Origin of the sequence: Amycolatopsis sp. lyj-112, from assembly GCF_046549055.1 — a bacterium.
GTDB lineage: Bacteria > Actinomycetota > Actinomycetes > Mycobacteriales > Pseudonocardiaceae > Amycolatopsis.
Window position 1 is genome coordinate 449,958 of sequence record NZ_JAJPWS010000001.1, and the last position, 56,739, is coordinate 506,696.

The 56,739-nt window shown below is 68.3% G+C and carries 50 protein-coding genes, 1 tRNA gene and 1 pseudogene (1 of these 52 cut by a window edge); 28 read left to right on the forward strand and 24 right to left on the reverse strand.

The features are described 5' to 3' along the window. Window positions 1-547, reverse strand: the 5' portion of a protein-coding gene (locus ACLJRL_RS02155; RefSeq protein ID WP_410654269.1) for a LysR family transcriptional regulator. The gene continues 380 nt to the left of window position 1, outside the view; only the first 547 of its 927 coding nucleotides appear in the window; it begins with the start codon at window positions 545-547; its stop codon lies beyond the left edge, outside the window. Window positions 548-668: 121 nt separating this feature from the next. Here ACLJRL_RS02155 and dnaE point away from each other — a divergent pair, with 121 nt between their 5' ends. After that, window positions 669-4,190 (forward strand): DNA polymerase III subunit alpha, encoded by a 3,522-nt coding sequence (gene dnaE / locus ACLJRL_RS02160; protein ID WP_410654270.1) that lies wholly within the window; start codon window positions 669-671, stop codon window positions 4,188-4,190. On the opposite strand, the gene ACLJRL_RS02165 is transcribed toward dnaE, so the two are convergent. Continuing rightward, window positions 4,162-4,686, reverse strand: coding sequence for a DinB family protein (locus ACLJRL_RS02165; protein WP_410654271.1), 525 nt, complete (start codon window positions 4,684-4,686; stop codon window positions 4,162-4,164). The two genes, dnaE and ACLJRL_RS02165, sit on opposite strands and share 29 nt — an antisense overlap. A 63-nt stretch (window positions 4,687-4,749) precedes the next feature. Here ACLJRL_RS02165 and ACLJRL_RS02170 point away from each other — a divergent pair, with 63 nt between their 5' ends. The 5 genes from ACLJRL_RS02170 to ACLJRL_RS02190 all read left to right on the forward strand — a co-directional run bounded on the left by ACLJRL_RS02170 (window position 4,750) and on the right by ACLJRL_RS02190 (window position 9,845). After that, on the forward strand, window positions 4,750-5,526 hold the full coding sequence (locus tag ACLJRL_RS02170; protein WP_410654272.1) for an aminotransferase class IV family protein: 777 nt from the start codon (window positions 4,750-4,752) through the stop codon (window positions 5,524-5,526). A gap of 14 nt (window positions 5,527-5,540) precedes the next feature. Further along, complete coding sequence (locus ACLJRL_RS02175) at window positions 5,541-6,134, forward strand: short chain dehydrogenase (protein WP_410654273.1); 594 nt, start codon at window positions 5,541-5,543, stop codon at window positions 6,132-6,134. Window positions 6,135-6,384: 250 nt separating this feature from the next. Further along, on the forward strand, window positions 6,385-8,409 hold the full coding sequence (locus ACLJRL_RS02180; protein WP_410654274.1) for a HelD family protein: 2,025 nt from the start codon (window positions 6,385-6,387) through the stop codon (window positions 8,407-8,409). Window positions 8,410-8,442: 33 nt separating this feature from the next. Beyond that, window positions 8,443-9,243 carry a metalloregulator ArsR/SmtB family transcription factor gene (locus ACLJRL_RS02185; RefSeq protein WP_410654275.1) on the forward strand — a complete coding sequence of 267 codons (801 nt, stop codon included), beginning with the start codon at window positions 8,443-8,445 and terminating at the stop codon, window positions 9,241-9,243. Between the two features lie 2 nt (window positions 9,244-9,245). Then, on the forward strand, window positions 9,246-9,845 hold the full coding sequence (locus tag ACLJRL_RS02190) for a dihydrofolate reductase family protein (protein WP_410654276.1): 600 nt from the start codon (window positions 9,246-9,248) through the stop codon (window positions 9,843-9,845). On the opposite strand, the gene ACLJRL_RS02195 is transcribed toward ACLJRL_RS02190, so the two are convergent. Continuing rightward, window positions 9,827-10,732 (reverse strand): LysR substrate-binding domain-containing protein, encoded by a 906-nt coding sequence (locus ACLJRL_RS02195; RefSeq protein WP_410654277.1) that lies wholly within the window; start codon window positions 10,730-10,732, stop codon window positions 9,827-9,829. The two genes, ACLJRL_RS02190 and ACLJRL_RS02195, sit on opposite strands and share 19 nt — an antisense overlap. Window positions 10,733-10,804: 72 nt before the next feature. Between ACLJRL_RS02195 and dapA the strand changes: the two genes are divergently transcribed. Beyond that, on the forward strand, window positions 10,805-11,719 hold the full coding sequence (gene dapA / locus ACLJRL_RS02200; protein WP_410654278.1) for a 4-hydroxy-tetrahydrodipicolinate synthase: 915 nt from the start codon (window positions 10,805-10,807) through the stop codon (window positions 11,717-11,719). Window positions 11,720-11,968: 249 nt separating this feature from the next. On the opposite strand, the gene ACLJRL_RS02205 is transcribed toward dapA, so the two are convergent. Then, a tRNA-Leu gene (locus tag ACLJRL_RS02205) sits at window positions 11,969-12,042 on the reverse strand. 124 nt (window positions 12,043-12,166) lie between these two features. On the opposite strand from ACLJRL_RS02205, the gene ACLJRL_RS02210 reads away from it, so the two are divergent. After that, window positions 12,167-12,388, forward strand: coding sequence for a DUF3618 domain-containing protein (locus ACLJRL_RS02210; protein WP_410654279.1), 222 nt, complete (start codon window positions 12,167-12,169; stop codon window positions 12,386-12,388). A 3-nt stretch (window positions 12,389-12,391) separates the two neighbouring features. On the opposite strand, the gene ACLJRL_RS02215 is transcribed toward ACLJRL_RS02210, so the two are convergent. Both ACLJRL_RS02215 and ACLJRL_RS02220 read right to left on the reverse strand, forming a co-directional pair. Next, a complete protein-coding gene (locus ACLJRL_RS02215) occupies window positions 12,392-12,811 on the reverse strand; it encodes a hypothetical protein (protein ID WP_410654280.1) in 420 nt (139 codons plus the stop codon). Window positions 12,812-13,044: 233 nt separating this feature from the next. Further along, window positions 13,045-13,644 (reverse strand): TetR/AcrR family transcriptional regulator, encoded by a 600-nt coding sequence (locus ACLJRL_RS02220; RefSeq protein WP_410654281.1) that lies wholly within the window; start codon window positions 13,642-13,644, stop codon window positions 13,045-13,047. A gap of 79 nt (window positions 13,645-13,723) precedes the next feature. Here ACLJRL_RS02220 and ACLJRL_RS02225 point away from each other — a divergent pair, with 79 nt between their 5' ends. Next, entirely contained in the window at window positions 13,724-15,184 is a 1,461-nt protein-coding gene (locus ACLJRL_RS02225) for a flavin-containing monooxygenase (protein WP_410654282.1), read from the forward strand. Window positions 15,185-15,262: 78 nt separating this feature from the next. On the opposite strand, the gene ACLJRL_RS02230 is transcribed toward ACLJRL_RS02225, so the two are convergent. The 5 genes from ACLJRL_RS02230 to ACLJRL_RS02250 form a co-directional block, all read right to left on the reverse strand. Then, a complete protein-coding gene (locus ACLJRL_RS02230) occupies window positions 15,263-15,733 on the reverse strand; it encodes a helix-turn-helix domain-containing protein (RefSeq protein WP_410654283.1) in 471 nt (156 codons plus the stop codon). Between the two features lie 236 nt (window positions 15,734-15,969). Continuing rightward, window positions 15,970-17,376 (reverse strand): LCP family protein, encoded by a 1,407-nt coding sequence (locus tag ACLJRL_RS02235; RefSeq protein ID WP_410655132.1) that lies wholly within the window; start codon window positions 17,374-17,376, stop codon window positions 15,970-15,972. Window positions 17,377-17,762: 386 nt separating this feature from the next. Next, window positions 17,763-19,931, reverse strand: a complete 2,169-nt coding sequence (locus ACLJRL_RS02240) for a phospholipase A2 (RefSeq protein WP_410654284.1) — start codon at window positions 19,929-19,931, stop codon at window positions 17,763-17,765. An 81-nt stretch (window positions 19,932-20,012) separates the two neighbouring features. Beyond that, window positions 20,013-21,458, reverse strand: coding sequence for a GGDEF domain-containing protein (locus tag ACLJRL_RS02245; RefSeq protein WP_410654285.1), 1,446 nt, complete (start codon window positions 21,456-21,458; stop codon window positions 20,013-20,015). A 500-nt stretch (window positions 21,459-21,958) separates the two neighbouring features. Beyond that, on the reverse strand, window positions 21,959-23,173 hold the full coding sequence (locus ACLJRL_RS02250) for an MFS transporter (RefSeq protein ID WP_410654286.1): 1,215 nt from the start codon (window positions 23,171-23,173) through the stop codon (window positions 21,959-21,961). A 371-nt stretch (window positions 23,174-23,544) separates the two neighbouring features. Between ACLJRL_RS02250 and ACLJRL_RS02255 the strand changes: the two genes are divergently transcribed. Continuing rightward, window positions 23,545-24,438, forward strand: coding sequence for an SDR family NAD(P)-dependent oxidoreductase (locus ACLJRL_RS02255; protein ID WP_410654287.1), 894 nt, complete (start codon window positions 23,545-23,547; stop codon window positions 24,436-24,438). On the opposite strand, the gene ACLJRL_RS02260 is transcribed toward ACLJRL_RS02255, so the two are convergent. Further along, entirely contained in the window at window positions 24,435-25,091 is a 657-nt protein-coding gene (locus ACLJRL_RS02260; RefSeq protein ID WP_410654288.1) for a maleylpyruvate isomerase N-terminal domain-containing protein, read from the reverse strand. The genes ACLJRL_RS02255 and ACLJRL_RS02260 overlap by 4 nt on opposite strands. 113 nt (window positions 25,092-25,204) lie before the next feature. Beyond that, window positions 25,205-27,049: an AMP-dependent synthetase/ligase gene (locus tag ACLJRL_RS02265; protein ID WP_410654289.1), complete on the reverse strand. Its 1,845-nt coding sequence runs from the start codon at window positions 27,047-27,049 to the stop codon at window positions 25,205-25,207. 295 nt (window positions 27,050-27,344) lie between these two features. On the opposite strand from ACLJRL_RS02265, the gene ACLJRL_RS02270 reads away from it, so the two are divergent. The 7 genes from ACLJRL_RS02270 (at window position 27,345) to ACLJRL_RS02300 (ending at window position 33,675) form a co-directional block, all read left to right on the forward strand. Beyond that, entirely contained in the window at window positions 27,345-27,476 is a 132-nt protein-coding gene (locus tag ACLJRL_RS02270) for a hypothetical protein (protein WP_410655191.1), read from the forward strand. Next, on the forward strand, window positions 27,460-28,641 hold the full coding sequence (locus ACLJRL_RS02275; RefSeq protein ID WP_410655133.1) for a kynureninase: 1,182 nt from the start codon (window positions 27,460-27,462) through the stop codon (window positions 28,639-28,641). The genes ACLJRL_RS02270 and ACLJRL_RS02275 overlap by 17 nt, the downstream gene beginning before the upstream one ends. A 339-nt stretch (window positions 28,642-28,980) precedes the next feature. Then, window positions 28,981-29,376 carry a hypothetical protein gene (locus tag ACLJRL_RS02280; protein ID WP_410654290.1) on the forward strand — a complete coding sequence of 132 codons (396 nt, stop codon included), beginning with the start codon at window positions 28,981-28,983 and terminating at the stop codon, window positions 29,374-29,376. A 372-nt stretch (window positions 29,377-29,748) separates the two neighbouring features. Then, complete coding sequence (locus ACLJRL_RS02285; protein ID WP_410654291.1) at window positions 29,749-32,310, forward strand: nitrate- and nitrite sensing domain-containing protein; 2,562 nt, start codon at window positions 29,749-29,751, stop codon at window positions 32,308-32,310. Further along, entirely contained in the window at window positions 32,311-32,721 is a 411-nt protein-coding gene (locus ACLJRL_RS02290) for a roadblock/LC7 domain-containing protein (RefSeq protein WP_037341577.1), read from the forward strand. It abuts the gene before it with no gap. After that, window positions 32,718-33,089: a DUF742 domain-containing protein gene (locus ACLJRL_RS02295; protein ID WP_181773680.1), complete on the forward strand. Its 372-nt coding sequence runs from the start codon at window positions 32,718-32,720 to the stop codon at window positions 33,087-33,089. Before ACLJRL_RS02290 ends, ACLJRL_RS02295 begins: the two co-directional genes overlap by 4 nt. Next, window positions 33,070-33,675, forward strand: a complete 606-nt coding sequence (locus ACLJRL_RS02300) for a GTP-binding protein (protein ID WP_410654292.1) — start codon at window positions 33,070-33,072, stop codon at window positions 33,673-33,675. The genes ACLJRL_RS02295 and ACLJRL_RS02300 overlap by 20 nt, the downstream gene beginning before the upstream one ends. A 79-nt stretch (window positions 33,676-33,754) precedes the next feature. Here ACLJRL_RS02300 and ACLJRL_RS02305 read toward each other — a convergent pair whose 3' ends face one another. Both ACLJRL_RS02305 and ACLJRL_RS02310 read right to left on the reverse strand, forming a co-directional pair. After that, window positions 33,755-34,180: a DoxX family protein gene (locus tag ACLJRL_RS02305; protein ID WP_410654293.1), complete on the reverse strand. Its 426-nt coding sequence runs from the start codon at window positions 34,178-34,180 to the stop codon at window positions 33,755-33,757. A 193-nt stretch (window positions 34,181-34,373) separates the two neighbouring features. After that, entirely contained in the window at window positions 34,374-34,823 is a 450-nt protein-coding gene (locus ACLJRL_RS02310; protein ID WP_410654294.1) for a DoxX family protein, read from the reverse strand. A 139-nt stretch (window positions 34,824-34,962) separates the two neighbouring features. Between ACLJRL_RS02310 and ACLJRL_RS02315 the strand changes: the two genes are divergently transcribed. After that, a complete protein-coding gene (locus ACLJRL_RS02315) occupies window positions 34,963-35,430 on the forward strand; it encodes an NUDIX domain-containing protein (RefSeq protein ID WP_410654295.1) in 468 nt (155 codons plus the stop codon). On the opposite strand, the gene ACLJRL_RS02320 is transcribed toward ACLJRL_RS02315, so the two are convergent. Beyond that, a complete protein-coding gene (locus ACLJRL_RS02320; RefSeq protein WP_410654296.1) occupies window positions 35,420-36,064 on the reverse strand; it encodes an HAD family hydrolase in 645 nt (214 codons plus the stop codon). The two genes, ACLJRL_RS02315 and ACLJRL_RS02320, sit on opposite strands and share 11 nt — an antisense overlap. Window positions 36,065-36,194: 130 nt before the next feature. Here ACLJRL_RS02320 and ACLJRL_RS02325 point away from each other — a divergent pair, with 130 nt between their 5' ends. The 3 genes from ACLJRL_RS02325 (at window position 36,195) to ACLJRL_RS02335 (ending at window position 40,110) form a co-directional block, all read left to right on the forward strand. Then, window positions 36,195-37,787: a discoidin domain-containing protein gene (locus tag ACLJRL_RS02325; protein WP_410654297.1), complete on the forward strand. Its 1,593-nt coding sequence runs from the start codon at window positions 36,195-36,197 to the stop codon at window positions 37,785-37,787. Between the two features lie 98 nt (window positions 37,788-37,885). Further along, on the forward strand, window positions 37,886-39,130 hold the full coding sequence (locus ACLJRL_RS02330; RefSeq protein WP_410654298.1) for an MFS transporter: 1,245 nt from the start codon (window positions 37,886-37,888) through the stop codon (window positions 39,128-39,130). Then, a complete protein-coding gene (locus tag ACLJRL_RS02335) occupies window positions 39,127-40,110 on the forward strand; it encodes a hypothetical protein (protein ID WP_410654299.1) in 984 nt (327 codons plus the stop codon). Before ACLJRL_RS02330 ends, ACLJRL_RS02335 begins: the two co-directional genes overlap by 4 nt. An 83-nt stretch (window positions 40,111-40,193) precedes the next feature. On the opposite strand, the gene ACLJRL_RS02340 is transcribed toward ACLJRL_RS02335, so the two are convergent. The 4 genes from ACLJRL_RS02340 to ACLJRL_RS02355 all read right to left on the reverse strand — a co-directional run bounded on the left by ACLJRL_RS02340 (window position 40,194) and on the right by ACLJRL_RS02355 (window position 43,478). Continuing rightward, complete coding sequence (locus tag ACLJRL_RS02340; protein WP_410654300.1) at window positions 40,194-40,733, reverse strand: O-acetyl-ADP-ribose deacetylase; 540 nt, start codon at window positions 40,731-40,733, stop codon at window positions 40,194-40,196. A gap of 10 nt (window positions 40,734-40,743) precedes the next feature. Next, entirely contained in the window at window positions 40,744-41,541 is a 798-nt protein-coding gene (locus ACLJRL_RS02345) for an alpha/beta fold hydrolase (protein ID WP_410654301.1), read from the reverse strand. A 31-nt stretch (window positions 41,542-41,572) separates the two neighbouring features. Continuing rightward, complete coding sequence (locus ACLJRL_RS02350; RefSeq protein WP_410654302.1) at window positions 41,573-42,217, reverse strand: DUF998 domain-containing protein; 645 nt, start codon at window positions 42,215-42,217, stop codon at window positions 41,573-41,575. 127 nt (window positions 42,218-42,344) lie between these two features. Further along, window positions 42,345-43,478, reverse strand: coding sequence for a metallophosphoesterase (locus ACLJRL_RS02355; protein ID WP_410654303.1), 1,134 nt, complete (start codon window positions 43,476-43,478; stop codon window positions 42,345-42,347). Between the two features lie 168 nt (window positions 43,479-43,646). Here ACLJRL_RS02355 and ACLJRL_RS02360 point away from each other — a divergent pair. Then, window positions 43,647-44,399, forward strand: a pseudogene (locus tag ACLJRL_RS02360) (hypothetical protein); the annotation flags it as partial. 59 nt (window positions 44,400-44,458) lie between these two features. On the opposite strand, the gene ACLJRL_RS02365 reads toward ACLJRL_RS02360, so the two are convergent. After that, the gene (locus tag ACLJRL_RS02365) at window positions 44,459-46,726 is read right to left on the reverse strand and encodes an ATP-binding cassette domain-containing protein (protein ID WP_410654304.1); all 2,268 of its coding nucleotides are present in this window, start codon (window positions 46,724-46,726) and stop codon (window positions 44,459-44,461) included. 78 nt (window positions 46,727-46,804) lie between these two features. Between ACLJRL_RS02365 and ACLJRL_RS02370 the strand changes: the two genes are divergently transcribed. The 5 genes from ACLJRL_RS02370 to ACLJRL_RS02390 all read left to right on the forward strand — a co-directional run bounded on the left by ACLJRL_RS02370 (window position 46,805) and on the right by ACLJRL_RS02390 (window position 50,836). Then, a complete protein-coding gene (locus tag ACLJRL_RS02370) occupies window positions 46,805-47,587 on the forward strand; it encodes a TetR/AcrR family transcriptional regulator (protein ID WP_410654305.1) in 783 nt (260 codons plus the stop codon). A gap of 10 nt (window positions 47,588-47,597) precedes the next feature. After that, window positions 47,598-48,029: a nitroreductase family deazaflavin-dependent oxidoreductase gene (locus ACLJRL_RS02375; RefSeq protein ID WP_410654306.1), complete on the forward strand. Its 432-nt coding sequence runs from the start codon at window positions 47,598-47,600 to the stop codon at window positions 48,027-48,029. A gap of 108 nt (window positions 48,030-48,137) precedes the next feature. Further along, entirely contained in the window at window positions 48,138-48,617 is a 480-nt protein-coding gene (locus tag ACLJRL_RS02380; RefSeq protein ID WP_410655134.1) for a pyridoxamine 5'-phosphate oxidase family protein, read from the forward strand. A 30-nt stretch (window positions 48,618-48,647) separates the two neighbouring features. Beyond that, on the forward strand, window positions 48,648-50,195 hold the full coding sequence (locus ACLJRL_RS02385) for a GAF domain-containing sensor histidine kinase (RefSeq protein WP_410654307.1): 1,548 nt from the start codon (window positions 48,648-48,650) through the stop codon (window positions 50,193-50,195). Beyond that, entirely contained in the window at window positions 50,192-50,836 is a 645-nt protein-coding gene (locus ACLJRL_RS02390; RefSeq protein WP_410654308.1) for a response regulator, read from the forward strand. Before ACLJRL_RS02385 ends, ACLJRL_RS02390 begins: the two co-directional genes overlap by 4 nt. On the opposite strand, the gene ACLJRL_RS02395 is transcribed toward ACLJRL_RS02390, so the two are convergent. After that, window positions 50,833-51,465 carry a sigma-70 family RNA polymerase sigma factor gene (locus tag ACLJRL_RS02395; RefSeq protein WP_410654309.1) on the reverse strand — a complete coding sequence of 211 codons (633 nt, stop codon included), beginning with the start codon at window positions 51,463-51,465 and terminating at the stop codon, window positions 50,833-50,835. The two genes, ACLJRL_RS02390 and ACLJRL_RS02395, sit on opposite strands and share 4 nt — an antisense overlap. A 243-nt stretch (window positions 51,466-51,708) precedes the next feature. Between ACLJRL_RS02395 and ACLJRL_RS02400 the strand changes: the two genes are divergently transcribed. Further along, window positions 51,709-53,478, forward strand: a complete 1,770-nt coding sequence (locus tag ACLJRL_RS02400) for a chitinase (protein WP_410654310.1) — start codon at window positions 51,709-51,711, stop codon at window positions 53,476-53,478. A gap of 79 nt (window positions 53,479-53,557) precedes the next feature. On the opposite strand, the gene ACLJRL_RS02405 is transcribed toward ACLJRL_RS02400, so the two are convergent. Both ACLJRL_RS02405 and ACLJRL_RS02410 read right to left on the reverse strand, forming a co-directional pair. Beyond that, window positions 53,558-54,898 (reverse strand): cellulose binding domain-containing protein, encoded by a 1,341-nt coding sequence (locus tag ACLJRL_RS02405; RefSeq protein ID WP_410655135.1) that lies wholly within the window; start codon window positions 54,896-54,898, stop codon window positions 53,558-53,560. 51 nt (window positions 54,899-54,949) lie between these two features. Next, entirely contained in the window at window positions 54,950-56,587 is a 1,638-nt protein-coding gene (locus tag ACLJRL_RS02410) for a glycosyl hydrolase family 18 protein (RefSeq protein ID WP_410654311.1), read from the reverse strand. Between the last annotated feature and the right edge of the window lie 152 nt (window positions 56,588-56,739).

Genomic DNA, 56,739 nt, shown 5'->3' on the forward strand with positions numbered 1-56,739 from the left:
CCAGGTCCGCCATGTCGACCCGTCGCCGCCGGGCGAGGGGGTGACGGCGTCCGACGACCAGGCGCGCGGGCTCCAGGTACGCGGGTACGCGGCCGATCGCGGGGTCGGACACGGCGGAGACGCGGGCGAAGGCGGCGTCGACGTTCGCGGGCAGGAGCGAGGACCGGTCCGCGCCCAGGCCGGGGGTGACGAGTTCCAGGTCGGTGTCGTGGTCGGAGAGGAACGCCCTGATCACCTCCATGGTGGCCAGGCGCGTGCCGAGGACGTCGACACGCAGCGGACGGCGCCTGCCCTGGAGTTGCTCGACAGCCTGATCCGCCAGGCCGATCAGCGCCCGCGCGTGCTTGAGGAACTCCTGGCCGTCTTCGGTCGGCTCGGCTCCGCCGCGCGTCCGCGAAAGCAGCGTCACGCCGAGGTCCGCTTCCAGTTTCGCGATCCGCTTGGAGACCGCCTGCTGGCTCACCTCCAGCCGGATCGCCGCGTCGCCGAAGTACCGGTCGTCGGCGACCGCGACGAACGCGCGGACAGCGCCGAGGTCGAGCTCCATTTGTCCTCTTTCCACAACCTGTGGTTGTCGGATGCCGCGTGTCGCTTGTTGGACAACTCCTGTGCGCCTTGGGTCCAATCGCCGCGTCGGATCAGGATCGTACAACCATGGGGAGTGGACGGTGGACTCCTTCGTGCACCTGCACGTTCATACCGAGTACTCGATGCTCGACGGCGCCGCCAAGATCGCGCCGCTGTTCGCCGAGGCCCGGCGGCTCGGGATGCCCGCGGTGGGCATGACCGACCACGGGAACATGTACGGCGCCGACGAGTTCTACCGGCAGGCGGTCGAGCACGGGCTCAAGCCGGTGATCGGCATCGAGGCGTATCTGGCGCCGGAATCGCGCTTCCACAAGAAGCCGGTGCTCTGGGGGCGGCGGGGCGAAGGCGGAGACGTCGCCGGTGGCGGTGCCTACACGCATATGACGATGCTCGCGGAGAACGCGACCGGATTGCGCAATCTGTTCCGACTGTCCTCTTCGGCCAGTCTGGAGGGCTACTACCGCAAGCCCAGGATGGACCGCGAACTGCTCGCCCGTCACCACGAAGGGATCATCGCCACCACCGGTTGCCCGTCCGGCGAGGTGCAGACCCGGCTCCGGCTCGGCCAGCCGGAGGAGGCACTCCAGGCCGCCGCGGACTACCGGGACATCTTCGGTGCGGACGACTTCTTCCTGGAGCTGATGGACCACGGGCTGCCGATCGAACGGTCGGTACGCGCGGGCCTGCTGGACATCGGACGTCGTCTCAAACTGAAACCGGTGGCCACCAACGACTCGCACTACGTCACTCAAGACCAGTCGGCCACGCATTCGGCGCTGCTGTGCGTGCAGTCCGGGAAGACCCTCGGCGACCCGAACCGGTTCAAGTTCGACGGCGACGGCTATTACCTCAAGTCCGCGCAGGACATGCGCCGCTATTGGGACGCCGAAGTCCCGGGCGCGGCGGATTCCACTTTGGACATCGCCGAGCGGGTGGAGTCCTACGACGACGTCTACCGGCACAGTGACCGGATGCCCGTCTTCGCCGTCCCCGAAGGGCACGACGAGGCTTCCTGGCTGCGCAAGGAGGTCCTCGACGGTCTCCGACGGCGGCTCCCGGACGGCGTTCCGGAGAGCTACCTCCACCGCGCCGACTTCGAAATCGGTGTGATCATCGAGAAGGGCTTCCCGGCGTACTTCCTGATCACCGCTGACCTGATGAACCACGCCCGCCGGGTCGGCATCCGGGTCGGCCCGGGGCGAGGGTCGGCGGCGGGTTCGCTGGTCGCCTACGCGCTCGGCATCACCAACCTGGACCCGATCGACCTCGGGCTGCTCTTCGAGCGGTTCCTCAACCCGGAACGCGTCTCGATGCCGGACATCGACATGGACTTCGACGACCGGCGGCGCGGCGAGATGATCCGGTACGCCACCGAGAAGTACGGCTCGGACCATGTCGCGCAGGTGATCACCTTCGGCACCATCAAGACCAAGGCGGCCATCAAGGACTCCGCCCGGGTCCACTATGGACAAAGCGGTTACGCGATCGCGGACCGGATCTCCAAGGCGCTGCCGCCGCCTGTCGCCGCGAAGGACATCCCGCTCGCCGGTATCGTCGAGCCGAAGCACGAACGCTACGCCGAGGCGGCGGAGGTTCGCGCGCTGCTGGAGAGCGACGGGGAGGTCGCCAAGATCTTCGAAACCGCCCGCGGTCTCGAAGGACTGATCCGCAACGCGGGGGTGCACGCCTGCGCGGTGATCATGTCGAGCGAGCCGCTGCTCGACGCGATCCCGTTGTGGCGCCGGGACGACGGCGCGATCATCACCGGCTGGGACTATCCCTCGTGCGAGGCCATCGGTCTGCTGAAGATGGACTTCCTCGGCCTGCGCAACCTCACCGTCATCGGCGACGCGCTGGACAACATCAAGGCCAACCGCGGTGAGGACATCGACCTCGACACGCTCGGCGTCGACGACCCGGCGACCTACGAACTGCTCGCCCGCGGCGACAGCCTCGGCGTGTTCCAGCTCGACGGCGGGGCGATGCGGGATCTGTTGCGCCGCCTGCGCCCGACCGGGTTCGGCGACATCATCGCGGTGAACGCGCTCTACCGGCCCGGCCCGATCGCGATGAACACGCACAACAACTACGCGGATCGCAAGAACGGCAGGCAGCCGATCGAGTCGATCCATCCGGATCTGGCCGGGCCGCTGCGCGAGATCCTGGCCGAGACCCACGGCCTGATCGTGTACCAGGAACAGATCATGCAGATCGCCCGTGACGTCGCCGGCTATTCGATGGGCCGCGCCGACGTGCTGCGCAAGGCGATGGGCAAGAAGAAGAAAGAGGTGCTGGAGAAGGAGTTCGAGGGCTTCCGCGACGGGATGGTCGCCAACGGCTTCTCCCGTGAGGCGGTGCGAGCACTCTGGGACGCGATCCTCCCGTTCGCGGGGTACGCGTTCAACAAATCCCACGCCGCCGGATACGGCCTGGTCGGCTACTGGACCGCCTACCTGAAGGCGAATTACCCGGCGGAGTACATGGCCGGGCTGCTGACTTCGGTGGGGGACAACAAGGACAAGTCGGCGGTCTACCTGTCGGAGTGCCGACGGCTGGGGATCAAGGTGCTGCCGCCGGACGTGAACGAGTCGGGCCTGCGGTTCTCTGCGGTGGGGGACGCGATCCGGTTCGGGCTGGGCGCGGTGCGCAACGTCGGCGCGAACGTCGTCGAAACGATCATCGCGACGAGGCAGGAGAAGGGCCGGTACTCGTCGTTCGCCGACTTCCTCGGCAAGTCCGAACTCCTGGCCTGCAACAAACGTCTCATCGAGTCGCTGGCCAAGGCGGGCGGATTCGACTCGCTCGGGCACACGCGGCTCTCGATCCTGCAGGTGCACGAGGACGCGGTGGACGCCGTGGTTCCGTTGAAGCGTAAGCAGGCGATGGGCCAGTTCGACCTCTTCGGTTCGGGCGAGAAGGCCGAAGAGTCCGCTTCACCGCTGGCACATTTGAAGTTCGGCGTCCAAGAGTGGCCGCGCAAGGAACTTCTGACCTACGAAAGGGAAATGCTCGGGCTGTACGTCTCGGCGCATCCGCTGGACGGCGCCGAACGGATCCTGCGCAAGCACGCGCCCCGCCCGATCGCGGCGATCCTCGACAACCCGCCCAAGGAAGGGGAACTGATCGTTTCCGGGCTCATCACCTCTCTGGAGCGCCGGGTGAACAAGAAGGGCGAGCCGTGGGCCATCTGCACGATCGAGGACATGGACGCGTCGCTGGAAGTCCTCTTCTTTCCCAAGGCCTATGCCCTGTTCGTGACGGATCTGGTGGAGGACAACGCCGTCCGCGTCAGCGGCCGGGTGAACTGGCGGGAGGACAAGATGTCGGTCTTCGGTGGCGGCCTGGTCTCGGTGGACCTTTCCACGGCGGGCGACGGGGAACCGCCCTTGCTGCTGCACGCTGTCGCGGAGAAACTGACCGAGGACGCGGTCCTGGAACTGAAGCGGACTTTGCTGGCGCACCAAGGAGATACCCCGGTCCGGTTGAGGCTCGGTGGAGCACTGTACGCGCTAGACGACTATCCGGTCGCCGTCACTTCGATGCTTCTGGGGGAGCTGAAGTCCGTTCCCGGCATCACGCCGCGCTCTGGCGCACCAACCTGAGCTGGCCGATCTCGGAGACGTTCTTCATCAGCTCGGCGTTCACCCAGGCGACCGTGTGCGCGAAGGTCAGTTCGGCCTCCTTGTCCCACGGGTAGGCCGAAGGTGCGTCCAGTTCGGCGTCGGTGAGCCGCTCCAGCACGGACAGCCATTCTTCGCGAAGGCCGCGCAACCACTCGATGGCGGCCTGCCCGTCGCCGGGCCAGGTGACCTCCTCGCGCTCTCGCGGTGTCCGCTGGTTCGCGTGGTCGAGGGCGACGCTCCACCACCAGCCGATATGCCAGGTGAGCCAGGCGATGGTGGGGACCGGGATCGGATCGGGTTCGGTGTCGGCGAAATCGGGGATCCAGGCGCCGGTTTCGTCCTGGCGCACCGTCCAGCAAAGCGCTGAGGGCTCCCAAAGGAAGTCTTCGGGTTTCAGCTCGGCCAGGTGGAATTCGAACAAGGACCAGGTGAGGTCGAACTGCCAGCGCAGCAGTTCGGGGCGCGATGCGGACATCGGCGGATCCTGCCGTGCGGCCGTCGCGCTCGCAACCGGATTTGTGATCACTACGGTGAAGGGATGAGTTCCTTTGTCGCGCAGCGAAACGGCCGGGCTGCGACGGCCGAAGACCTGGCGCCCCTCGCGTTCGCGGGCTTCGCCCACTTCACGGCCATGCAGGTGCGTGGCGGCCGGGTCCGCGGTCTCGACCTCCACCTGGACCGGCTCCGGACCGCCTCGGTGGACCTGTTCGGCCGCGCCTTGCCCGACGACCTCGTCCGCTCCTACCTGCGGACGGCGCTGGAGTCCGGCCCCGCGGACGTTTCCCTGACCGCCACGGTCCACCTGTCTCAGGGCGAGCCCGAGGTCCTGGTCCGCACGAGGCCTCCCGCGTCCGGTCCGGAAGGCCCGCTGGCGCTGACCGCCGTCGAGCACGAGCGTTTCCTTCCCGCGATCAAGCACGTCGGCGAGGCGGCCAAGACGTACTTCCGCCGCGCGGCCGCCGGTGAAGGTCGCGACGACGCGGCGTTCGTCGACCGCCGGGGCAGGCTCAGTGAAGCGACGATCTGGAACCTGGCCTTCTGGGACGGCGATACGGTGCTGTGGCCCGACGCGGATCTCCTGCGAGGCACCACGATGGGCATCGTGCGACGGCGGCTGGGGACGCTCGGCGTCTCGCAGCGCGTCCAGGAGATCACCCTCGCCGATCTGCCGGGGCTCCGCGGCGCGGTAGTGATGAACTCGTGGACACCGGGGATCGCGGTGAGCCGGATCGGGCCGGCGCCGTTGCCGGAAGCACCGTCCTTTGTGGCCTCGCTGCATCAGGCTTACGAATCAGAACCCCTTACCCACCCGTGAAAGGACCAACACTGATGAAGATCCTCGTGATCGGAGCCACCGGCACCATCGGGGCCGCCGTCTCCGGAGCGCTCACCGCGCGGGGGCATGAGGTGATCCCCGCGTCCCGCTCCGGAAAGTTCCCAGTGGACGTCGAGAAACCCGGCACCGTCGACGCGCTGTTCGACGCCGAACCGGGGATCGAGCATGTCGTGTGCTGCGCGGGGAGCGGCTCGCTCGTCCCGGTCGACGGCGGCACCGATGAGGACTTCGTCCAGGGCCTGCAAGGGAAGCTGCTCGGCCAGGTGTTCCTGCTGCGGCACGCGATCCCGCGTCTGCCGGACGGCGGCTCGGTTACGCTGACCGCGGGCAGGATCCCGGAAACGTTGCGTGGCAGCGCCTTCGGTGTGCTGACCAACGCCGGCCTCGAAGCCTTCGTCGCCGCTGCCGCCCGCGAACTGCCGCGCGGTCTGCGGGTCAACGTCGTCAGCCCGGGCTGGGTGAGCGAGACGCTGGCCGCGCTCGGGGAGCCGGAAGGCGGCACCCCGGTGGCGGAGGTCGCGCGCGGCTATGTCGAGGCCGTCGAGACCACGGGCTTGTCCGGTCGGACGCTGACGCCCGGAAACTGAAAGTGGACACAGTGTTCACTTAGGAGAAGGCTTCGATGACCCCGCTGCACTCGGTCGAGGCGATGCACCGGCAGGCCACCGCGGTCTCACCGAACGGCGAGTTCACCTACGCCGCGGACAGCGCGATGATCGAACGGGCCCGGGGCTCAAAGTGCGGGGGATCGCCTGCTCGGCGCGGTGAAGGACATCACCGGCTGAGACGGCTCGAAAGAACAAGACTGTTCTTCCCCGGCGTATCCCTGCACCCTCGATGCCACTGGTCACCGATTCGCAGGGGAGCACTGGTTTGACCGGCAGTGAGATCGACATCGAGCAGGACCACCTGGCGGCCTTGTACGCCGAGGTGGACGACTTGCGGGCCCAAGCTGTCGCGAGCGGCCGGGAGGAGGCGCCCTTCTGGCAGGCGGAATCCGCCCGGCTGGAAGCCGCGGAACACGGGCTGTGCTTCGGACGGCTGGACCTGCTCGACGGCCGTCGCGTGTACGTCGGGCGGCTGGGGCTTTTCCGGGACGGGCAGGACGAACCGCTGCTGCTGGACTGGCGCGCGCCGGCGGCCCGGCCGTTCTACACCGCGACGCCGGTCGCTCCCGACGGCGTCCGGCGACGGCGTCGGATCACCACGCGGGGGCGGAAGGTAGTCGCGCTCGACGACGAGTTGCTCGACGCCGCCCTCGCCGAGGATCACCTGGTCGGGGACGCCGCCTTGCTGGCGGCGCTGACCGAGGACCGCACCGGGCGGATGCGGGACATCGTGACCACGCTGCAGGCCGAACAGGACCGGATCGTCCGCGACGAGGACCCCGGTGTGCTCGTCGTCCAGGGTGGTCCGGGCACCGGCAAGACGGCCGTCGCCCTGCACCGGCTCGCGTATCTGCTCTACGTCTCGCCGAACCTCCGTGCCCGCGGTGTGCTGGTCGTCGGGCCCAGCCGGCTCTTTCTGGACTACATCGGCCAGGTCCTGCCCGGCCTCGGCGAGCACACCGTCGTGACGGCGACCATCGCCGACCTGGTGCCCGGCGTCGTCGCGACCCGGCCCGAGACCGACGCGCTCAAGGGGGCGGCCGAGATGGCCGACCGGGTGGCCGACGCGGTGCGGGCACGGGTGTCGACGCCCGAAGAGGCCGTCGAATTCGAGTTCGAGCGGCAGACGCTGCGGCTGGACCCGCAGATCTGGCGTGCCGCGGTGCGGACGGCCAGGAAGGCGGGGCTCCCGCACAACCAGGCCCGGCTGGTCTTCCAGCGGGAGATCGTCACCACGCTCGTGCGCCGCCAGATCGAGAGCATGGAAGCGGTGGTGCTCTCCGAGGACGGCGAAGCGCTCGACGGCGGAAGCGTCGACGGGCGGCTCGGCGAGGCCGACCTGCGGGCGCTGGCGGCCGCGGGCGTCGTCGTGGGTCCCGGCGATCAGGACGGTCCGCGAACGCTGCTCGACGACGCCGACACGGCTCTCCTGCGGGACACGCTGTCCGCCGATGACCGCGTCCAGGCCGCCCTGGACGCCGTCTGGCCATCGCTGTCTTCGGAGGACGTGGTGGCCGATCTGGTCGGCACACGGGAGTGGAGCGTCGCGGACGTCCCGCTGCTGGACGAGGCCGCCGCGCTGATCGACGGCGGCCAGGCCACGGCGACGTTCGGGCACGTGGTCGTCGACGAAGCGCAGGAACTGTCCGCCATGGCGTGGCGGATGCTGATGCGCCGGTGCCCGGCCAAGTCGATGACCGTCGTCGGGGACCTCGCCCAGACCGGCGACCTCGCCGGAGCCTCGTCCTGGGACGGCGTGCTGCGGCCGCACCTGGGCGAGCGATGGCGGCGGACGGAACTGACCGTCAACTACCGCACCCCGGCGGAGATCATGACCGCGACCGCCGATCTGCTCGCCGCGCACCATCCCGGGCTGCGGCCACCGCGCTCGGTCCGCCGCACCGGCGAGCCGCCTTGGCGCTTGCGGGCGGACCTCGCCGAACTTCCGCGAATCATCGCCCACCTCGCCGGGACCTGGGCCGACGGCCAAATGGCGGTCATCGCGCCGCCGTCACTCGTCGGCAAGCCACCCGAGATGACCGATCCGGTGGTGACGCTGACCGCCCGCCAGGCCAAGGGGCTGGAGTTCGACTCGGTGCTGATCGTCGATCCGGCGGCGATCCTCGCCGGGCCGCTGGGCCACAACGACCTGTACGTCGCGATGACCAGGGCCACTCGCCGGTTAGGCGTCGTCCATCCCGGGCTGCCGCCTGCCGAACTCGACGGCATCAAGGAAGCCCAAGATATTCCTTGACAAGAATATTCTTGAAAGTGAATACTTTGGGACATGGAGCAGATCGCGGCAGCACTGGGAGACGGGGCGCGGTGGCGCATCGTCGAGTTGCTCGCCGAGCGGCCCCGGTCGGTCGGCGAACTGGCCGAGCTGACCGGCCTGCGACAGCCGCAGACCACCAAGCACCTCCAGACCCTCGCCCGCGTCGGTCTCGTGACGGTCTTCCCGCTCGGGCAACGTCGCGTCTACGCGATCGAGGGGGCGCCGCTGAAGAGCCTCGAAGGCCGGCTGAGGGAGCTTGCCGAGACCATCGAGGCGAACCACGGCGAGCGTGACGTCCTCGCTCGCTACCGCGCCTCGATCGAAGCGGACTCCGCGGCCGCGGACCGGGAACGGTGGGCGGACGGGCGGAGCTTCTCGTTCGACCGGCTGCTCGCCGCGCCCCGGGACGTCGTCTGGCGGCAGTGGACCGACCCGGACCTGCTCACCTCGTGGTGGGCGCCGCCGTCGATGACCGTCACCGACTGCGCCATCGAACCGTGGCCGGGTGGACGGGCCGTTCTCGACTACCGCGACGCCGAGGGGTGGTATCGCTCCGCGGGAAAGGTCCACGCCGCGACGGAACCCGAACACCTCGAGTTCGACCTTTCGGTGCTGGACAAGGCGGGCGCGGTCTCGTTCACCGGTCATTACGACCTGTCCCTCGCCGAGGCGCCGGACGGGACCCGGCTCCGGCTCGAACTTCGCATCACCGAAACGACCGTCGAGGCCGTCCCCTTCATCGCCGGGATCGAAACCGGCTGGGGCCAGGTGCTCGACAACCTCGCAGCCCGACTCACTGACCCGAAGGAATGATCATGACCGGCTCGGCCGATCGCAGAGTCACCGCGAACATCAGCCTCAGCCTCGACGGCCACTACAGCGGACCCGGCGGGCCCGGCGACATGGGCGCGATCGTTTCGTACGCCACCACCGACGTCGCCCGTGGTCACCTCGCCCGCATCCACGAGAACGCGACGACGGCGGTGCTCGGCAGGCTGAACGCCCAGGGATTCCTCGGCTTCTGGCCGACGGTCGCCGCCGACGAGAACGCCGACCCGCGTGATCGCGGCTACGCGAAATGGCTGACCGACGCGGAAAAGGTGGTCTTCTCGACGACCTTGACCGAGTCGCCGTGGGACCGCACCCGCGTCGTGAACGCCCCCGCGGCGGAGGTCATCGCCGGCCTCAAGGCGGACGGCGAGGGCGAGATCCTGGTCAACAGCAGCGCCAGCGTCATCAAGGATCTGCTCGCCGCCGACCTGATCGACCGGCTGTACCTGATGATCTGCCCCGAGATCACCGGCGGCGGCCGGCGGCTGTTCGTCGACGGCCTGCCGGCTTCGAAGTGGAAGCTGACGCACCACGAAACCGGCGAACTGGGCGAGATGGCCGTGGTCTACGACCGCGTGCGCTGAGCGCTCAGTTCCGTGAGCACCGCCCGGATCGAGGGGCTCGTCTCGGCGCTGCGCCGCCACGCCGCGTGCACTTCGCGCTTCGGTTGCCGCCGCAGCGTCCTGGAGACAAGCCCCTCGCTCAAGGGCGGGCGGGCGAGCCGGGGGATCAGGGCGACGACCTCGCCCGAGGCGACCAGCGAAAGCTGCGTGGCGAAGTCGTCGACCAGATGGCGGACGTCGGGCTCTTCGGGCAGGTCCGCGAACAGCCGCCGGAACCACTGGTGGCACACCGTTCCGGGCGGGCTGGTCACCCAGGCGTGGCCGGCCAGGTCGGCGCCGGTGAGCGGCCGGTCGAGTTCCGCGAGCGGATGCGTCCGATGCACCACGACGTCGCCGACGTCGGTGTGCACCGGCCGCCGGGTCAGGGCCGGGGGAAGCGGAGCCGGCAGCCCGTCCGCGTCGTGGACGAGGGCGAGGTCGGCGGTACCGGCCTCGACGCCGCGGAGGGCTTCGTCGGGATCCTGCTCGGTGATCCGCACGCGGAGATCCGGGCAGCTCACCGCCAGCCGCGGGACGAGGGGCGCGAGCAGGCCGCGGATGCCGGTCGAGAAGGCGGCCACGCGGAGCACGCCTCGTGGCGCTCCGTCCGAGACCGACCGGGCCGCCTCGGCGCAGCGCTCCAGCGCCTGGAACACCTCCGGCGCCGAGTCGACGATGGCCTGCCCGGCCGGAGTGAGCACGACCCCGCGGCCGGCCTGCGCGAGCACGGGCACGCCGACCTGGCGTTCCAGCCGTTTGATCTGCTGAGACACCGCCGACGCCGTGAACCCGAGCTCGTCGGCCGCCCGCGCCAGCGTCCCGAGCGCCGCCACCGACCGTAACGCGCGCAAAGCCCCGACCTCGATCATGAAGCCAGGCTACGCATTATCGGGAAGAAAGCATCGCTGGACCACGGTAATCGACGTCGGCAGGATCGCAGCATGACCGACTCGCTCTTTGGCTCCAACCTCGTCGCGATGGTGACCCCGATGAGGCCCGATCGCACGATCAGCCAACCGGGGCTCGCGGGCCTCGTCGACCACCTGCTGAACACGGGATGCGACGGCCTCGTCGTCGGCGGGACCACCGGCGAGGCGCCCACCCTGACCGAGGCCGAGTCGGTCCGGCTCGTCCGCGCCGTGGCGGCCCGGACACAGGGCCGCGCCAAGGTGATCGCCGGGATCGGCACCTACGACACGGCCTCCAGCATCCGCCGGGCGCGCGAAGCCGAGGCCGCCGGCGCCGACGCACTGCTGCTCGTCTGCCCGTACTACTCGAGGCCGACCCAGGCCGGGGTCGTGGCGCATAGCGTGGCCGTCGCCGACGCCACCGAACTGCCCGTGATGCTCTACGACGTCCCCGCGCGCACGGGAATCTCGATGGAGGCGGCCACGCTGATCGAGCTCGCCGGTCATCCCCGGATCCGCGCGGTCAAAGACGCGAAGGGCGACCTCTTCGAAGCGATGTCCGTCATGGCCCGCACCTCGCTGGCCTACTACTGCGGCATCGACGAGCTCAACCTGCCCTACCTCGCGTGTGGCGCGACCGGGCTGGTCAGCGTCGTCGGCAACGCCTTCGCCGACCGCAACGCCGCGCTCATCCGCGCCGTCCGCGGTGGCGACCTCGGCTCGGCCCAGGCGATCCAGAACGCGCTGCTCCCGCTGGCGGACGCCGTCATGCGGACGTCGCAAGGCGCGATCATGGCGAAGGCGGCGCTGGCGGAGCTGGGGATCATCCCGCACGCGACGGTGCGGCTTCCACTGGTGGAGTCGCCGATGCCGCATCTCGCGCGGCTGCGGGACGCCCTCGGTGACCGGGTCGGCCCTGAGCTGATCGCGGCCGGTGCCGGCTCGTGAGCGGCGATTCGGGCACCTACCGCGGGTGGCGGTTTCGCGTGACTAGCGGGACGGACCAGAGCGCGTGAGGGCCACCCTCAGGGACTCAGAGTCCCTGAGGGTGGCCCTCACGTCACGCACCTGCCGAAGGCGCCCTTGAACAAGACAGGGCAGGACTCCGGCGACATTCGACCCGCCAGGTGACCGAGGGTGGGGGTCCGGGGGCGAAGCCCGCCGGGTGGGCCTGGGGCTTCGCCCCAGACAAGACTGTGGGCCCGGAGAGACTCGAACTCTCACTGGCACGGACCTAAACCGTGTGCCTCTGCCAATTGGGCTACGGGCCCCAGTACCGCCCGGAAATCGTAGCGTGCGACACGATCGGCGTTCCTCGGCGTGGCCGGTGCCGTCTCCGGGGGCATCGTCCTCTAACGTGGGGCGCCGGCAGGTACGTTGCGGCGAGGAGGACACGTGGCTCGCGATCCCGAGACCATCGAGCGTGAGATCGAGCAGGCCAGGAACGCTTTGGTCACGACGCTCGACCAGCTGGGCACGAAGGCGAACCCCGCGAAGCTGGTGGACGTCGCGAAGACCGGTCTGCGCGCGAAGCTGGACGAGCCCAAGGTGAAGTACCCGCTCATCGGCGGGGCTGTGCTGATCGGCGTGCTGCTGATCCGCAAACTCCTGAAGTAAGGCTCAGGAGCTCTGGGCCGCCTTGGCGGGCGTCTTGGCCGCCGCGGGCGGCTCGGGCTTCTCCTTGGTCTTGGCCTCGTCGACGACCTTCGGAAGCTCCTTGCCCTGGGGCACGGGAGGCTTGGCGGAGGTCTTGTCCTTGGCCTTGCCGTTGGCCGGAGGCGGGATCACGAGCGGTTCCATCTCCGGAAGGGTGAGCCTCGCCGTCATGTAGGCGGCGGTGAATTCGAGCGCACTGCCGTTGAGCAGGTGCACCACCGTCGATCGCTCCGGCGGGGAAAGTTTCTCGACCAGCTGGTCGGCGCGGTCCCTGGCCGCGATGATGCCCGGCGCGCGGCCGGTCAGTTCCTTGCCGGACCCGCTGACCGTTACCTGCCAGTCGTCGTCCTCCTGGACGTACGACGCGGTGATCGGTTCGGTCATCCGCCTCACCCCTCTCCTCGCGAACATGCGTCACTCTGTGGACTTCGACACGCCTTCGTCATGACGCCGCTTTCGGGAAGCGGCGCCCCCTCCTGACCCAGGCCGTGACTGTCCATCAGAGTTTCTACAGTGTCATCGATACAGTAGGACAACTCTGTGTCACAAGACACTGGCGGCAATGTGCACTGAGTGACGACCGAATGGCCTAATGCACGAGCATCTTCACAGTCGTTTCAGCGGGCCCTCACGGCGAGGCCGGACCACAGCACGTCCATCGCGTATCCGGTGGCCATTTCGGGGCTGACGTCCTCGTGTCGCTCACACCAGATCGCGAGCCGTTCGCACGCGCCGACGACGAACTCCGCCGACGCCTCGGCGCGCAGGTCGTCGCCCGAGTCGAAGTAGCCGCTCATGAGGGCGGCGATCAGGTCGGTCTGCTGGCGCCGGGTCTGCTCGATCTCGTCGGCCGCGCCGGTGCCGATGAGCACCATCTCGTGGCGAAGCAGCGACCAGGCCTGCCGGCGCTCCCGGATGAAGACGAAGAACGCGAGCACCCCGCGCCGGAGTGCTTCCTCGGCGGTGTCGGCGCCGACGGTGGCTCGTTCGGTGACCTCGCGCAGGGCGGCGCGCGACTGCTGGATGCAGGCCAGCAGCAGTCCCTCTTTCGAGTTGAAGTACTCGTAGAGCATCGGCTTGGAAACGCCCACACGTTCGGCGATCTCGTCCATCGACGCCGCCGTGTAGCCGCGTTCGGAGAAGACTTCTTCGGCGATTTCGATCATCTGTCGTTCGCGCTCTGCCCGGGGCATGCGTTTGCGCTTCGCCGTCGTCACCACAACACTCTACCGAAGGTAACCTACTTCGAGTAAGGTGAACTCCCGGTAACAGGTAAGTCGAGCGAGAGGTCGGGTCATGGGCAACCGCACCGAGACCGGTGTCGTCATCGTCGGAACCGGTTTCTCCGGTCTGGGCATGGCCATCCAGCTGCGGAAAGAGGGCCGCGAGGACTTCGTCATCCTGGAGAAGGCCGACGACGTGGGCGGCACGTGGCGCGACAACACCTACCCCGGCTGTGCCTGCGACATCCCCTCGCATATGTACTCGTTCTCGTTCGAGCAGAACCCCGGCTGGTCCCGGGCCTACTCGCCGCAGCCGGAGATCTGGCGCTACATGCGCGAGGTCGCCGACAAGTACGACCTCCGCCGCTTCACCCGCTTCGGCCAGGAGATGACCGGCGCCCGCTGGGACGCCGACGAGAACCGCTGGCACGTCACGGCGAAGTCGGGCGAAGAGTTCGTCGCCCCCGCGCTCGTCGCCGGGGTCGGCGCGCTGCACCTGCCGCAGATCCCGAAGCTGCCGGGTATCGAACGCTTCCAGGGCCGGGCGTTCCACTCCGCGCGGTGGGAGCACGACTACGACCTCACCGGCAAACGGGTCGCCGTGGTCGGCACCGGCGCGAGCGCGATCCAGTTCGTGCCCCAGATCGCGAAGGACGTCGCCGAACTGACGCTCTTCCAGCGGACGCCGCCGTGGATCATGCCGAAACCGGACCGCGAGATGCCGGTGGCCCTTCGGAACACGTTCCGTTCGGTTCCGTTGCTGCAGCGCGCTTTCCGCAACGTTCTCTACTGGATGCTCGAAGCCCGCGCGATCGGCTTCAACGGCCACCCGGCCGTGATGAAGCTCGGCCAGCGCATCGCGAAACGCAACATCTTCAAGGGTGTCAAGGATCCGGAACTGCGCCGGAAGCTGACGCCGGACTACACCATGGGCTGCAAACGGGTCCTGGTTTCCAACGACTACTACCCGGCGCTCGCGCGGGACAACGTCGACGTCGTCACCGACGGGGTCACCGAGGTCCGCGAGCACAGCGTCGTCGACGGCGCGGGTGTCGAGCACGAGGTCGACGCGATCATCTACGGCACCGGGTTCCACGTCACGGACGCCTTCGACGATCTCGAGATCATCGGCCGGGACGGGCGCAACCTCGGCAAGGAGTGGTCGTCGGAGGGAATGCGGACCTACCAGGGCATCACCGTCTCCGGATTCCCGAACCTGTTCTTCCTGCTCGGCCCGAACACCGGGCTGGGACACAACTCCGTGGTGTTCATGATCGAGGCCCAGATCTCCTACGTCGCGCAGGCGCTGCGTTTCGCGCGCGGCAAGGCGATCGACCCGCGGCCCGAGGCGCAGGAGCGGTTCAACACCGAAATCCAGCGCAAACTCGCCAAGGGAATCTGGACCCAGGGCGGGTGCAAGAGCTGGTACCTGGACGCGAAGGGCGTCAACCGGACGATCTGGCCCGGCTTCACCTGGCGGTACTGGCTGGACACCCGCAAGGTGCGGCGCGAGGACTACGACCTCCTCGGCTGAAGGGGACCGGGGAGAAGAGGGAGGTCCGTGAGGGCCAAGTTGGGGGGCATGGCCATCACGGACCGGGGAACGCCGCGCTCATGAGGGGTTGAGCCGGCGAAGCCTTCCGATGAGCTCGACGGTGGGGAGGCCGCAGAGTTCGGCCATCCGTTCGAGCGCCGAGAAGTCGAGATGGACGTCGGCGGGGCCGGAGTCGCCCGACCGTTTGAGCCGGTCGTCCGCCCAGCGTCGCAGCGGGAGCAGTTCTTCCTGGTCGTCCTTGATCACCGCGCGCAGGTCGATCCGGACTCGGCCCGGTTCGTCCACGAACACCCGGCGATGCACCTTGGCCAGCAGATCCTGGGGCAGCTCGTCCATCGCGATGCACAGCTCGACCAGCCGCACCACGGAACAGTGCCGGGTGCCCAGTTCGTAGGTGGCCAGCGTCTGCAGCGAGATCTCGCTCTGCAGATGCTGGTTCAGTTCCTTGCGCGTCCAACCACGTTTGCGGCGGAGCTTGCGGAGCTCGTCTCCGAGTATCCGCTGATAGCTCTCAGCGTCGATCAGCACTCCCCGACCCCTGCCTTGCCAACCTGCTGCCATCGCTCGCCCCATGTGACTGAAACCGGGACGAGCGCACTCACGTGTATGAAAGTCAGCAGGTCGCCCGCTCTTACGCGGTTTCGGGGGTGGTTTTCCTACCGATTTTGACCTGTTAGGCCGAATGAGTGATCAGTAGTAACACAGCGCAGACGTGGACTAACGCAGCGTCGATCAATACAGCGTCGATCAATACAGCGGAGGCGTCAGTTGATGCAGGGCACGCCTTCGGCCGTGATCGGCTTCTCGTCGGACTGCTCGGGCGGCGGGGCCGCGGCCGAGGAACCCGCGGCGTTCTGCGAGGACCCGGCGCCCTGTGCGCCGTTCGCGGCCTTGTAGTCCGAGCCGAGGAAGACCATCACGTGGCCGGCATCGACGCTCTTGTCCTCTTGGATGGTCGGGTTGCCGCCGAGTTCGTCGGCGACGGCCTGGCCTGCCGCCTTCTGGCCCTTGGCGACCCAGATGACCGTCTTCTTGCGCGAGGTCGCGTTGGCGGTGTCGCCGCCGGTGAAGCCCTTGTCGACGAACTGCTTCAGCACCGTCGAGGCGAGGCCGTCCTTGCCCGAGGAGTTGCGGACGTCCACCGTGGTCGCCTTGTTGGGCGAATCGGCGGGCGGGGCCTGCGGCTGTTCGCCGGGTTGCGGGCCGGCGAGACCCTGGACGAAGTCCTTGACCTGCTTCGGGTCGACCTGGATGGCGACGCCGTCGTCCGGGGTCTTGTACTCGATGTTGACGATCGGGATCGTCCGGAACTCGAGCTGGCCGCCGGTCAGGCCCTTCATCTGCTGCGCGAAGCCGAAGATGTCCCAGTTCTGGTTGAGCACGACGGACTTCTTGATCGCCGTGATCAGGTCGTTGAGCCTGCCCGGGTTGGCGAGCGTGCCCGCCGAGAGCACCTTGCGGGCCATCCCGGCCATGAAGACCTGCTGGCGGACGACGCGGTCGAGGTCGCCACGGGGGAGCCCGTGGCGCTGCCGGACGAACCCGAGCGCTTCGACACCGGAGATGGTGTGCGGGCCCTTGGTGAACTTCGCGCCGGAGAACTGGTCGTTGACGTTGTCGTTGAGGCAGACGTCGACCCCGCCGATGGCCTGGGTGATCTCGCTGAAGCCGAGCAGGTTGATGGCGGCGTAGTTGTCGATGGTCGAGCCGGTCAGCTTCTCGACCGTCTTGATCAGGGTCTTCGCCCCGGCCTCGTTCGCCTTCTGGTCGAGTTCCTTCGGGTCGGAGACGCCGTCGGCCTGAAGCGTCTTGCGCGCGTCGAGCATCGCGCGGGCATAAGCAGAGTTGATCTTGTGCTTGCCGAAACCGCCGGGAATGTCGACATAAGAGTCGCGCGGCAGCGAGATCGCGACGGCCTTCGAGCCGTCGTTCGGGATGTGCACGAAGATCAGCGAGTCGGTGTTCAGTTCGCCGTCGGCCTGTCCGGCCCGGAGCTGGGCGAGGACCTCCTTGGACAGCGGGTTGCCCTGCGCGTCCGTGCGGCTGTCGAGGCCGACCATGAGGATGTCGCGGGCACCGTCGGCGGGCTTGTCGCCCGCGTCGGCGCCGATCCCGACGTTCGCGAAGGTCAGGCCGTCCATCGCGGCCCACGCGTAGCCGGTCAGGCCCATCACCAGCAGCGATACCAGCCCGAGGGCGACCTTGGGGCCGCGGAACGAGCGCCGCGGAGCGCGGTTCGGTTCCGGGCGCCGAGCGGGTGCGCCGGCGGTCTGGCGGGCGGGCGCCGGACGGCCTTCCCGCGGCTGTGCCGGGCGGGAGGGAGTGCGTCCGGGCGCGTCCTGCCCAGGCCGGGCGGGACGGCGGTCCCCTTGCCCATTCCGAGGCGGGTACTCCACTCGGTCTGCTCCTTCTGCTCGTTACTTGCTTACGACCTTCTCAAGGGACGCATGGTGCCTGTTGGAGGTTGTCGCAGGATTACACATCCCCTGGCAGATGTGGCACGCACCACCGGTTTCGCCACAATGGTACGGATAACCGCTGGTCAGCGCCGTGCGGCTCAGGGAAGGACGCGCCTGGCCGCGCGAGCGGGGACCAGCGTGGCGGCCGCGGCGAGCATCGCGACGACGATCGTCGCGACCGGCAGCGCGACCGAAGCGGCGCTCACGTGCTTGCCGTCGAGGGCGGTCATCAGGGGCGGAGCGCAGGCGACCGCGCAGACCAGCCAGGTGCCGGTCATCCGGCTCGTCCCGTTGCGCACGGTGTGCAGGAGGTACACCCCGAGCAGCAGGTTGACCAGGCTCTGGACCGGTCCGAGCCGCAGCCCGAGCAGGTCGGCGTCGGCCGAAGCACCGCCGAAACGGGCCAGCGCGAACCCGAACACACCGAGCATCGCGTAGGCCATCCCGACCGTCGCCGCGGCCCGGCAGAACACCGCGGCGCGCAGCCCCGGCTCGTCGGCGGCCTCGGGTTGCGGCCGGGTGTGCCAGTGGCGTTCGAACCACCAGAAGACCAGCACCGCGGGCACGCCGAGCAGCGCCAGCGCGAGCAGGACGCGCGGGCGGGCCAGCCAGCTGAGGCCGTCCACCAGCGGACCCGGCAGGTAGACGACGGTCACGAGCAGCAGCATCGCCGCGAGGAAACCGAGGTAGAGGCTCATCGGCGCGCGAAGCACGAGCCGGGCGGTGGCGGCGACCGCGGCGCGTTCGCCGAACCGGGCCAGCGGCCGCGCGAGCAGGGCGAGGAGCGCGAGCTGGACCAGGCCGAGCAGGAGCACCCCCCACGGCGGACCGGAGAGCGCGGCCGGGGCGCCGGGCCCGCCGAGCAGCATCGGGCCTTCGCCGCGGACGGCGACCGCGAGCCCCAGCCCGGCGGCGCCGGTGAACGCCGTCCCGAGCAGGACGGCACGGGACAGGCGGACGCCGTCGGCGTGGGCGAAGGCGAGTTGCTGGACGAACAGCGCGAGGACCAGCGTTTCGACGTAGCGAGGGATGGCGGAGCCCGACCACTGCGCGGCGACCTCGCTCGCGACGGTGAGCAAGAGCAGTCCGGCGACGGAGGCGGCGCGTGTCCGGCGATACAGCGCCAGCAGCGCGGGCGCGAGGACGACCGTCAGCAGGAACACCCCGAGCAGCCAGAGCGGATGCAGCGCGATCCGCATGACGGTGGCGTTGGTACCGGCCGGGATCCCCAGCACCTCCAGCGCCAGCGGTACGACCAGCGCGACCACGGCGAAGATCAGCGCCGGGCGCAGCAGGGGGCTGGCTCGGTCGGCCAGGTACTGCGGATAGCCACGGCCGGATTCACGGATCGATCGCCAGCCTGCCTCGTTGATCCGGCCGACCGCGAAGAAGATCAGCGGACACAGCTGGGCGATCCAGGTGAACGGCCACAACGACCGCTCCGGCGCGCCCGCCCAATGCGCGAGCGCCACGGCGGACTCGCCGAGCAGCATCAGCACCACGCCGGCGACCCCGAGCAGGGCCCACCGGCCGACCGGCAGGACGGGACGCGGCTCGCGAGGGACCGTGACGACGGTCCGGCGGGCGCGGGCCCAGCCGCGGAGGCGGAAGACCAGCAGCGCGCCGATCACCAGCACCCCGACGATCATCGGGCCCAGTGGATCGCCGACCGGCGGTCCCCATCGCTGGTGCCAGGAGTTGAGGACGAGCCCGGCGGTATAGAGGGAAGCGACGACGTCGCAGGTGCCGCGGGAATCCATCGGGTTGATGACGCAGGCGTTGTGCATGTCGGCCGACAGCCGGTCGTCGAGCGAGGACCTGGCCTCCTGGCCGAGCGGATGTCCCTTGCGCTCGGCGTAGCGGAGGATGTCGTAACCGAGATCGTGAGCCTTGCAGGGGACCGCGTAATCCCATTTGGTGTTGTCGTCGCCCCACGGAGCCGAGCAGCCGCCGTCGGTGTGGACGCCGCGCACCGTGCCGTCGCGCGCCGTCATCACGGTCGGGGTGATCCCGCTGACCTGGGTGAAGTCGGCGGGCAGCTTCGCGATGGCGTCCTCGACGGGTCCGGGACGCACCAGCGCGTCGACCGCGTTCTGCGCGGCGAGGATGTCACCCGCCGGCGGTCCCTGGTCCGGCGGCGACGCGGGCCGCGAGGCGATCAGGCCGAAACCGAACACCAGCACCGTGACCAGCAGCAACCAGCCCGACGTCGACCACGGCCGCCGGATCCGGGAGGGCTGGCCGTCGATGTCGGCTGTGGCTGGCATGGCGTCCAGGGTGCCATCAGCCGATCGGGGCCGACATCCGGATAACCCCCGGTTTCACCCACCAGGTGGCCGAAGGGGCCTTCACGCCTCGTCGGCGGGCGCGGGCGGAGCGGGTCGTTCCACGTCGTGGGCGAAGCGCACCTGGTTGCGACCCTTCTCTTTCGCCTCGTAGACGGCGGCGTCGGCGGCGTGCAGGAGTTCTTCCAGGGATTCACCGTGACGAGGGAACAGTGCCGCCCCGATCGAGGTAGTGCGGCCGGAGATGGTGGTCCGGCCGCCTCGTTTGTCGGTAGTCACGATATGCAGTTCCGCGATTGCGCTACGCACTCGCTCGGCGGCGAGTTTCGCCGCCGTTTCGTCGATATCGGGCAGGAGAACGAGGAATTCTTCGCCGCCGAAGCGGCCGACGACGTCGGCGGGCCGAGTGACCTCGTCCAATTTCTGTGCCACATCGCGGAGCACGTCGTCCCCGGCAGGGTGTCCATATGTGTCGTTAATCCACTTGAAGTGGTCGAGATCAATCATCAGGAGTGCCAGGTTGTCGTCCGATCGGGCGGTCCTTGCGAGCGCCCGATCGGCCGACTCCGACCATCCGCGCATGTTCAGAGCACCGGTTTTCGGGTCCGTCCGCGCGTCGTTTTGCAGTTGGTCGATCTCGGCGAGGCGATTGAACACCACCGTCACCACGGCCATCACGATCACCATCGGCGGCATGATCAACAGCAGCACCGCGGTCACCGCGCCGAGGCCGATCGTGATGGCCTCCAGCAGGTTGTCCGCCTTATTGCCGAGCACGGTCGACACCGGCGGCCGCTGTGGCGAGCCCGCCGTGAGGATGCCGCCGATGTAGACGATCTGCACCGCCTCGAAGACCAGCCCGGTGACGATCAGGACGCCGAATTCGCCGAGCGTGCCCCAGCCGGAGATCGTTCCCCATTCATGCGGGCCGAACGCGGCGAAGGTGAGCGATGCCAAAGTCACCGAAACGCCGTGGGTGACCGAGGAGAACACGAAGTTGTGCGCCGGGCGGCGGGCGATGAACCAATGCTGAATGCGCACGATCGCGATTATCGAAAGCGTCAGTGAAAGCGGAAGGATCACCGCGGCGGGAAATGTCCAGACGGCGGTGAGGTCGATCAGGACGGTCCGACTCCGGTCGCGTCGTCTTTCCTCTTGCCGCTGGGTCAGCTGAATATGAGCGGTGGCGCCGACGGCGAGGATTCCGAAGCGGACCCAGTCGATTCTTCCCGGCGTTTCGGAATGCATCGTGGCGACGACCATGATCGCGATTCCGATCGCCTCCATGGCGAAAAGGAACGCGATGAACCGTTTCGGCCGCTGCCACAGCGCCCACGCCCTGGGGTCGTACGGATGGCGTCGCGGAGGTTCGGCCTGGTCACCATCCGGGCTTGCCCGCCCGCGTTCGGTCACCGGTACATCCGTCCCGGAAGGAACCGACGCCGCTCTCTCCCCGAGGTCACCGGTGCCGTTGCCGTGCTGGCGACCGTCGCCGGTCTCGGCTGGCAATTCCTACCTCTTTTCCGCGCGGACGGCACGGTTGAGTAATCTCACCGGTACCGACTGAGACACCGTTCGTATTCCACGGCCGGTATCATCCCATCGCATCAGTTGTTCCGCACCGGCAAGGGTGCTCGCGCCGACGCGCCCCTGACTCGCCTTGCCCGCGAACACGGACCGGAGGTGGCTATCGTGTCCCGCGATTTCTGATCTTGAGATCTGAATGGTTTTCGAGACGTGGTGCGGAAGGGGTGACGGATAGTGTCCAGTCGTGACTTTTGAGCCGGGACAAGGTATTAGTTCGCAGCGAGGTGGCCAGGAGGTGTGTGACCGTGTCGAGCCGTGACTTCTGAGCAAGAGCCGTTTCGGGTCGCTTGATTGATTTCGGCCCGGGTACCGAAGAGCGCACCGCCGAAGACCGAGGTATCGGAGCAGTGTTCCGTCGAGATCATCGAGTACGAACCCGCCGGGCGGCTGTGCCGCCCCAGGGGCCGTCCAGTGTGGATTCCTCATGACAACAACGGTTCCGGGCTGGTTCCGTTGACGTGCGCCCAGCTGAACGCGACCAGCACGGCCAGGAGAAGGCCGACCACGCCGGCCAGTGCGATGGCCGAAGTCGCGGACCCGAGCCGCTCGGCGGCGAGCCCGCCGAGTCCCGCCCCGATTCCCTGAGCGACCCGCAGACCCGTGCGGTACACCCCACCCGCACCGCCCCGGAGTTCGTTCGGGACCCAGGTGATGAACGTGGCGCTCACCGTGATCAGGTATGCCCCCGCCGCGCCCGCCGCCGCCAGCAGGAGCAGCGCCGGAATCAGTCCCGGTTCGAGGATGAAGACGATCAGGGCGATCATCGGCAGTGCCGCCAGCACACCCAGCAGTTTCCTTCGTTGTTCCGCGGACACGAAGCGCGACAGCAGGAACGCTCCGATGACGAATCCCAGCGGATCGGCGGCCAGTAGCCAGCCCACCGCCTGTTTCCCGACGCCCATCTCCGCCGCGAGCGGAGCCGCGAGGCCTTCCGGGACGACGGCGAGACCCACCAGCCACGAAAGCCAGATCAAGACCCGCAGGTGACGGTTGGCGAAGACGTTCTTCACCGCGCCGAACCAGCTGCCGCCGCCATCGGACGCGGCCGCGCGGCGGGAGACGGCGAGCCGGACCACGGCCGCGCTCAGCAGGAAGGTCGCCGCGTCGAGCGCCAAGGCCCAGCTCGCGCCGACCTGGGACACCAGCAGACCGCCGCCGGCGAGGCCGAGCAGCATCGCGGTATTGGTGGAGATACCGCGGATGTCCTGGCTCTTGAGGTAGAGGTCGTCGTCGGTGAACACCTCGCGGGTGAGCGCGTTCTGCGCGGCGTTGCCGGGCGCGTTCGCGAGCCGCGCCAGCACCACCAGCCCGCACAGCAGGGGCAGCGGGGTACCGGGGATCGCCATGAACCCGATCAGCACGGCCTGGAACAGCGACGAGAAGACGAGGACGGTGCGCCGCGGGTAGCGGTCGGCCAGCTGGGAGAGGCCGAGGCCGCCGGCGAGGGCGGGCAGGAAGGTCAGGGAGTAGACCACCGCCGAAAGCAGGGCGGAGCCGGTGCGGTCGTAGACGAGGATCGCCAGCGCGACGATCGTGAGCTGGTCCCCGATGAGGGATTGGACTTCGGCGAACCAGAGTGCGCGGAACTCGCGGTTCGCCAGGGCGGCGGTCATCTTGGGCGTCGCGTTCGTCTTCACTGCGTGACCACCTCCCCCCGATCGGGTGAACTTCACTCCCTCGCATTCTTGCCTGCCTTGTTACGGGACCGTCGAGGGAGTCACAGTTAAGGACCCGCTGTTCGACGTTCAGTATGCCTCCGGCTACAGCGAGACGAACAGAAGACCAACCGATCCATGGGCTGTTAGGCCGATCGAGCTACGCCGTCTGACGGGTCGGTCACGCCGGTCTGACTCGTGCGCGGGTATCTCCGCACCGATCGCCCCACACTCGCTCGGCGCAGCGCGGGTGCCGTTCGCCGCCGCCGGAGCCCGCGTTGGGCCGAATGGGCCAACACTGAAAACAGACCGGTCTGGAGGTGGAGGCCGGCCGGGCAAAAGGGGTGAGACCGATGAACGGTTTGCTCGACGACAAGGCGGTCGTCGTAACCGGCGCGGGGCGGGGGCTGGGGGAGGCCTTCGCGGTGCATGTGGCGAGAGCGGGTGGCGCCGTCGTCGTCAATGACATCGATGCCGGGCTGGCCGAGCGGACGGCGGCGAACATCCGCCGGTTCGGCGGCCGGGCGGTGGCCAGCGGGCACAGTGTCGCCGATCCGAAGCAGGCGCAGGAGATCATCGATCTCTGCCTGGCCGAATTCGGCGGGATCGACGGGCTGGTCAACAACGCGGGCCTGAACTACGAGGCCTTGCCGTGGGAGGACGACGTCGAGCAGGCCCGCGAACTGGTCGAGGTGAACGTGCTCGGCGTGATGTACACCGGGCTCGCCGCGATCAAGGCGATGGTTTCGCGCGGTACCCGGGGCTCGATCGTCAACATCTCGTCCGGGGCTTCGCTCGGGCAGCGCAAGCTGGGCGTGTACGCCGCGAGCAAGGGCGCCGTCGCCTCCCTGACCTACTCCTGGGCGCTCGACCTGGAGGAGAGCGGGATCCGGGTGAACGCGCTCTGCCCGCTCGCGCACACCCGGATGGTGTGGAAATCCGAACGGTCGCTGCGGGCCTGCCCGCCGGACCGGACGCCGTCACGGATCGCGTCGGTCGTGCTGTTCCTGCTCGGCGCGGGGTCCGACGGCATCACCGGGCAGATGATCCGCTGCAACGGGCCGCAACTGCACGTCATGGGGCAGCCGTTCCTGAAGCAGCCCATCCTCGAGCGGCCGGTGTGGGACACCGAGACCGTGCAGCGCGCCTTCGACGAGGTCTTCAGCGCGCACCTGGAGAACTACGGCCTCGAAAAGCGTGTCCCGCCCAGGCTGCGTAAGTGGACGGAGTCGACCAGGACGGCCTAGCCGACCACGAAGGGGAGCTTCGCGGCCAGGTCACCCAATTCGGCCTGCTCGGCTGGGGTCGGTTCACGGCGTCCGGTGCCGACCAGCAGCGCGTCGGTGTCGGAGAACGACGCGGGGAACTTCTCCCCGGTGCGCCGCTCCACGATCTGCCGCGTCTTGGCGAGGGCCGCGTCAGACGGTCCCGACACGTGCGGCAGGTGGGCGGCCAGATCGAGGTGGTGCAGCGTCCACTCCAGGACGTAGGCGGTGAGGTAGTCGCCCGCGGAGAGCACGATGTCGCGGGTGGCGACCCGCATCCCCGGGTCGGCGAGGTCGGCGGCACGGCCCGCGGCGGAACCGACGTCGTCGAGGTGGAACTTGAGGAGCCGGGGCTCCTGGTACGCGGCGGCGAGACGCACGATCAACGCGTCGAGGTCGTCTTCACCGGTGGGCGGCTTGTCGCTGACCTCCCAATAGGTGACCGCGTCGCGCGTCGGTGCCGTTTCGGCGGGGGTGGCGAGGGTGATCAGCACGTCCTGCGCGTCGATCACCAGGTGACACACCAGGTCCTGCACCAGCCAGCCGGCACAGCCGGACGGTTTGGCGAAGTCTTCGTCGGGGAGATCGGCAACGGCCGCGAGCAACGCCGCCCAAGAGCGGGAGAAGAGATCCACGGCGGCAAGTTAGCAGCGTCAGGCCACCTCGGGCGACCCTTTGGACGATTCCGTGAAGGACTCCTTGAGGAACTCTGATTCCCTCAAGGAGTCCTTCACGGACCAGCAGAGACTTACGCGCCGCGTTCGCCGGTGTACAGGTCCGCGATGGCCGGGGCGTAGCGGTCGTTGATGATCCGCCGCTTCAGCTTCAGCGTCGGGGTCACCTCACCGCTTTCCGGCGTCCACGCCTTCGGGATCACGTGGTACCGCTTGATCTGCTCGATCCGCGCGAGCCGCGAGTTCGCCGATTCGACGGCCTTCTCGATCTCGGCGCGCACCTGCTCGTTGTCGGCGAACGATTGCCCTTCGGTGAGCTGGAGGCCGTTCGCGGTGGCCCAGCCGGGCGCGATCTCGTCGTCGACGACGATCAGCGCGGTGACGTACGGCCGGTCGTCGCCGATCGCGACCGCCTGCCCGATCAGCGGGTGCTCCTTGAGCAGTCCCTCGATCTTCGTCGGGGCGATGTTCTTCCCGCTCGAAGTGATGATCAGTTCCTTCTTGCGGTCGGTGATCGTGACGAAGCCGCGTTCGTCGACCGTTCCGATGTCGCCGGTGGCGAGCCAGCCGTCGGCGTCGATGTCGGGGTTGATCGAACCGTCCTCCTGCAGGTAGCCGAGGAACACGATCGCGCCGCGCACCAGCAGTTCGCCGTCTTCGGCGACCTTCACCTCGATACCTTCGAGCGGCTTGCCGACACTGCCCGCCTTGAACGCCGACGGCGTGTTCGAGGTGACCGCGCCGGTGGTCTCGGACAGGCCCCAGACCTCCTGGATCTCGATCCCGAGCCCGGCGATGAAGTACAGGATCTCCACCGGCAGCGCGGCGGCGCCGCTGGAGGCGACCTGGATGTTGTCCAAACCCAGCATGGCCCGCACCGGGGCGAGCGCGGCCGCATCGGTCTGCGCGATCTTCTCCGCCAGTTCCGGCGGGACCTCTTTGCCGTCACTGCGCAGTTTGTAGCCCTGCTGCAGGAGTTCGTTGGCGCCGAGCAGCCCGTCGCGCTTGTCCTCCGGCAGCGAACCGAGCAGGTTCTTCAGCCCCGCCACCATCTTTTCCCAGACGCGGGGAACGCCGAAGAAGCTCTGCGGGTGCACCTGGCCGAGCGCGCCGACGACGGCGGTGGGGTCGCCGACGGTGTGCACGTGCCCGGCCCACACGATCGGCATGTAGATCGACAGTTCGCGTTCGGCGATATGCGCGAGCGGCAGGTACGCGATGTTGGTGGCGTGCATCGGGGATTCGTGCAGCGCCTTGACCGCGGTGGCCTGGTAGATGGCATTGCGGTGCGACAGCACGACACCCTTGGGGTCGCCGGTGGTGCCGGAGGTGTAGATCATCGACAGCGGGTGGTCCGGGGTGATCGCGGACCACGCCGTCTCGAATGCCGCCGGGTCGGCCGCGTGCTGTTCGGCGCCCGCCGCGCGGAGGTCGGCGAAGGACAGGAAACGCTTGTCGTCCGCGGGAATCACGGATTCGTCGAGGACGACGACGTGCCGGAGCGCGGGCAGGTCGTCGAGGACCTGGGACCAGCGGCCGAGTTCGTCGGCCCCGGCGAGGACGACGACTCCGGCGGCGCTGTGCCGGGCGACGTACCCGATCTGTTCCGGGCTGAGCGTCGCGTAAGCGGTGCACGGGATCGCGCCGAGATGGGCCGCGGCGAGGTCGGCGATCAGGTGTTCGGGACTGCTCGGCGCCATGATCAGCATGCGGTCACGGGTGCCGAGCCCGAGCCCGGCGAGGCCGCGCGACACCTCCGTGATCGCGGTGCGGAACTCACGCCAGTTCAGGGTCGGCTTGCCCTCGGCGTCGAGGGACGTCACCGCCGGCAACTCACCGAACTCCTCGGCGTTGCGGTGAAGCAGGGCGGGGATGGTCTGGCCTTCGATCTGCTCGGCGACGGTCGGCTGGGTGGTCAACGCTGGCCTCCTCGATGCTGCCTGATCAGCCACACTGTAAGGGCTTCCGTCAGTGGTGGATAGAGAATCGCGGCCACGGTTGCACTACGCGAAATGTCCACCTTTTCCGTTTTTACCGCGTCAGTCGCCGACACGGGTTGAACGCCGTGCAGGCGGAACTCGCGCCGCGCGACGACGACAACCGCAGCGACTGGCGCAGTTTCCTCACCCTCGCGTCGCGTTCGCAGGAGCAGGGCGCGCGGGAGTTCTTCACGACGCTGGCCTCCGGCGAAGGGCTGGCGCTCGGCCACTCGCCGTGGTCGCGGTCCAGACCGCGCTCGACGCCGGTGGGCTGTCCGAAAAGGACGCTCGTACCCATGCCCGGCTCTTTCAGTCCTATGAGCTGGACTTCTGGAACACCCTCGCCGACGATTACCGCTGTGACTGATCTCGTAGCCGGGGCCGCGGCGCTGGACGCGGCCGATCCCTTGGCGCACAAGCGAAACGAATTCGACCTCGACGCGAGTGTCGCCTACTTCGACGGTAACTCGCTGGGCGCGCCGCCGAAGCACGTCGCGGAGCGGCTCGCCGTCGTCGTCCGTGAGGAATGGGGCGGGCGGCTCATCCGCTCCTGGTCGGAGGGCTGGTGGGAGGCGCCGGTGCGGGTGGGCGAACGCATCGCTCCGCTGGTGGGCGCCGCGCCGGGGCAGGTCGTGGTGGCGGATTCGACGAGCGTGAACCTGTTCAAGGCGCTGGTGGCCGCGACCAGGCTCAACCCTGGCCGCGACGAGATCCTGGTCGACGCCGACACCTTCCCGACCGACGGCTACATCGCCGACGAGGCCGCGCGGCTGACCGGGTGCTTGGTGCGCCGGGTGGTCGCCGAGGACATGCCGGACGCGGTGAGCGATCGGACGGCCGTCGCGCTGATCAACCACGTCGACTACATCACCGGACGCGCCCACGACATGGTCGCGCTGACCGAGGCGTTGCACCGCGCCGGGGCACTGGCGCTCTGGGACCTCTGCCACAGCGTCGGCGCGCTCCCGGTCGAACTGGATTCCTGCGGGGTCGACCTCGCCGTCGGCTGCACCTACAAGTTCCTCAACGGTGGTCCGGGCTCGCCCGCTTTCCTCTATGTGGCAACGAAATGGCTGGATCGCTTCGAGCAGCCGCTGGCCGGCTGGGCCGGGGACCGCGACCCGTTCGCGATGCGCGGCGCGTACGAGGCGGGCGCCGGGATCGCGCGCGGCCGCTCGGGCACACCGGACATCCTTTCGCTGCTGGCGCTGGACGCGGCGCTCGACGTCTGGGACGGCGTGGACCGCGATGCCTTGCGGGAGAAGGGACTCGCGCTCGGTGAGTTCTTCTTCCGATGCGCGGACGAACTCCTCGACGGCGCCACGATCCTGACCCCGCGCGGCGAGGACCGCGGGCACCAGATCTCGATCACCGACGACGACGCGGCCAAGACGACGGCGGCGTTGACCGAACGCGGGGTGATCGGGGACTTCCGCCCGCCCGACGTGGTGCGGTTCGGCCTGGCGCCGCTCTACACGACCTACGGCGAGGTGCTCCGCGCCGTCTCGACGTTGCGGGAGCTCCGGAGCTGACGAGGGTGCCGGGCGGCCCCGGCCAGTATGGAGAACGTTCTGTCTTGCTGCTGTCGAAGTGTCATGAAAGGGTCTAGCGGGACGAAAAGTGTCCTGAAAGACCCTTTCATGACACCAGCCGAAAAGAGTGAATCTCCTTCAGGAATCGGTGGCAAAAAGGTGATCACCTCGCCCCCGTGGGGGAGAGAGGGGCGATTTCACACTGGCCCGCTGTTAAACTCGATCTTCGCTCTCGCCGCGAGTGTGACGTAGATCCTTTCCCTGTGACGTAAGGAAAAGCCGCGTCGTGCGTCTCTCCGGCGAGGCGCAGGCCACGGCGCCGGGAAAAGGAGGGGACAAGTGTCCTTACCCATCGCGAATCACCGGCCGCAGCGTGTCCGCCCGGTACCGCTCGCCTATGCCGTCGTCGCCGTGTTCGGTCTCGCCGCCGGTTTCCTGCTCAATGAATTCGGTTCGCGGTACCCGGTCGAGACGGCGCTCGTCGTGCTCCTGGTCTGCGGGGTGGCGACGCTGTGCTGGGCGGGCGTCCGGCTGCTCCGCGACGCGTCGGCCAAGGTCGACGCGCTCCTCGACGACGAGCTCAGCGGGCGCCACGAAGATCATTTCGCGGAATCTTCCGCAATAGGTGTCGGTAATTCTCGATTTCGCGGTTCGAAGGCCCTTGCACCCTCGTTCCTTCTGGGGGATGTCGTTCGCAAACCGAACGGTATGTGGGGCTCTGGTCCGAAAGCGTGAGCGAGGTCACGGCGAGTAGTTTTCGTCGACTTTCTTGTTGAGACATGAGTACGCTCGGCTGTTACTTGATCGAGTCCGTGGACGGCGGATCAAGCCGCTGCCTGCGGTAAACCTCCAGGTGGCCAGCAGCAAAGACGCCCAGGTGAGCGCCTCAAAGCACGTGGTGGACTGACGAGGTCCGCCACGTGGTCGTCAGGGAGTCACGGGAATACGTGACTACCCTTCGCGTCTGGACTTGACTCACCCGTTTGGGTCTCCTAGCGTCTTCGCGGGCGGAGCGGACCACGCTGTGTTGATCCGGCTATGCGGATCCGGGTAGATGAGATCCCCGGCGACCCGACACCAAAACTGCCGGAAGGAAAACGGACCACGGTGAAGCAGATTTCCCTTCGACGAGGCCGCGGGTCTTCGATTCGTTCGCGCGTTCTGATGATCGCGCTCATTCCGAGTACCGCGCTGATGCTCGTCGGTCTCGCGATCGGCGGCTACCTCATCTTCGACGCCGTCAACGGCCGCGACTACGCGCAACGGATCCGGGGCTCGGAAGCGCCCACGGTCCCGTTCTTCGGCCAGATCCAGGAGGAGCGCCGGCTGACGCTGCGCGAGCTGGCGGGTGACCGTTCTCAGCACGCCGCGCTCGTGGAGCAGCGCGCCAAGACCGACGCCGCCACCCAAGGCGTCGTCAGCTATCTCCAGACCTTGGTCGGCAACTCGCCCGACGGCGTGCAGCGCAACATCGCCACGGTGAGCGGGCTCTTCCAGAAGATGCCGCAGATCCGGCAGTCGGCCGACTCCGGTCAGCTGCCGCTGCTCGACGCCTTCACTTACTACAACCAGATCGTCGACCAGTTCGTCGAAGGTCTCACCGGTTTCGCCCAGGACGCGCCGAACGCGGAGAACGCCTACCAGCGGATCACCGCGGTGCCGCTGTTCACCGCGATCGACCAGCTGCAGCGGTCGAACGCCCTCGCCGCCGCGGCCGTGGCGGGCGGCGGCTTCACCGACGAGACCTACCGCGCGTACGTCACCCAGGTCGGTTCGTACCGCTCGCTGCTCGAGTCGTCCGTGACGCGGATGCCCCCGGGCGTCAAGGCGAAGTTCGACCAGCTGATCGCGAGTGATCCGTGGAAGGCCGTCAGCGCGGTCGAGAACACGTTCCTGCAGAACAGCAAGGCCACGCTCCCGGTGCCCGAGCAGCTCTGGCTGCAGTCGGCCCGGGGCGTCGGCGACGCGATGATGCGCGGCTTCGTCGAGCAGAGTGGCGCCGCCACGACTCAGGCCATCGACGACGCCGACCGGACACTGATCACCTCGGCCATCGCCGCGGCCATCGCGCTGCTGGTGGCCATCGGCGTGTTCGTCATCGCCGTGCGCCTGTCCAACCGGCTCATCGGCAGGCTGGCCCGGCTGCGCGAGGACACCCTCGACGTCGCCGAGATCCGGCTGCCCGAGCTGGTCGAGCGGGTGCGGGCGGGTGAGCCCGTCGACCTCGACGACAAGGGTCACTTCCTCGACCACGGTGACGACGAGATCGGCCAGGTCGCCGAGGCCTTCAACAAGGCGCAGCAGACCGCCATCGCGGCCGCCATCGAAGAGGCCAGGACCCGTGAGGGCACCAAGACGGTGTTCCTCAACATCGCGCACCGCAGCCAGGTCATCGTGCACCGTCAGCTCAAGGTGCTCGACCAGGCCGAGCGCAAGCAGGAGGACCCGGAGCAGCTGGAGACGCTGTTCCAGCTGGACCACCTGTCGACCCGTGCCCGTCGTAACGCCGAGAACCTGATCATTCTCGGTGGCGGCCAGCCCGGCCGTCAGTGGCGCAAGCCGGTCACCCTCGCCGAGCTGACCCGTGGTGCCTCGGCCGAGACCGAGGACTTCGCCCGGGTCAAGACGGCGAAGATGCCCGCGATCGCGGTCCAGGGCCCGGTCGTCGGCGACCTCGTGCACCTGCTCGCCGAGCTGATCGACAACGCGACCGCCTTCTCGCCGCCGCAGTCGCGGGTCGAGCTGCGGGGCAACGTGGTCGGCAAGGGCGTCGTGATCGAGGTCGAGGACCAGGGGCTCGGGATCGAGCCGGAACAGGCCGCCGAACTGAACGCGATGTTGGCCGATCCGCCGGACTTCGGCATCATGGCCTTGTCAACCGAGCCACGGCTGGGCCTGTTCGTGGTCGCGCGGCTCGCCGCACGCCACGGGATCTCCGTGCACCTGCGCGAATCCGCGTACGGCGGCACCAGGGCCATCGTGCTCGTTCGTACCGACCTGCTCGCGCCGGTCCCGTCTGATCAGCCGGAGGACGAGGTGGACCCCGAGAGCACCGAGGTGCCGGACGCCGCGCCGCTGCGCCCGGGCCGCCGTGCCCGCCACCGCACCGAGTTCCCGGCGGAACCGCCGCAGCTCCCGGTGCCGATGCCCGGGGCTCCCCAAGCCCCGGTGCAGCAGCAGCCCGGCCCGGATTCGCCGGGTGCCGCGTTGCCGCCGCTGCCCCCGCGCCAGCCGCGAGTGCCCCGTCCCGAGACGCCGAGGTCCGAGACAGCGCGGCCCGAAATGCCGAGGCTCGAGACGCAGAGGCCTGAAATGGCCCGGCCCGAGCCGATCCGGCCCGAGCCCGTACGTGGCGAGGCCCGGCCGGTGCAGCCACCGGCGTGGCCGCCCGCCGACTCCCGACCGCAGGACGTCCGGCCGCCGCAGACCCGGCGACCGGGCCCCGAGGCGCCCGGCAGGCCACCACTGCCTCAGCGCCGCCGTCAGCAGAACCTGGTCCCCCAGCTGATGGAGGACCGGCCTGAAGCCCAGGGCGAGGAGGTCCGCGAGGACACCCCCGAACTGGCCAGGAATCGCCTCGCCGCGTTCCAGCAGGGCACGCGCCGCGGCCGGGACACCGAACCCACCGACGACTACACCGACCTCGACATGTACGGAGATCGTGACTAGATGGCCAACGCAGGAGTCAGTGAACTCGACTGGTTGCTGGATGACCTGGTCAAGCGGGTCAGCGGTGCGGACAGGGCGGTAGTCCTTTCTTCCGACGGCCTGCTCATCGGACGCTCCGGCAACCTGTCGGAGCAGGACGGCGAGCATCTGTCCGCGGTGGCGTCGGCGTTCCAGAGCCTCGCGCGGGGCACCGGACGGCATTTCGGCGGCGGCAACGTCCGGCAGACCATGGTCGAGATGGACCACGCTTTCCTGTTCGTCACCGCGGCGGGCCGCGGCGCGTGTCTGGCGCTGCTGGCCAAGGAAGACGCGGACATGGGCCTGGTGGCCTATGAGATGAACCTGATGGTCAAGCGGGTCGGCGCGGTGCTCACCTCGGCGCCTCGCGCCGCGACTCCCACTTCGCCATGAGCGGCCGGCACGAGTCGTGGTTCGAGGAGGACGCCGGGCCGCTGGTCCGGTCGTACGCGGTCACGGGCGGGCGCACCCGCTCGGACACGCTCGGCCTCGACCTGATCACGCTGGTGGTCGCCATGCGCACCGCGCACGAGGTCGCCGGCTTCGAGCCGGAGTACGGGCGCATTCTCAATCTGTGCCAGAGACCGACCTCGGTGGCGGAGGTCGCCGCACGTATCGATCTGCCGTTGCCGGTGGTGAAGGTGCTGCTGAGCGACCTCATCGAGCAGAACCTCGTGCTGTTCCGCACCGCGACACCGGTGACCGACACCCCCAATAAACACGTACTCCAGGCGGTTCTTGATGGCATCCGGAAACTCTGAGCCTCGGCGATCGTTGACCGCGAACGCGGTCAAGGTCCTCATCGCCGGCGGGTTCGGGGTCGGTAAGACCACGATGGTCGGTTCGGTCAGCGAGGTTCCCCCGCTGCGTACCGAGGAGGTCATCACCGCGGCGTCCGAGGGCGTCGACGACCTCACCGGTGTGGAGAAGAAGACGACCACCACGGTCGCCCTCGACTTCGGCCGGATCACCATCAACCCCGAGCTGATCCTGTACCTGTTCGGCACGCCCGGGCAGGACCGGTTCTGGTTCATGTGGGACGAGCTGGCCGAAGGCGCTCTCGGCGCCGTCGTGCTGGCCGACACCAGACGGCTCGACAGTTGCTTCGCGGCTGTCGACTTCTTCGAGCGCCGCGGATTGCCGTTCGTCGTCGCCGTCAACTGCTTCGACAACGCGTACCGCTATGGCACCGAGGAGGTCCGCCAGGCGCTCGACGTCGGCATGGACGTCCCGCTGCTGCTGTGCGACGCGCGGGAACGTGACTCGACGAAGCAGGTCCTGACCATGCTGATGGAGCACGTGCTCGAGCTGTCCGACCTGGCCGCGGGGATGCCGCAGGGCCGCTGACGCCTCACGAAAACGCTAGGAACGGGCCTTTCCTTGCAAATTTTGCAAGGAAAGGCCCGTTCATAGCGTTCGGGAGAGGTCAGGACTTGCGGCGGCGACGCAGGGTGTCGAGCGCGTAGGTGCCCGGGCCCACCACCGCGAACAGCAGGAAGACCCACGAGTACAGCGCGGCGGTCTCACCCTTGTTCTGCAGGGGGAGCAGGGCGTCGGGCTGGTGGACGACGAAGTACGCGTAGGCCATGGTGCCCGAGAGCAGCACCGCGACCGGTCGCGTGAACAGCCCGACGAGGATGAGCGCCGAGCCGACCAGTTCGATCACCCCGGCGTACCAGCCCGGCCAGGTGCCGAACGGGGCGGCGGGCTTGTCGAAGAATCCCATCTTCTGCAGTCCGTGGCAGAGGAAGAGGAACGAGACGACGACACGGACGACGGAGAGGGCGATTCCCTGCCACTTGGCGGTGGTCGGGCCCGCCTCGATGCTCGTCGTGGTGACTGTCTGGGTCATGACGCATCCTTCCGGCTCAAGGTGGTCTAAACCATTGATATCCTGAGGATGCTGCCTCATCCCGTTGCACGGTACTTTCTTTCGTGGGGTAGTTCGGGGAATATGTCCGGAATTAACAACCCGGCAACGGGGCGAACGCGAAAACGCCCCCTTTCCTGGATTCATTCCAGGGAGGGGGCGTTTTTCCGCCGGGTCAGCGGCGGCGGCGCAGCGTGTCGAGCGCGAAGGTGCCCGGGCCGATCGCGGCGATCAGCAGGAAGATCCAGCAGTAGAGGGTGGACAGCTCGCCCACGTTCTGCAGCGGCAGCAGGCCTTCCGGTGCGTGGACGGTGAAGTAGGCGAAGGCCATGACGCCGGAGAGCAGCACAGCGACCGGTCGGGTGAACAGGCCGACCAGCACGAACGCGGCGCCGACGAGTTCGATCACGCTGCCGTACCAGCCGGGCCAGGAACCGAGTTCGACCGAGCCGCCGGCGCCGTCGACGCCACCGAAGAAGCCGAATCCCTGCAGGCCGTGGCAGAGGAAGAGGAACGACACGACGATGCGCACGGCGGACTGGATGACGCCCTGGGCCTTGGCGGCACGCGGCGTGGCGGTGGCGGTCGTGGTGGCGGTGGTCCGGGGGGTCGTGGTCTGCGTCATCGTTCTGGTCCTTCCGAGGAGTGTGTGGGGCGCTTCTGCCAACGCGTCGGACGGGCTCGACACGATTCGACATCCGGCTCGAAACTTTTTTCGCGGGCCGGTCGCGTCACTCGGTCGGAGCAGCGGCAGACTGGACACCGTGGCGGGTAAGACGAGTGCCGGGATCCTGCTCTTTCGCAGGTCGGGCGAGGTGACCGAGGTACTGCTCGGACATATGGGCGGGCCGTTCTGGGCGAAGAAGGACGCGGGCGGCTGGTCGGTGCCCAAGGGCGAGTACGAGCCGGACGAGACACCGGAGGCCGCGGCGCGGCGCGAGTTCCAGGAGGAACTCGGGCTGCCGGCGCCGGAGGGGGAGTACGTCCCGCTCGGCGAGGTCAAGCAGTCCGGCGGCAAGGTCGTCACGGTGTGGGCGGTGGAGGCGGACCTCGATCCGGCTCAGGTCGTCCCGGGCACCTTCGAGATGGAGTGGCCGCCGCGTTCGGGCCGGACGCAGGAGTTCCCGGAGGTCGACAGGGTCGCCTGGTTCGGGCTCGCCGAAGCGGAGGAGAAACTCCTCAAGGGGCAGCGCCCGTTCCTCACCCGGCTGGGGGAGAAGCTCAGCGGCTGAGAAGCGCGCTCAGCGGTTCGTCGGCCAGCGATCCGAGGACGATGTCGGCGTGGTCGAAGTTCAGTACGGCGGTGATCGGGTTGGGCACCGCGACACAGGTCAGCCCGGCCGCCTTCGCCGCGGTGACGCCGTGCGGTGAATCCTCGAACGCGATCGCCGCCGAAGCAGGCAGGTCCAGCGCGGCGAGCGCGGCCAGATAGAGGTCCGGGCTCGGCTTCGCCTCGTGGAGATCGCCGGTGAGCACGGCCTCGAACGCGCCGGCCAGGTCGAGGCGCGCCAGATGGGTGCCGACCCAGTCGCCGGTGGAACTGGAGGCGATGGCGAGGCGGAGCCCTTGTTCCTTCGCTTCCGCGAGGTACTCCAGCACTCCGGGGCGAGGCCCGACCGATTCCAGGAGTTCGGTGACCCGGGCGCGGACGCCGGTGCGGACGGCGAGCCTGTCCAGGTGTTCGTCGTCCTCGGCCAATAACTCGAACATCGCACTGGCGGTGTTCTGCGTGCCGATCACGGTATGCCAGACGTCCAGCGGGAGTTCGCCGCCGCGTTCGCGGAAGGTCTCCTGCCAGGCCACGAGGACGGCGGCCTCCGTGTCGACCAGCGTGCCGTCGAAGTCGAAGATCAAAGCGCCGGTCATGGGGCGAGTCTACGTCTTGACTCGCTGAGTGGTACGGATTACCGTACGCATTCGTTAGGAAAGTTACCAAACGAACAACGCCGCGCACCGTCAGACACCGTCCCGCCGCCACGGATCCCGGGAGAACGATGTGAAGGCCCGAACTCGACTACTACCCTTAGGCGCGGCACTCATCCTGCTGCCCACCCTGCTCAGCGGTAACGCGCAGGCCGCTGATGTCCTTCTGTCCCAAGGAAAGCCCACTCTGGTCTCCTCGGTGGAGACCGCCGACTACGGCGGCCCGCTCGCCGTCGACGGGAAGACCGCCACCCGGTGGGCAAGCGCTTACAGCGCGGACCCGCAGTGGATCCGTGTCGATCTCGGCGGCCCGTCCGACGTCCGCCGCGTCAAGCTGAACTGGGAAGCGGCCTACGCCACCGCGTACAAGCTGGAAGTCTCCAACGACGGCTCGACGTGGTCCTCGGTCAAATCCGTCACCAACGGCAACGGCGGCACCGACGACCTCACCGGATTGTCCGCGCGCGGCCGGTATCTGCGTCTCGTCGCGACGAAGCGCGCCACCACCTACGGCTATTCCCTTTGGGAGATGCAGGTTTACGGCACGTCGGACTCCTCGGGTGACACCCAGGCGCCGACGGCCCCCACGAACCTCAAGGCCGGTGCGGTCACTTCGTCCACTGTGGACCTGACTTGGGCGGCGTCGACGGACAACGTCGGTGTCACCGCTTACGAAGTGCTGCGGAACGGCCAGGTCGTCGGTACGTCGGAAACGACGTCCTACACCGACACCGGGCTGACCGCGTCGACCGCGTACACCTACACCGTCCGTGCGAAGGACGGCGCGGGCAACACTTCGGCCGCCAGTACCCAGATCCAGGCGACCACCCAGGCCGGCGGCGGAGGTTCGTCGTTCGTGCTGGCCGCCGCGGGCGACATCGCCGACCAGTGCACCGCGTCGTCGTCCTCGTGCATCCATCCGAAGACCGCCGCGCTGGTGGGCCAGATCAACCCGGCCGCGGTGATCACCATGGGCGACAACCAGTACGACGACGCCCATATCGAGGACTTCACCAAGTACTTCGACAAGACCTGGGGCAAGTACAAGAACATCATGCGCCCCATCCCGGGCAACCACGAGACCTACGACCACACCCCGCTGGGCGCCTACAAGCAGTACTTCGGGAAGATCGCGACCCCGAACGGGAAGACCTACTACAGCTGGGAAATGGGCAACTGGCACTTCGTCGCCATCGACAGCACGGAGTTCTCGCCGGGACTGGCCGCGAACGCCGTCAGCGACGAGCAGCTGAACTGGATCAAGCAGGACCTGGCGAAGAACACCAAGCCCTGCGTCGCCACGTACTACCACCACCCGCGCTTCAGCTCGGGTGACCACGGCGACAACCCGAAGATGGTCGAGCTCTGGGAAACCCTCGTGCAGAACAAGGTCGACCTGGTGCTCAACGGGCACGACCACCACTACGAGCGGTTCCATCCGCAGAACGCCGACGGTGGCAAGGACGTGAACGGTCCGGTGCAGATCATCGGCGGTACCGGCGGAAAGACGGCGTACCCGCCGGGCTCGCCGCACACCGCGACGGCGAAGCTGCTCGAAACGTACGGCGTGCTCAAGCTGAACATGACCGAGAACGGGTTCTCGACCCAGCTGATCGGCCTGGACGGCAAGAGCGAGGACAACTCTCCCACCTACACCTGCCACTGATCCACGCGATTGGTCCTCTAGTTGCGGTAGTTCGCTGACGAACCACCGCAACTAGAGGACGAAACGCGGGCACCTCCACACGGCGTAGGAGATTTCGTATGTACATAGCCACGAGTCGTGGCGCGGACACCGCGGCGGAAGTGCCCAAGAGCGGGATGAAACGCGCCGTCACCGGGAACGTCGTCGCGCTCGGCCTGGTCAGCCTGGTCACCGACATCTCTTCGGAGATGGTGACCGCGGTCCTTCCGCTCTATCTGGTCCTCGGGCTCGGCCTGAGCCCGCTGCAGTTCGGCGTGCTCGACGGGCTCTATTCCGGCGTCACCGCCCTGGTCCGGGTTCTCGGCGGGCACCTCGCGGACCGTTGGCGACGGCTCAAAGCGGTCGCCTGCTTCGGTTACGGGCTTTCGGCGCTGGGCAAGATCGGCCTGATGATGGCGGGTTCGTCGACCGTCGCGATCGGTGCGGTACTCGCCGCCGACCGCACCGGCAAGGGTGTCCGGACCGCTCCGCGCGACGCCCTGATCACCTTGAGCAGCGACCCCGACCACCTCGGCCGCGCGTTCGGCGTGCATCGGGCGATGGACACCTTCGGCGCCTTTCTCGGCCCGCTGGTCGCGATGGCCGTGCTGTGGCTCAGTCTCGGCAGCTACGACTCGGTGTTCTTCACCAGCTTCTGCATCGCCGCGATCGGCGTGATCATCCTGGTGGTCCTGGTCAAGGACCACCAGCCCGGACCCCGAGCCGCCCGGCGAACGGTCTCCCTGCGGGAAACGGCGGGGCTGCTGCGGCAGGCGTCGTTCCGCCGCATCTGTGTCTGGGCGGCGTTGCTCGGTCTGGTCACCCTCAGCGATTCGTTCCTGTACCTCGTCCTGCAACGCCGCTGGGACCTCGGCGCGGTCTTCTTTCCCTTGCTGCCCTTGGGAACCGCGGGGGTATATCTGCTGCTCGCGGTGCCGCTGGGCAGGCTCTCGGACCGGGTCGGCCGCTGGAAGGTGTTCCTCGGCGGGCATGTCGCGCTGGTCGTCGCGCTGCTGGCGCTGCTCGGGCCGGTGGACGGCGGGGTGCTCGCGGTGCTGGCGCTCGTCCTGCACGGTGTCTTCTACGCGGCCACCGACGGGGTCCTGATGGCCGCCGCCGGACCGATGCTGCCGGAGCACCAACGGGCGGGTGGACTGGCCCTGGTGCAGACCGGGCAGGCGACGACGCGGATGTTCGCGTCCGTCCTCTTCGGATTCGCTTGGACGGCCTGGGATCTGCAAGCGGCGGTCTTGGTCGCCGCCGGCGCGCTGGCCGTCGCCGTCGTCGCGGCCGCGGTCGTCCGTCCACTGAGGACGCACGCATGACGGGGCGGATCCTGGGCGTGGTGGCGGCGGTCGTGGTCCTGATCGCCGCGGCCGTCGGCTACGGCCTTTACTCACGGGATCGCGGCGAAGGCGTCAACGCCGTCGCCGTGGTGTCCGGTCAGCCGGTCTCGGTGCAGGCGAAGGGACAGCTGCTGTTCCGCAACACCGCCGACGGCCCCGACTTCGGCCACCTCGCCACGGTCCCGGCCGACCAGCCCGGCGAGCCGAGGAAGGTCGCGGGGCTCAGCTGCGACCGCTTCGCCGCCTCGGCGGGAACGGCGCTGTGCCTGGCCGCGCAGCCCGGGGTGCTGCCGCCGATGACCGACGTCATCGTGCTGGACAAGGACCTTCGCGAGATCCGCCGTCTCGAACTCCCCGGCACACCCAGCCGCGGCCGGGTGTCCCCGGACGGCGAACTCGTCTACTGGACGATGTTCGTCAGCGGGGATTCCTATGCGGCCACCGGGTTCTCGACCCGGGCCGGGATCCTGGACCTCTCTTCGGGGCAGTTGCTGAAGAGTATCGAGGAGATGACGGTGCTCCTCGACGGCAAGCGGTACTACTCCTCGGACGTGAACTACTGGGGGATCACCTTCGCCCCCGATGGCGAGCGCTTCTACGCGACCATGGGCACCAAGGGGAAGACGTATCTCATCGAGGCGGACTACCGGAAGTTCACCGCGAAGGTGCTCCGGGAGAACGTCGAGTGCCCCTCACTCTCGCCGGACGGGAAGCGGATCGCCTTCAAGAAACGGGTTTCCGGCGATCTCGCGGCCCCGTGGCGGCTGGCCGTCCTCGATCTGGCCTCCGGCAAGGAAACGCTGCTGGCCGAGACCCGCAGCGTGGACGACCAGGCCGCGTGGCTCGACGACCGGACCGTCGCCTACGGCCTGGAGTCCGGGATTTGGGCGGTCCCCGCGGATGGAAGCGGGTCGGCCCGGGAACTGGTCCAGGGCGGTTCCTCACCCGCCGGGGTGTAGCTGTCGCCCCCGCGTTTCGTCCTCTGGTTGCGGTACTTGCGCGCGCAAGTACCGCAACCAGAGGACGAAACGCGGGGCGTGGATCACGAGCCGGTCACCCCGAGGGCGGTCGCCTGCTCGCGGAACACGTCGTAAGCGGCCGTGCTGAACAGCACGAACCGCACCAGTTCCACCGAACTCGCCCCGGCGGACAGCGTGGCCATCACGGTCTCGAGGGCGATCTCGGCGGCCGATTCGACCGGCCAGCGGTAGATCCCGGTCGAGATCGCGGGAAACGCCACGGTGTGCGCGCCGAGGTCGGCCGCGACGTGCAGCGAGTTCCGGTGGCAGGCCACGAGCAGCGCCGATCGGTCCTCGTCGTCGGACCACACCGGCCCGACCGTGTGCACCACCCAGCGTGCCGGAAGGCGGCCCGCCGTGGTGGCGACCGCCTCTCCGGTCTTCAGCCCCTTGCCGTAGTGCCCCGCGCGCAGCGCCCTGCATTCGGCGAGGATCTCCGGTCCGCCGCGGCGGTGGATCGCGCCGTCCACCCCGCCGCCGCCGAGCAGGGACGAGTTCGCGGCGTTCACCACGACGTCGACCTGCTGTTCCGTGATGTCGCCTTCGACCAGTTCGATCTTCATGACCGCTCCGTCAGCCGTTGAAGTACTCGATCAGTACCGGGGCCACCGCCTTCGGCTTGAGCATATGCGTCTGGCCCTCGATCGTGCGGTGCTCGGCGCCGGGGACGGCCTCGGCCAGCGCGGCGACACCGTTGCGGATCCAGGCCGGGCTCTTGCCGCCGTCCATCACCAGCGTCGGCACGCCGACACTCGCCCAGCGGCCCTCCGGCAGCGGTTTGCCGTCGTGCAGTCCGTCGAACAGCGCGGCGTCGTAGCGCAGGGTCGGCGCGACCTTCTTCAGCTTCGGCCACGTCGGCATCAGCTGCATCATGAACACGACCGGCGCCGGGACACGGACGCCTTCCCGCATGAAGGTCTTGATCGCGACGCCGGGACGGCCGGTGGCGATGGCCTTGTCCAGCCGCTCGGTGTAGTCGGCCGGGACCGGCGGGCGGGTGTCGTCGACGACCAGCGGGAACTCGTACACCGCCAGTTTGGTGATCGGGAGACCGGCCTTCGCGGCTTCGAGGGCGAGCGCGGCGCCGGAGGAGATGCCGTAGACGTGGGCCGTCCCACCGGCTTCCTTGATCAGCGCGGCGATGTCCTCGACCTCGCGGGCGACGGAGAACGGCTCGGTGTCGCCGCTCTCGCCACGGCCGCGGCGGTCGTAGGTGTAGACGGTGAAGTGGCCGGCGAGTTCGGCGGCCAGCGGTTTGGCCGGGCCGAACTCGCGGTGGCACATGGCGCCGTCGACGAGGAGGACGGCGGGGCCGGAGCCGGTGCGGGTGTAGGCGATGGTGGTGCCGTCTTGCGAGGTCACGGTGCTCATGAGCGAAGAATCTCCTGTCGAGGGGGTTCGTCTAGCGGGCGGAACGGATGGTGACGGCGGTGACCCAGCCCCAGGCGAGCATCACGGTGGCCCAGAAGGCGAGCATCACGACGGCGTTCGCGTTGCCGGAACTCATCCAGGCGAATGAGGCGAAGAACGCGATGCCGGTGGCGCGGGAGTAGACGGCCCAGCCGCGGTGACCTTCACGGGAGTAGCGGCTCGCGAACACGAAGGTCGCCACGATCAGCGACAGGAAGCCGACCGAGCCGGCGGCCATGTGCAGCATCCCGGTGGTGCTGAGCGTGGCCGGCCCCGCACCGACAGGGAAGCCGTTACCCGCGTCGGCCTTGAAGGCCGCGGCGAACAGCAGGCTGACGCCGAAGAGGCCCAGCAGCCGTGGTCCCCAGACGCTGCCTCTGCCCGGCTCGAGCACGCGGCTCAGCCCGATCGCTCCGGCGATCGTCAGGACTCCGGCGACCAGGAAGTTCGTCACCTGGATCCACCCGGCGTCGCCGTTGCTCAGGATGCTCGCCGGGTGCTTCGTGAGGTCGAAGCCGTCGCGGACGGCGGCCTGGATGAACGTGGTGAGGAAGTACAGCGGGCCGGCGGCGGCACCGCAGGTGAGCAGGGTACGGGCCGGAGTGGTGGCGCGGATCCGGGTGGCGGTGATGGTCATTTTCTGGGCCTCTCGGTGCGGGGCGGGTGCGTTGGGACAACCTTCGCTCCGAACGTTGAGATTGTCAAGACAAAAAAAATTGTCGGTAGTACCTGGTGCGAGGCCCGAAGGCGTCGCAACCAGAGGACTACTTGCTGTTTCGCAAGGTCAGGACGGTGATCTCGCTGGGCGCGAAGACGCGCAGCGGCGGTCCCCAGAAGCCCGTGCCGCGACTGGTGTAGAGCTGCGTGCGCTCGCCGTGGCGCGACAGACCGGCCAGAACGGGCTGGTCGAGCCGCACCAGAAGGTGGAACGGCCAGATCTGGCCGCCGTGGGTGTGCCCGGAGATCTGGAGGTCGATCCCGGCCTCGACGGCCTGCTTGACCTGCTTCGGCTGGTGGGCCAGCAGGACGACCGGGGTGCTCGCGGCCACGCCGTCGAGCGCGGCCGGCAGGTCGGGGCCGTGGCCGGGCAGGCCGGAGGCGGTGCCGGTCGGGTCGTCGATACCGGCGAAGACGAGCGTGTCGCCGCCCTGCTGGACCGGCACGTGCCGGTTGTGCAGCGGTTCCCAGCCGAGATCGCGCATGTGGTCGAGCCAGGCCTGCGCCTCGCCGAAGTACTCGTGGTTGCCGGTGATGTAGAACTTGCCGAGCTTGGCGCGCACCTTCCCGAGCGGCGCGACCTGGCCCTGCCGTTTGGCGACGGACCCGTCCGCGAGATCACCCGCGTGGGCGACGACGTCGGCGTCGAGTTCGTTCACCACCTCGACGACCTTCTCCGACCACTTCGTCCGGTTCAGCGGGCCGAAGTGCGTGTCGGTGATGATCGCGAAGCGGAGGCCGTCGAGCCCGGCGCCGAGGCGGGGGAGCACGACGTCCAGTTCCTTGAGCCGCGGGACGCGCCGCGCTTCGACCATCCCGTACGCCGCCAAGACCGCGAACGCGGCCACGACGGCTCCCGACACGATCTCCGCCGCACTGTCCACTCCGGACACCGCGAGGACCAGCCGGAGCACGTTTCCGAGTACGGACAAGGAGAACAGCAGCCAGATCAGCCCGAGCGAGAGGTCGCCGATCTTCGCGGCGGTGTCCCGCTGCCACGGGCCGTGGCCGAGCACCATGGACGCGGGCACGGCCACCACGGCGGCCGCGAACACGATCGTGCCGAGGTATTCGAGGGCGGTGGGAAGTTCGGGCGATCCCACGATCGTCCACCACGGCACCCCGAACAGGAGGGCGAGAACGGCGATCAGCGCGAGAACGCGAACAAGGATGCGGGGCATCGTCGGGAAGTACCTCGGAATCGGGTCGGAATGTGCTCGCCAGACTAACAGACCAACGGTCTCTACGGAGTTCGTCGCTGAGGGGCTCTCAGGTACGTAAGGGGACGTACGCGAGGTGTCGCTTCACGGGCGACGCTTCGCGAGCCGCGCCGCAAGACACTCGACGGTATGAACGAGCTACGGCGGATCTGGACGGACGGCAGGCGGATCGAGCGTGTCGCCTACGTGACGGGGGCGCTCCTGTTTCTCAGCGGTCTGGTGCACACGGTGGTGCTGGTCGCTTCCGGCGGTTCGTGGACCGGGCCGCTGTCGATGCGCAAAGCGGTGACGTTCGGGCTTTCGTTCGGGCTGACGCTGGCGACCGTCGGGTGGGCGACGTCGTACGTCTCGGTGCGGCCGCGGGCGCGGAACACGCTGCTCGGGATCTTCACTGCGGCGAGCGTCGTCGAGACGGCGCTCGTGAGCATGCAGGCCTGGCGCGGGGTGCCGTCGCACTTCAACTTCGAGACCGCCTTCGACAACGCGGTGTCGACGACGCTCGCGGCGGGCGGCGGCGTCATCATCCTGACCGCCGTCTCGTTCACCGCGGCCGCGATGCGCGGCGAAGGCGAGACGACGCCCAGCATGCGGCTCGCGGTGCGGTTCGGGCTGGTCGCGCTGCTGGTGGCGCTCGGCACGGGCGCGGCGATGATCGCGAGCGGCGTGGCCGAGGCGCGGAGCGGGAACCTGCAGGTGGCGTACACCACCGCGGGTTCGCTCAAGCCGCTGCACGCCGTGGCGATGCACGCCATCCTCATCGTGCCGGGTCTCGCCTGGCTGCTGCGGTTCGCGGACTGGACGGAACGGCGGCGCGTGCGGCTGGTGTGGGCGGCTGTTGTCGCGTACTCGGTGCTGACCGTCGTGGTGGGGGTCGCGTCGGTGCTATGAACGACTCGTTCCTTGCGAAATTTGCAAGGAACGAGTCGTTCATAGCACGCCTGTCAGCCTTCCCGGCCCACGTAAGCGCGCAGGTGCTGTGCCGTCAGGGTGTCCCCGCCGTCGACCAGTTCGGCCGGTGTCCCGGTGAAGATGACCTGACCGCCGTCGATGCCGGCGCCCGGCCCGAGGTCGACGATCCAGTCCGCGTGCGCCATCACGGCCTGATGGTGCTCGATGACCACCACGGTGTTCCCGTCGTCGACGAGCCGGTCGAGCAGGCCCAGCAACTGGTCGACGTCGGCGAGGTGCAGCCCGGTGGTCGGCTCGTCGAGGACGTAGGTCGCCGACTTCTCCGCCATCCGGATGGCCAGCTTGATCCGCTGCCGTTCCCCGCCGGACAGCGTCGTGAGCGGCTGGCCGAGCCCGAGGTAGCCCAGGCCGACTTCGGACAGCCGGTCCAGGATCGCCCGCGCCTGCCCGGTGGTGAAGAACTCGCGCGCCTCGGCCACCGGCATCGCCAGGACCTCGCTGATGTTCTTGCCGCGCAACCGGTAGGTCAGCACCTCCGCGGTGAACCGCTTGCCCGCGCACTCCTCGCAGACCGTCGCCACCCCGGCCATCATCGCCAGATCGGTGTAGATCAGCCCGATGCCCTTGCACTTCGGGCACGCGCCTTCGGAGTTCGCGCTGAACAGCGCGGCCTTGACGCCGTTGGCCTTGGCGAAGGCGGTGCGGATCGGGTCGAGCAGTCCGGTGTAGGTCGCCGGGTTGCTCCGCCGCGAGCCGCGGATCGCCGACTGGTCGAGCACGACCACGTCGTCCCTTGTGGACAGTGAGCCGTGGATGAGCGAGCTCTTGCCGGAGCCTGCCACCCCGGTGACCACGGTCAGCACGCCGAGCGGGATGTCGACGTCGACGCCCTGGAGGTTGTGCCGGGTCGCGTTCCGGATCGGGATCTGCCCGCTGGGCACCCGGACCTCGGACCGCAGCCGCGCGCGGTGGTCGAGGTGCCGTCCGGTGAGTGTGCCGGAAGTGCGCAGCCCGGCGACGTCGCCGGTGAAGCAGATCTGCCCGCCGTTCGGCCCGGCGCCGGGGCCGAGGTCGACGACGTGGTCGGCGATCTCGATGGTCTCCGGTTTGTGCTCGACGACGAGCACCGTGTTCCCCTTGTCCTTCAACAGGAGCAGGAGGCCGTTCATGCGCTGGATGTCGTGCGGGTGCAGCCCGACCGTCGGCTCGTCGAAGACATAGGTGACGTCGGTGAGGCTGGAACCCAGGTGCCGCACCATCTTGACGCGCTGCGCCTCGCCGCCCGAGAGCGTGCCGGACTCGCGGTCGAGGCTGAGGTATCCGAGGCCGATCTCCACCAGCGAGTCGAGCGTGCCGCGCAGGGTCTCCATCAGCGGGCCGACCGACGGGTCGTCCAGTTTGCGGACGAAGTCGGCGAGATCGCTGATCTGCATGGCCGAGCAGTCGGCGATGTTCAGCCCTTCGATCTTCGACGACAACGCCGCCGCGTTGAGCCGGGCGCCGTCGCAGGCCGGGCACTGCTTGAAGGTGACCGCCCGGTCGACGAAGGTCTTGATATGCGCCTGCATCGCCTCCTTGTCCTTCGAAAGGAACAGCCGCTGGACCTTCACCAGCAGGCCTTCGTAGGTGGTGTTCATCCCGCCGAGCTTCATCTTGGTGGCGGGTTTGTGCATGAAGTCTTCCCACTGCTGAGGGGTGTAGTCCTTCAGCTTGACGGCCGGATCCACGAAGCCGGACTCCGCCAGTCCCTTCCAGTACCAGGTTTCCGGCGCGAAGTTCGGGACGGTGATCGCCCCTTCGTTGAGCGAAAGCTCCTTGTCGACCAGCTGGTCGACGTCGATCGTGGACACCCACCCGAGCCCGTCGCAGTCGGGGCACATCCCCTCGGGAAGGTTGAAGCTGAACGCCCCCGAAGTCCCGATCTGCGGCTGTCCCAGCCTGCTGAAGACGATCCGCAGCATCGTGTGCGCGTCGGTCGCGGTGCCGACCGTGGAGCGGGAGTTGGCCCCCATCCGCTCCTGGTCGACGACGATCGCGGCGCTCAGGTTCTGCAGCGCGTCCACGTCCGGCCGCCCGACGGGGGCCATGAAGGACTGGATGAACGCGGTGTAGGTCTCGTTGATCAGCCGCTGTGATTCCGCGGCGATGGTGCCGAAGACCAGTGACGACTTCCCGGAGCCGGAGACACCGGTGAAGACGGTGAGGCGGCGTTTGGGGATGTCGACCGAGACGTCGGCGAGGTTGTTCTCTCTTGCTCCGCGGACTTTGATCATGTCGTGGCTGTCGGCGGCCGAAGGCATGGCTCTCCCCTGGTTAGAACTCTTTAGCCTGTAAAGTGAGGGTAGCAGAGGTTAGTTTATGCTGTAAGGAGTTTACGAGTGGTCGTCTACGCGGCTCAGGGAGACCCCCGTCGGTCGATGGCCTTGCTGTGGCGGACGGAATCCCCGGACGTCGAACGGCCGGGCCCGAAACCGGGGCTGTCGGTGGACTTGATCGTCGACGCCGCCATCGAGATCGCCGACGCCGAAGGCATGACGGGCCTTTCGATGCGCGCGGTCGGCGACAGGCTCGGCCGCACGGCCATGGCGCTCTACACCTATGTCCCGAGCAAGAGCGAACTGCTCGACCTCATGTACGACAAGACGCTCGCCGAACTGCCGGCGTCCCACGGCGGGGACGACTGGCGGCTCGACACGGTGCGGTGGGCGAACGATCTGTGGGACTTCTACCTGCGGCATCCCTGGGTGCTGCAGGTTTCGCAGGCCCGGCCGGTGCTGGGCCCGCACGAGTACGCCGTCCTGGAGTCGGTGGCGACGATCCTGCGCCGCACCGGATTGCCGCCGGTGGTGCTGCGACGCCTGGTCAGCGCGTTGTACTCGTGCGTGCGCGAGCCGGCGCGGACAGCCGCGGAGTCGCGCCTGGCCGAGAAGGCAACGGGGCAGACCGACGACGAATGGTGGTTCGCGCGGTCGGCGCTGCTGCAGGAGGTGTCCCCGGATTTCGCCGAGCGGTTTCCGACGCTGACCTGGATGGAGAGCGAGCACGCGTTCCGGATGGAGGACGAGACCGTGTCCTATCTGGAGCAGGAGGCCAGGGAGGCCTTCGAGGTGTCGCTGGCCGTTCTCCTGGACGGAATCGAAGTCACGATGAAAGCGGAGTAGCCTTCTCCGCATGCCCAGTGATTTCACCTTGAAGACCATGAACGCCGTCCACCGCGTCATCCAGAAGGTCAGCGGCGGCCGCGCCGGCTGGGAGGTCGCCGGCATGACCGTGCTCGAGCTGACCACCATCGGCCGCAAATCCGGCCAGCCGCGCACCGTGCTGCTGACCTCGCCGCTGCGCGACGGCGACGCCTACGTCATCGTGGCCTCCCGGGGTGGCGACGACCAGCACCCGGCGTGGTTCCTCAACCTGCGCGACAACCCCGACGTCCAGGTCACGCTGAAGGGTGAGTCCGCCCAGCCGATGGTCGCGCGGATCGCCGACACCGAGAAGCGCGCCGAGCTGTGGCCCAAGATCACCGCCGACTACAAGAACTACGCGCAGTACCAGACCAAGACCGAGCGGGAGATCCCCGTGGTCCTGGTGTCGCCCAAGGCATAAGGCGTAACGCCCGGCATCCCCCGCACGGGCCGGGTCCATCGGCCCTACCGGCGAGTCGGTAAGCGAGGGACCGTGGATCTCGACGAAGTACACGACGAGAACGCGGGGATGCCGATGTCCGACTCCTTGGGTCTCGAGATGCTCGACCGCGAGCAGTGCGTGGCGCTGCTCGCGGGCGCCGGGCTCGGGCGGGTGGTGTTCACCTCGAGGGCCTTGCCGGCGATCCAGCCCGCGAGGTTCGCGGTCCACCACGGTGCGATCGTGGTCCGGACGCCGTCACAGAGCGCGTTGTTCGCCGGGGTGGTCGACAGTGTGGTCGCGTTCGCCGTCGACGACTTCGCCGCCGACCTCCAGAGCGGCTGGTTCATCACCGTGCTGGGGCGTGCCGGCGAGGTGCGTGACCCGATCGTGATCGCCGAGCTCGCGACGCTGCCGTTGGGCTGCTGGACTGGTCAGCCGGACGAGCGGTATCTCCGGATTCCCCTCGAGTCGGTAACCGGTCGGAGGATCCTCGGCGCGTCCAGTAACGAAGCGCTGACCGTGATCGACGCACCAGATGAGAGATCCGGGCGCGTTTGTCATTCCTGACCCCACTGCCCGGGGAGTTGCTCCGGGACGGTGACGCCAGTGCGGCGGGTGAGTGCGGCGAGTGACGCCAAGGCGCCCAGAATTCTGGACGCGGTGGCGGGGATCGCCCACGATCTCAGTCTCCCCGACGTCCTGCGGCGCATGGTCGAATCCGCTTGCGAGCTGACCGGTGCCCCGTTCGGCGCACTGAGTGTGCTCGATTCGGAGGAGTTCATTCGCTTCGGGGACGCGTGGGCCTCGCCGCCGTCCGAGGACGAGTCCCTCGTGAGGCCGATCCGCATGCGCGGCCGCATCTTCGGGATGCTGTACCTCGCGCGCAAGCCGGACGGTGAGGAGTTCACCGAATCCGAGGAGGATCTGCTCGTCGCGCTGACCGCCGCGGCCGGCGTGGTGATCGAGAACGCCGCGCTGTTCGACCAGGTTCAGCGCCGCGAACGCTGGCTGGAGGCGTCCTATCACGTCACCGGCGCGCTGCTGACCGACCAGGACCTGACCGCGACGCTGCGCCTGATCGCCGAACGCGCGCGTGTCGTCGCCGGCGGCACCGCCGGTGCGGTGGCCCGTCCGCGCGGTGACGGGCTGCTGGTCTTCGAGATCGTCGAGCCGCCGGGCCCCGACGCCGACAGGCTCGCCGGCATCGCCGTGCCGACCGAGGGCACGGCGACCGGGATGGCGTTCACCAGCGGAAAGCCCGTCGTGGTGCGTGACTACGGCGCAAAGGTGGCCGAGTACCAAGGAGAACGTGGCGCCGTGATGCCCGCGGCGATCAAGGACCTGGACTCCACGGTCGCCGTCCCGCTGATCGTCGGTGAGGAGAAACTCGGCGTCCTGCTGGTGGCGAAGTTCCGCGACAAGACGCCGTTCTCCGCCTACGACGTCCAGCTCGCCGAGACCTTCGCCGCGCACGCCGCGCTCGCGGTCGAGTTCGCCCGCGCGCAACAGGACCGGCAGCGGCTCGCCGTCTTCGAAGATCGCGACCGGATCGCCCGCGACCTGCACGATCTGGTGATCCAGCGGTTGTTCGCGATCGGGCTCGGCCTGGAAGGGCTCAGCAGGCTGACGGCCGAACCGGCCGTTTCCGACCGGGTCGCCGGCTTCGCGCACGAGATCGACCGCACCATCCGCGAAATCCGCAACAGCATCTTCTCGCTGCAGGAACCCGCCGAGGCGCAGGGCAGCCTCCGGTCGGAACTGCTGCGGGTCGCGCTCGACGCGGGCTGCGCGTCCGAACCCCGGGTCGGGTTCGACGGGCCGCTCGACTCGTCCGTGCCGGACACGGTCCGGTCGGACCTCATCGCGACGCTGCGCGAAGCACTGTCCAATGTGGTCAGACACGCGGCGGCGACGGCGGTATCCGTCGACGTCTCGGTGGACCGGGACGGGCGGCGGCTGAGCCTGTCCGTGGTGGACGACGGCGTCGGGATGCCCGCCGAACCGGGGCATCGCAGCGGGGTGGCGAACCTCGGCGAACGCGCGGCCCGCTGGAACGGGACGTTCAGCGTCGAGGCGAGAGCCGAAGGCGGGACGAGGCTCGACTGGTCGGCGGAACTGCCGGCCCGACAGGGGAGTGTGGGATGACGATTTCGGTGTTCCTGCTGGACGATCACGAACTCGTCCGCACCGGGCTGAAGACCGTTTTCGAGGCTGAAGACGATCTCACCGTGGTGGGTGAGGCCTCCACGGCCGCCGAGGCGCTCGTGCGGATCCCCGCCGTCCGGCCACAGGTCGCGGTGCTCGACGTCCGGCTGCCCGACGGCGGCGGAATCAGTGTCTGCCGCGAGATCAGGGCGTCCATCGACCCGCCGCCCGCCTGCCTGATGCTGACGTCCTACTCGGACGACGACGCCTTGTTCGGCGCGATCATGGCGGGCGCGGCCGGGTACATGCTCAAACAGGTCTCCGGCGGCGCGCTGGTGAAGGCCGTCCGCACGGTCGCCGCGGGCGGATCGCTCCTGGACAGCACACTGACGGCCTCGGTGATGAACCGCCTGCGCGGCGAGAGCGACCACCCCGATCCGCGCTACGAACAGCTCAGCCCCCAGGAGCGGCGGGTGCTCGACCACATCGCCGACGGGCTGACCAACCGCCAGATCGCGGAAAAGCTGTACCTGGCGGAGAAAACGGTCAAGAACTACGTGTCGTCGCTGCTGCACAAGCTCGGCTTCGAACGCCGCACGGCCGCGGCCGTCTACGCCTCTCAACGTCGCAATCCCTCTTAGAACAGCGCCAGCCCATCGGCGAAACCGGGATTCTCGCGCAGCACCCGGCGCAGTTCGTTGAGCGCCCGGTGCTGCGTGACGCGCACCGCGCCCGCGCTCGCCATGCCGAGCGCGCCGGCGGTCTCCTCGGCGCTGAAGCCCAGGATCACCCGTAGCACCAGCACATCCCGCTGTTTCGCCGTAAGCACCTTGAACAGCTGGGAAAGCCGCTTGCTGCGGTCAGCTTTCTCGACCTCTTCGAACGTCGGGTTCCATGCCCCGGCCTGTTCGGGTTCCGGATCGGGCACCGGCGCCGACGGGTCACGGGCGAGATTCCGCCGGACGTCCGCGACCTTGTGCGCGGCGATCCCGAAGACGTACGGCATGAAACTGCCGTCCTGGTAGGCGTAGCGCGGCAAGGCCACGAGGACGGCCATCAGGACTTCCTGTGCGCAGTCCTCGGCGTTGGAGACGCCGCGTTGTGACCCGCCCAGTCTGCTCGCGCAGTACCGGAACACGATCGGCCGGAGGAGCGCCAGCAAACTCGCGACGGCCAGCCTGTTGCCGGTGATCGCCGCGCGGACCAGATCGGGTCCCGGCTCTCCCGGCCGGGGCACATAAGTCGGACGCGCGACCTCGGACACGGTCATCACGCCGAATGGGCCGTTCTCGGTGCGTACCTGTGCGTTCCCATCGTCCCCACCTCCCTGAAGCCCCCAGCCCTGATTGCCCCCTTGACGTTACGGAGCGCGTTCCTGAGTCACACCGGTAAAGCAGCCCGGAGTAGTCGGGTCTTTGGACCCTGGTGGTTCCCGGCTATGGACTTTCTCCAGATTGGTCTAGACAATTAGCCATCCGCGGCAGTCCGCCGCCCTTGATCGGGAGGAATCGCGATGAGGCGTTCCAGACCCCTGGCCTTTCTGGCCGTTTTCGTGCTCAGCCTCGCCGGGCTGATGACCGGCGGCGGTACCGCCAGCGCGGCAAACCTGCTCACCAATCCGGGTTTCGAGGCCGGGTCGACCTCCGGCTGGTCGTGCGCCGCGGGCGCGGCCGTGACCACACCGGTACGTTCAGGCGGTTACGCCGTCGGGGTCACCCCGGGCTCGACGACCGGGAAATGCGCACAGACGGTATCCGTCCTGCCGAACACCACCTACGCGGTCTCCGCCTGGGTGAACGGGAACCCGGTGTACCTCGGGGTCACGGGCGGCCCCTCGACCTGGACGGCCGCGACGTCCTACACGCAGCTTTCGCTGTCGTTCACGACGTCGTCGACCCAGACGACGGCCGAGGTGTACGTCCACGGCTGGTACGGCTCGGGTACCTACCACGCGGACGACATCAGCCTCGACGGACCGGGCGGCGGAACCCCGGGTGCGCCCGGCGCGCCGGGCAATCCGACCGTCGGCGCCGTGACGAACTCGTCGATCGCGCTCTCGTGGGGAGCTTCGGCGGGCACCGTCACCGGCTACCGCGTCTACGAAGGCAGCACGGTACGCGCGACGGTGACCGGGACCTCCGCCACGGTTTCGGGCCTGACGGCCTGTTCGTCGCACAGTTATTCCGTGGCGGCCTACAACAGCGCGGGCGAATCGCCGAAGACCACCGAGGCAGGCGCCACGACCGCGGGCTGCGTCGACAGCGGCCTGCCCAAGCACGCGTTGATCGGATACCTGCACGCGAGTTTCGCCAACGGGTCCGGTTACACGCGGATGGCCGACGTCCCGGCGGCGTGGGACATAGTCAACCTCGCTTTCGGTGAGCCGACTTCGGTGACCTCCGGCGACATCCGCTTCACACGATGCCCGGTGGCGGAATGCCCGACCGTGGAAAGCGACGCGGACTTCATCGCCGCGATCCGCGCGAAGCAGGCGCAGGGCAAGAAGGTGCTGATCTCGATCGGCGGGCAGAACGGGCAGGTCCAGCTGACCACGACGGCGGCCAGGGACGCCTTCGTGAGTTCGGTTTCCGCGATCATCGACCGCTACGGGCTGAACGGGCTCGACATCGACTTCGAGGGACACTCGCTGTACCTCAATTCCGGTGACAACGACTTCCGCAACCCGACCACGCCGGTGATCGTCAACCTCATCTCCGCGCTGAAGACGCTGAAAGCGCGCTATGGCGCGGGATTCGTCCTCACGATGGCGCCGGAGACGTTCTTCGTCCAGACCGGCTACCAGTACTACGGCGGGCTCGGCGGCGCGGACAACCGCACCGGTTCGTACCTGCCGGTGATCCACGCGATGCGGGACGCGCTGACCGTGCTGCACGTCCAGGACTACAACTCCGGACCGGTGATGGGCCTGGACAATCAGTACCACTTCATGGGCGGCGCGGACTTCCACATCGCGATGACCGACATGGTCAAGGCCGGGTTCACGGTGGCGTCGACCGGGTTCCGGTTCCCGGGGCTGCGTGAAGACCAGATCGCGTTCGGTCTGCCGGCCGCGGTCAGCGCGGGCAACGGCCACACGGCGCCGGCGACGGTGCACTCGGCGCTCAACTGCCTGGTGAAGAACTCCGGCTGCGGGTCCTACTCGTTGCGCGGGGGTGCCTCACCGGCGCTACGCGGGCTGATGACGTGGTCGATCAACTGGGACCGGTACTACGGCTGGGAATTCCAGAACAGCCATGAACCCTTCCTGAACGCCCTCCCCTAAACGCAATTCGTCCTCTAGTTGCGGTACTTGCGTGTGCATATACCGCAACTAGAGGACGAAACGCGGGACGTCAGGGACCTCAGAAGCCGGCGGTCACCCGCGTGAAGTCCCAGTCGTTCTGCGCGATACCACTGCAATGCGAGACGACTCCGCCGCCGGGGCAGCCCCGGTCGCGGTTGACCGCCCAGAACGCCAGCCTGCCGATCTTGTTCGACTTGGACCAGTTCGTGATCCGGGTCCAGGTGTCGAGACTGGTCAGCTCCTGCTGGTCCGAGAGGCCGTTCATCCCCGAGATGCCCAGGTGGTTGTACGCCGTGGCGTCATTCCACCCGAACGTCGACTTCAGCTTGTCCCGCAGGCCGTTCGCCGCGCCGATGGTGCTGGCGTACATGTCCGCGCCACCGCTGAAGTCGAACGGCATGATCGTGAAGACGTCGACGCCGGCGTTCAGCGCCTTCGCCTGGTCGATCAGCCGCTGACCCCAGTAGTTCGGGCCGGTGGTCGTCGTGCCGAAGGTGACGATCGTCTGGATACCGGGGTTGGTGGCCTTGACGATCTTCAACGCGGTGAGGATGCGGTCCTGGACCACCGCGTTCTCGAACTCGTCACTGTTCTCGATGTCGATGTCGATCGCTTTGAGGCCATAGGCGTTGATCACCTGCTGGTAGGCCCCGGCGAGCGCTTCCGGCGTCGAGCAGTTCGGGCCGAGCTTGTTCCCGCTCCACCCGCCGAAGGACGGGACGACCTCGCCGCCCGCGGCCTTGATCTGCGCGATCGTGGTCGCGTCCACGCTGCCCTGCAGCGGCCGGCTGCTGTCCCACGCGGGGTTGCAGCCGCCCGAAGCGAGGACGAACGCCATGGTGAACCACTTGACCCCGGTCGCGTTCATGACCGTCTGCGGGTTCGGCGGGCTGCCCCAGCCCATGTAGAGGTACGGCGCGCCGCGGCCGCCCGGTTGGGGCGGGTTGCTCGTGGTCGTCGTGGGCGGGTTCGACGTCGTGGTGGTCGGTGTGGTCGGCGTCGTGGTCGGGTTCGAGCCACCGGGGTCACAGGACCCGCCGTTGATCTTGCAGTTCGCCGGGGCCGTGTAGCCCCCGGAATACTTGACGTTGAACCCGAAACTGGTCGTCCCGCCGTTGCCGAGGTTGCCGTTCCAGGTGTTCTTCACCGTCACGTGCTGGCCGGAGACGGTGTAGCTGCCGTCCCAGAGCGAGGCGACCGAATGTCCGGCAGGGAGATCGAACTCGACCGTCCACGTGGGAAGGCTCGAGCCGGAGCTGTTGCTGATGGTGTATTTGCCTTCCCAGCCGGTGCCCCAATCGGAGCCCTTCGAGAAGGCGGCGCCGACGCCGCCGGCCGCGGAAGCCGGCGCGATCACGAGGATCGCGCCGGCTGTTGCGGCAGCGGCGGCCAGGCCCACGGCCTGGATCCATGTCCGCTTAGCCACTGTTCAACCTCTCAGTCAGACCGCTCAGTTCAAGCCGTTCCGCATGGCCGTGACGAGCTCGCCGTTAGTGGTGTCACCGGTGAGTTCCCAGAAGAACGCACCGCCGAGGCCCTGGTTCTTGGCCCAGCCCATTTTCCCGTTGATGGTCGAGGGAGTGTCGTAGCTCCACCAGTTGTTGCCGCACTTCGCGTACGCGGTGCCCGCGAAGGTGCCGGTCGAGGGGCAGGTGTTCTTCAGGACCTTGTAGTCCTCGATGCCGGCCTCGTAGGTACCCGCTGCCGCACCGGTGGCGGTGCCACCCGGGGTGGCCTGCGTGACGCCGGTCCAGCCTCGGCCGTAGAAACCGATGCCCAGCAACAGTTTGTTCGCCGGAACACCCTTGGCCTTGAGTTTCTGGATGGCGTCGTCGGAGTTGAAGCCCGCTTGCGGGATACCCGGGTACGAGGTCAGCGGGGAGTGCGGGGCCGTCGGGCCCTGCGCCGCCCAGGCGCCGAAGAAGTCGTACGTCATGACGTTGTACCAGTCGAAGTACGCCGACGCGGGGCCGTAGTCGGCGACGTCGAGCTTGCCGCCGCTGCTGGCGTCCGCGGTGATGGCGGCGGTGACCAGGTACGAGGAGCCGAACTTGGTGCGCAGCGCCTGCGCCACGTTCTTGATGGCGGCGGGCCCGCTGGTGTCGCAGGTGAGCCCGCAGGCGTTCGGGTACTCCCAGTCGATGTCGATGCCGTCGAAGACGTCGGCCCATCGCGGGTCCTTGAGCAGCTTGTAGCAGGAGTCAGCGAAGGCGGCGGGGTTCTTCGCCGCCTGGCCGAAGCCGCCGGACCAGGTCCAGCCACCGAACGACCACAGCACCTTCAGGCCAGGGTACATCTTCTTGAGCTTGCGCAGCTGGTTGAAGTTACCGCGCAGCGAGCCCGCGTCCCAGCTGTCCGACACACCGTCCACACTGGACCCCGCGTCATAGAACTTGTCGTAGTCGGCGTAGGTGTCGTCGTTCGCCGTGCAGGAACCGTTGGTCACGTTGCCGAACGCGTAGTTGATATGCGTCAGCTTGGCCGCGGAACCGGAGGTGTGGATGTTCTTGACGTGGTAGTTACGCCCATAGACACCCCACTGCACGAAGTAGCCGAGGTTCTTCTTCGCGCCCGGGTTCGGGTTCGAAGTCGTCGTGGTCGGCGGATTGCTGGTGCTCGTGGAGGTCGGCGGGTTCGAGGTCGTGGTCGTGCTCGGCGGGTTGCTCGTCGTCGGGGTGCCGCCACCCGGATCGCACGAGCCGCCGTTGATCTTGCAGTTGGCGGGCGCGGTGTAAGCGCCGGAGTACTTGACGTTGAAGCCGAAGCTGGTGGAACCACCGTTGGAAACGGTTCCGTTCCAGGTGTTCTTGACCGTCACGTGCTGGCCGGAGACGGTGTAGCTACCGTCCCAGAGCGAGGCGATCGAATGCCCGGACGCGAGGTCGAACTCGACCGTCCAGGAGCTGAGCGCGGCTCCGGAGTTGTTCGAGATCGTGTACTTGCCTTCCCAGCCGGAACCCCAGTCCGACCCCTTGGTCAACGAGGCTCCGACACCGCCCGCCGCGCTCGCGGGGACGGTCACCAAGCCGACCGCCAACGCCGCGACGGCCGTGAACAGACCGATCAGATGCCATCTTTTTCTCGACATTTCACTCCTTACAACATGGTGCAGGGGAGATGATCTTGGAGAGAGATTTTTCACCGGGAAAGCCGAAGGTTTGTTGCCGGAGACGGTACGTGGTCTGGACCAATATGGGAAGCATCACTACGTAGAGTGGTGATTTTCCCGCAAATGGCCTA

Bases quoted from the DNA above. Each gene is read 5' to 3' on its own strand.
- ACLJRL_RS02350 (WP_410654302.1), bottom strand. From the start codon at position 42,217: ATGACCATCACCGCCACCCGGATCCGCGCCACCACTCCGGCCCGTACC.
- ACLJRL_RS02295 (WP_181773680.1), top strand. From the start codon at position 32,718: ATGAGCGGCCGGCACGAGTCGTGGTTCGAGGAGGACGCCGGGCCGCTG.
- ACLJRL_RS02375 (WP_410654306.1), top strand. From the start codon at position 47,598: ATGCCCAGTGATTTCACCTTGAAGACCATGAACGCCGTCCACCGCGTC.
- ACLJRL_RS02175 (WP_410654273.1), top strand. From the start codon at position 5,541: ATGAAGATCCTCGTGATCGGAGCCACCGGCACCATCGGGGCCGCCGTC.
- ACLJRL_RS02235 (WP_410655132.1), bottom strand. From the start codon at position 17,376: ATGGGCCTGACCGGCTACGCGTGGGCCGCGATGGACGGCCTGACCTTC.
- ACLJRL_RS02305 (WP_410654293.1), bottom strand. From the start codon at position 34,180: ATGACCCAGACAGTCACCACGACGAGCATCGAGGCGGGCCCGACCACC.
- ACLJRL_RS02195 (WP_410654277.1), bottom strand. From the start codon at position 10,732: ATGATCGAGGTCGGGGCTTTGCGCGCGTTACGGTCGGTGGCGGCGCTC.
- ACLJRL_RS02320 (WP_410654296.1), bottom strand. From the start codon at position 36,064: ATGACCGGCGCTTTGATCTTCGACTTCGACGGCACGCTGGTCGACACG.
- ACLJRL_RS02165 (WP_410654271.1), bottom strand. From the start codon at position 4,686: ATGTCCGCATCGCGCCCCGAACTGCTGCGCTGGCAGTTCGACCTCACC.
- ACLJRL_RS02255 (WP_410654287.1), top strand. From the start codon at position 23,545: ATGAACGGTTTGCTCGACGACAAGGCGGTCGTCGTAACCGGCGCGGGG.
- ACLJRL_RS02390 (WP_410654308.1), top strand. From the start codon at position 50,192: ATGACGATTTCGGTGTTCCTGCTGGACGATCACGAACTCGTCCGCACC.
- ACLJRL_RS02340 (WP_410654300.1), bottom strand. From the start codon at position 40,733: ATGAAGATCGAACTGGTCGAAGGCGACATCACGGAACAGCAGGTCGAC.
- ACLJRL_RS02185 (WP_410654275.1), top strand. From the start codon at position 8,443: ATGGAGCAGATCGCGGCAGCACTGGGAGACGGGGCGCGGTGGCGCATC.
- ACLJRL_RS02335 (WP_410654299.1), top strand. From the start codon at position 39,127: ATGACGGGGCGGATCCTGGGCGTGGTGGCGGCGGTCGTGGTCCTGATC.
- ACLJRL_RS02400 (WP_410654310.1), top strand. From the start codon at position 51,709: ATGAGGCGTTCCAGACCCCTGGCCTTTCTGGCCGTTTTCGTGCTCAGC.
- ACLJRL_RS02215 (WP_410654280.1), bottom strand. From the start codon at position 12,811: ATGACCGAACCGATCACCGCGTCGTACGTCCAGGAGGACGACGACTGG.
- ACLJRL_RS02170 (WP_410654272.1), top strand. From the start codon at position 4,750: ATGAGTTCCTTTGTCGCGCAGCGAAACGGCCGGGCTGCGACGGCCGAA.
- ACLJRL_RS02310 (WP_410654294.1), bottom strand. From the start codon at position 34,823: ATGACGCAGACCACGACCCCCCGGACCACCGCCACCACGACCGCCACC.
- ACLJRL_RS02290 (WP_037341577.1), top strand. From the start codon at position 32,311: ATGGCCAACGCAGGAGTCAGTGAACTCGACTGGTTGCTGGATGACCTG.
- ACLJRL_RS02410 (WP_410654311.1), bottom strand. From the start codon at position 56,587: ATGTCGAGAAAAAGATGGCATCTGATCGGTCTGTTCACGGCCGTCGCG.
- ACLJRL_RS02240 (WP_410654284.1), bottom strand. From the start codon at position 19,931: ATGCCAGCCACAGCCGACATCGACGGCCAGCCCTCCCGGATCCGGCGG.
- ACLJRL_RS02345 (WP_410654301.1), bottom strand. From the start codon at position 41,541: ATGAGCACCGTGACCTCGCAAGACGGCACCACCATCGCCTACACCCGC.
- dapA (WP_410654278.1), top strand. From the start codon at position 10,805: ATGACCGACTCGCTCTTTGGCTCCAACCTCGTCGCGATGGTGACCCCG.
- ACLJRL_RS02395 (WP_410654309.1), bottom strand. From the start codon at position 51,465: ATGACCGTGTCCGAGGTCGCGCGTCCGACTTATGTGCCCCGGCCGGGA.
- ACLJRL_RS02365 (WP_410654304.1), bottom strand. From the start codon at position 46,726: ATGCCTTCGGCCGCCGACAGCCACGACATGATCAAAGTCCGCGGAGCA.
- ACLJRL_RS02180 (WP_410654274.1), top strand. From the start codon at position 6,385: ATGCCACTGGTCACCGATTCGCAGGGGAGCACTGGTTTGACCGGCAGT.
- ACLJRL_RS02190 (WP_410654276.1), top strand. From the start codon at position 9,246: ATGACCGGCTCGGCCGATCGCAGAGTCACCGCGAACATCAGCCTCAGC.
- ACLJRL_RS02380 (WP_410655134.1), top strand. From the start codon at position 48,138: ATGCCGATGTCCGACTCCTTGGGTCTCGAGATGCTCGACCGCGAGCAG.
- ACLJRL_RS02355 (WP_410654303.1), bottom strand. From the start codon at position 43,478: ATGCCCCGCATCCTTGTTCGCGTTCTCGCGCTGATCGCCGTTCTCGCC.
- ACLJRL_RS02300 (WP_410654292.1), top strand. From the start codon at position 33,070: ATGGCATCCGGAAACTCTGAGCCTCGGCGATCGTTGACCGCGAACGCG.
- ACLJRL_RS02225 (WP_410654282.1), top strand. From the start codon at position 13,724: ATGGGCAACCGCACCGAGACCGGTGTCGTCATCGTCGGAACCGGTTTC.
- ACLJRL_RS02330 (WP_410654298.1), top strand. From the start codon at position 37,886: ATGTACATAGCCACGAGTCGTGGCGCGGACACCGCGGCGGAAGTGCCC.